Source organism: Halocynthiibacter sp. SDUM655004 (assembly GCF_026015885.1).
Taxonomy (GTDB): Bacteria; Pseudomonadota; Alphaproteobacteria; order Rhodobacterales; family Rhodobacteraceae; genus Falsihalocynthiibacter; species Falsihalocynthiibacter halioticoli.
Genome location: NZ_JAPDUG010000002.1, coordinates 1,086,637 through 1,142,984 on the forward strand (window position 1 = coordinate 1,086,637; position 56,348 = coordinate 1,142,984).

Below are 56,348 nucleotides of genomic sequence, written 5' to 3' on the forward strand. Positions count from 1 at the left end.
CCGTATGAATTGAAGGGACAGAGCTGTGGCGCACATTATTGTCGTGGGGAACGAAAAAGGCGGTTCAGGCAAATCAACAACCTCGATGCATATCGCAACCGCATTGGTGCGTATGGGGCATTCGGTTGGCGCGCTTGATCTTGATTTGCGGCAAAAAAGCTTTGGCCGCTATGTCGAGAACCGCAAATCTTATGTTGAGAAACACGGGGTCGACCTTGCGTGTCCCGACTATCACGACCTTCCCGAGATCGACAGCAAGAGCCTGCAACCAGGTGAGAACGTTTATGATCACCGCCTATCCGCTGCGGTTGCGACGCTTGAGCCAGACAGTGATTTCATTCTGATCGACTGCCCTGGCAGCCACACGCGCCTGTCACAGGTTGCGCATTCTCTGGCCGATACGCTCGTTACCCCGCTGAACGACAGTTTCGTCGATTTTGACCTTTTGGCGCGGGTTGATCCGGAAACCAACAAAATCCTTGGCCCGTCCGTCTATTCCGAAATGGTGTGGAATGCGCGGCAGTTGCGCGCTCAAGCGGGCCTACCGCCAATCGATTGGGTCGTTGTTCGCAACCGGCTTGCCGCGCAGAACATGCACAACAAACAGAAGATGGGCGAAGCGCTTGAGTCCCTCTCAAAGCGGATCGGCTTCCGCGTTGCCCCTGGCTTTGGTGAGCGTGTGATTTTCCGCGAGCTCTTCCCGCGTGGCCTTACGCTGCTTGATTTGCGCGATATTGGCGTTAAGGGCCAGATGAACATCTCTAACGTCGCCGCCCGTCAGGAGCTGCGCGAGCTGGTCAAATCGCTGAACCTCCCCGGCGTTGAGGTTGATTTCTAAGCTACCTAGCTAGGTGAACTTCCGGAAGAAACGGGTGCGGTCGAACATATCTTCGAGCGCCTCCATTCTTGGGCGCGTGGTTTCCCACGTCCGCTCTTGAACGGCAGCAACTACGGTTTCAAGCAACAACATCGGCGCAATCGAGCTGTCCCACGCAGAGGGTACAACGATGCGGCAACTGAACGTGTGTGTCGCGAGTTTGGCGATTGGCGATTGCCATTGATCGGTGAACAAGACGATTTCGGCACCCTTCTCCGCCGCCATTTCCGCCAACTTGAGCGTTGAGTTTTCATACCGCCGGACATCGAAAATCACGACGACATCGCCCTTTTTCACCTCCAACAGATAATGTGGCCAAGCATTGGAGATTGACTGGATATGCGTCACATCCGGCCGTAGCACTTGCATGTGCAAGAAAAAATAATCTGCCAAAGCGCGGGTAATCCGACCACCTACAACGTAAACTGAACGCTCCATGTCCGCGAGAAGATCGCACGTTGCATCAAAACTCGCGGTCTCGATATGCGCTAAGGTCTGGCTGATGTTACCGATTACAGACTCGGTAAACCGGTTGAGAATATGCGCATCAGGGGCGCCTTCGGCCCAGGTTTCGCGCTTGGCAATCGGATCGGAAATACGCGCTTGAAGCTCCCCCCTCAACGCGCGCTGAAACTCCGGAAATCCTTTGAAACCAAGCTTTTGCACCATGCGCACGACGGTGGGGGTCGAGACATCCGCCTCCTGGGCAACAGCCGTAATCGACCCGAGGCCAGACATCGGATAGTTGGCAAGTAGCGAGTCGGCAAGTTGGCGTTCAGCCCGCGTGAACTTCTCAAAACTTTCCCTAAGAATTTCGGCAATACTATCCGTTGATGAAGTCACGATCCGCCCCTTTTTTAAGCGCATACCACAAGTTTCAGTATGAACCATAAATAGTTTTAGTAAAAGAGTTGACAGTCGCACACAATCTGAAACAATATTTTCAGAACGCGCAAACAGGGTGGTGGCAAGTGCTCCGAGACAAGAACATCGACGGTGATCCGGTGACCGTTCTAAACGCAGGGGGAACATCTCCTGCGCTTATCGTTTGCGAGCATGCATCCTGTTTCATTCCGGGCGAGTTTGACGGGCTTGGCCTTGCAAAGGCCGCTCGGGAAAGCCACGCAGCATGGGATCCCGGCGCGCTGAATGTAGCTTCCCGAATGGCAGAGCGCCTCAATGCACGGCTGGTTGCATCTGGAATTTCGCGGCTTGTTTATGATTGCAACCGCCCGCCCGAAGCGCCAAGCGCTATGCCAGCAAAGAGCGAACTGATCGAAGTTCCGGGCAATGTCGGGCTAAGCCAAGCCGACCGCGCCAAACGCACCGATGCCTATTACGAGCCCTTTCGCCAAACACTAGCTGACGAAGTCCGGAACGGCACAAAAGCAATTATCACAATTCACAGCTTTACTCCCGTTTACCACGGTGCGTTGCGCGAGGTGGAATTGGGGATTTTGCATGATGTGGATACCCGAATTGCAGACGCTATGCTCGCGCATGCACCAGACCACACCACGCTTAACACCCAACGCAACGCACCGTATGGGCCCGATGATGGCGTGACGCACACGCTCAAGCTCCATGGTGTCGAAAACGGAATCGCGAATGTCATGATAGAGATTCGCAATGACCTACTGAAAACCGAGGCCGATCAAATGAAGATAGCCGACAGTCTGGCCGAACTTACCTTGGCCGCCCTCGACACCGTTGGAATAGAGGGGGCAACTCTCTCATGATTGGGTTTATGCGCGCCTTTGTCCGAATTGTTGATCCGATCAACCGAAAGCTCGGGCGGATTACGATGTACGGAATCTTTGTGATGATGGGCATTCTGATGTGGTCGTCGATCTCAAAGATTGCCTTTATGCCCTCGCTCTGGACGCTTGAAGTCGCGCAGTTTGCGATGGTCGCCTATTACATGCTCGGTGGGCCCTATGCGATCCAAGAAGGCGCCAACGTGCGGATGGACCTGTTCTATGGCGAATGGTCAACGCGGCGCAAAGCTTGGTTTGATGCGTTTACCGTTCTGTTTCTTATCTTCTATCTCGGTGTGCTGCTCTATGGCGCGATCGAATCTACAGCCTATTCACTGGAGTATGGCGAGCGCTCCCCGACCGCGTGGCGCCCCTATATCTGGCCAATCAAAATCACCATGTGCGTCGGAATTTTCCTGATGCTCCTGCAAGCAATTTCTGAGCTGTTCAAAGACATTGCGACACTCAAAGGAAAGACGCTCTGATGTCCTATGAAATGATCGCAATTTTCATGTTTGCAAGCATGATGCTGATGTTGATGACGGGCCAGCGCGTGTTTGGCGCGATTGGTGGCGTTGCCGCCGTTGCCGCGCTTACGCTTTGGGGAACTGGCGGCAGCGATATACCGTTCTCCAGCGCGATGAAGCTGATGAAATGGTATCCGCTTCTGACGCTCCCGATGTTCATTTTCATGGGCTACGTGCTCTCGGAAAGTAAAATCGCCGATGATCTCTATAAGATGTTCCACGTTTGGATGGGGCCGCTTAATGGCGGGCTTGCGATCGGGACAATCGGCTTGATGGTGCTCGTCTCGGCAATGAACGGTCTTTCGGTTGCTGGCATGGCAATCGGCGCGACAATTGCGCTGCCCGAATTGCTACGCCGTGGCTATGACAAGAAGATGGTGACGGGGGTCATACAGGCCGGATCGTCGCTTGGCATTCTGGTGCCGCCATCGGTTGTTTTGGTTCTTTATGCGATGATCGCGAGGCAACCCGTAGGGCAGCTCTGGCTGGCGGGTGTGGTGCCGGGATTGATGATGGCGGCGATGTTCATCATTTACATCGTTATCCGCTGCAAACTGAATCCTGCGCTCGGCCCTGCTCTCCCTGTTGAGGAGCGCAATCATTCCATGAGCGAGAAGCTCGCGCTCCTGCGTGCCGGATTGCTGCCGATTGTGATCTTCTTTGCAATGATGATCCCATTCGTGAACGGCTGGACAAGCCTTGTTGAAAGCTCCGCAATTGGTGCGCTAACGGCATTCCTTGCGGCGGTGGTCAAACGGCGCATGACGCGCGAAGTTTTCGAGAATTCGGTGCGCAACACGTTGCTGATTTCCTGCATGTTCATGTGGATTATCCTCGCGGCACTCGGCTTTGGCGCGGTGTTTGACGGGCTTGGCGCTGTACGTGCAATCGATAACCTCTTCACCGAGCAGCTTGGCCTTGATCCATGGATGATCCTTATCCTCATGCAGCTTTCGTTCCTCATCATGGGCACATTCCTTGATGACACAGCGATGCTCGTGATCGTTGCGCCACTTTATGTACCGCTGGTCAAGATGCTCGGCTTTGATCTGATCTGGTATGGCGTGCTTTACACAATCACCACGCAGATCGCTTATATGACGCCGCCTTTCGGCTATAACTTATTCCTGATGCGGGCGATGGCGCCAAAGGAAATCACGCTCAAAGATATCTATGGCTCTATCCTGCCGTTTGTATTGGTGATGATCCTTGCACTTTCGCTCATCATGATCTTCCCGCAGATCGCACTTTGGCTGCCGGAGTATGTCTATGCCCGATAGCCGCCTGCAACAGCTCGGACCTGATATCTGGCTCGTGGACGGGCCGGTTATCAAGCTCTATGCGATACCATTTCCAACGCGGATGACGGTAATTCGGCTGGCGAATGGTGATCTATTCCTTCACTCGCCGATCGAATACAGCGAGGAACTGGCCGCAGAGTTGCAAACACTTGGGAAAATCAAACATCTGGTTTCGCCAAACTGGATTCACTACGCCTATATCCAACAGTGGGCTGATGCATGTAATGGCACTATTGCGTGGGCCTCGCCAAATGTGCGCAAAAGGGCCGCGCAACAGAAAATCCACGTCGTATTTGATCGCGACCTTGCCGATACTCCTGCACCGGAGTGGCAGGCAGAGATCGATCAAATCATCGCGCGCGGAAGTAAAATCCACCAAGAGGTTGTGTTCTTTCACAAGGCGTCACGCGTCTTGATCCTGACCGATCTCATCGAAAATATGCACCGCGAAAAAATGCCGCTTTGGCTCCGACCGTTCGCGCGCATGGCCGGGATTCTGGCGCCAAATGGCAAGATGCCCCTCGATATGTGGCTCAGCTTTTCCAAAGGCCGCAAGCAACTCGCTGCCGCGCTGCAACAGATGCTTGACTGGAACCCGACAACCGTCGTGCTCGCGCATGGCGACATCCTTCAAGAGAACGTGCCGCAAAGGCTCCGCGAAGGCTTCAGGGGGCTAACCCCTCAACATTGAAACGATCACTGAAACCAACCACAACAGAGAGGACGATAAAATGACAACAAGACGTAAGTTTTTGACCACCGCAGGCGTCGGCGCCGTTGGCGCTTCGCTTGCCGCTCCAGCAATTGCGCAAAGCAAAATCAAATGGCGCATGCAGACATATGCGGGTGCTGCACTGGCCGAGCATGTGATCACTCCAGCGATCAACAGCTTTAACAAGATCGCGGGCGACGAGATGGAGATCGAGTTGTTCTTCGCCGATCAGCTTGTCCCGACAGGCGAGCTCTTCCGCGCCATGCAAAAAGGCACAATCGACGCGGTACAGTCCGACGATGACTCCATGGCTTCGCCAACTGAAGTCACAGTGTTCGGCGGCTACTTCCCATTTGCGAGCCGATATTCGCTCGACGTTCCTGTGCTGTTCAACCAATACGGCCTGAACGAAATCTGGGACGAAGAATATTCCAAAGTCGGGGTAAAGCACATTTCCGCTGGCGCATGGGATCCGTGCCACTTCGCAACCAAAGACCCGATCACCTCGCTTGAAGACCTGAAGGGTAAACGCGTCTTTACGTTCCCAACAGCGGGACGTTTCCTAAGCCAGTTTGGCGTTATTCCTGTAACGCTGCCATGGGAAGACATCGAAGTTGCGATGCAAACCGGCGAACTTGACGGCATCGCATGGTCCGGCATCACCGAGGATTACACTGTTGGCTGGGCCGACGTGACGAACTACTTCCTCACCAACAACATCTCCGGCGCTTGGGCTGGCAGCTTCTTTGCCAATATGGACCGTTACAACGAACTTCCCGAGCACCTCAGAGAATTGCTCAAAGTTTGTATGGACCAGTCGCACTACTATCGTCAGTGGTGGTATTGGGGCGGCGAAGCAAGCCTGCGTGTCAACGGTCCGAAAATGGAGCTGACATCCATCCCAGACGAAGAGTGGAAAACCGTCGAAGACGCCGCCGTTAAGTTCTGGGACGAGATCGCCGCAGAAAGCGAAACAAAGGCCAAGGTTGTGAACATCATCAAGCAGTATAATGCTGATATGGTTAAAGCAGGCCGTCCGTACCGCTACGGCTAAATACGACTGGCGCGCCCTGATCGCTGGGCGCGCCGCACAAATCAAAGGAAGACCCCATGCTAAGTTTTGACGATCTGAAAAACGCCGTTGCCGATGGTTCGGTCGATACAGTTCTCGCCTGTCTTGTTGATATGCAAGGCCGTTTGATGGGGAAACGCTTCCTTGCGCAGCATTTCGTGGAGTCCGCATTTGAGGAGACCCACTGCTGTAACTATCTCTTGGCCACCGATCTCGAGATGGCAACGCCCGATGGCTATGCTGCCACAAGTTGGCAGTCCGGTTACGGCGATTACATGATGAAGCCCGACCTTTCCACCATTCGCCCCATGCCCTGGCTTGAGGGAACTGTAATGGTGATGTGTGACGTTCTTGATCACCACGAACACCCTATCGCCCACTCCCCCCGCGCCATACTTAAGAAACAGGTCGCGCGGCTAGAAGAGATGGGCTACTCGGCGATGATGGCAACAGAGCTCGAGTTCTTCCTGTTTGAGAAGAGCTTCGAGGAAATTGCCAAATCCGGATTCCGCGACCTAACCCCGATTTCTGGTTACAACGAAGATTACCACATTCTTCAGACCACCAAAGAAGAGCATGTGATGCGGCCAATCCGCAACCATCTCTATGCTGCGGGTCTACCGATTGAAAACACCAAGGGCGAAGCGGAAGCGGGCCAAGAAGAGCTAAACATCAAATATTCCGCTGCGCTTGATTGCGCCGAGTATCACACAATCGCCAAACATGCCGTGAAGGAAATCGCATGGCAGCAAGGCCACGCTGCAAGCTTCCTACCGAAATGGTCCGCTGATCGGGTTGGTTCATCAAGCCACGTACACCAATCGCTTTGGAAAGACGGCTCGAACGTGTTTTTTGATCCAAGCGACGAGTTGGGCATGTCGGATGTCATGAAATCCTACATGGCGGGTCTCATCAAATATGCGCCGGATGTAACCTATTTCCTTGCGCCGTATATCAACAGCTATAAGCGGTTCCAAAAGGGGACTTTCGCACCGACAAAATCGGTCTGGAGCATTGATAATCGCACCGCCGGTTTCCGCCTCTGTGGCGCAGGAACCAAAGGTGTGCGCGTAGAGTGCCGGATTGGCGGCAGCGACCTGAACCCCTACCTCGCGCTGGCAACACAACTTGCGGCAGGGATCAAAGGGATCGAAGAGGGGCTTAGCCTCGCGCCCGCAACTCAAGGTGATGTTTACGACGATCAGGGTGCTGCCGAAATTCCGCAGACCCTGCGTGACGCAGCGAAAACCCTGAGCGGCTCCGAAATGCTGCGCGAAGCCCTTGGCGACGACGTTATTGACCACTACACCCGCGCCGCGACATGGGAAATCGAAGAGTTTGACCGCATCGTGACCGATTACGAAATCGCACGTGGATTTGAGAAAGCCTAAGACATGAGCAAAACTGTTAAATGTATCTCGCCCATCGACGGGTCGCTTTATGCCGAGCGTCCGGTACTTTCGCCGGAAGAGGCTAAAGCCGCCGTTGCCCGCGCCCGTACCGCACAGGCGGAATGGGCCAAGCGTCCGCTTAAAGAGCGCGTTGAATTGGTCATGGCTGGCGTTAAAGCTGTTGGCGATATGAACGAAGAAATCGTTCCGGAAATCGCCCACCAAATGGGCCGCCCTGTACGCTATGGTGGCGAATTTGGCGGCTTCAATGAGCGCGCGAGCCATATGGCCGCCATTGCCGAAGAGGGTCTGGCCGATATCGAAGTCGGCGAAGACGAACAATTCAAGCGTTACATCAAACGTGTTCCCCACGGCGTTGTGCTTGTCGTTGCGCCTTGGAACTATCCTTATATGACGGCAATCAACACCGTCGCTCCTGCGCTCATCGCGGGCAATACTGTACTTCTGAAGCACGCAAGCCAGACCCTTTTGGTGGGCGAGCGCATGGCCAAGGCGTTCCACAGTGTTGGCGTGCCCGAGGACGTATTCCAGAATGTGTTCCTTGATCACGACACCACAAGCGACCTCATCGCGACCAAGAGCTTTGGCTTTGTGAACTTCACGGGGTCCGTCGGCGGCGGCAAAGCAATGGAGCGCGCTGCAGCGGGAACGTTCACCGGCATCGGCCTTGAGCTTGGCGGCAAAGACCCTGGTTATGTGCGCGCAGACGCGAACCTCGATGCCGCGGTAGATACGCTTATTGACGGCGCAATGTTCAACTCTGGTCAATGCTGCTGCGGGATCGAGCGGATTTACGTACACGAGAGCCTTTTTGACGCCTTTGTCGAAAAGGCTGTGGCGATCGTTTCTGGCTACAAGCTCGGCAACCCACTTGATGAAGCAACCACGCTTGGCCCTATGGCCCATGCCCGTTTCGCTGCCGAGGTCCGCGCGCAAACCGAAGAGGCCATTGCCGCTGGCGCAACCCCGCTGATTGATCCGGCACTTTTCCCCGAGGATGACGGCGGCGCTTACCTCATGCCGCAAATCCTCACTAACGTGACCCACGACATGCGTGTGATGCGCGACGAGAGTTTTGGCCCTGTTGTTGGCATTATGCCCGTGAAAGACGACGCCGAAGCCATTGCGCTCATGAACGACAGCGATTTCGGCCTCACCGCAAGCATCTGGACCCAAGACATCGACGCTGCGCAAACCATCGGCGATCAGCTCGAAACCGGCACCGTTTTCATGAACCGCGCCGATTACCTTGATCCCGGTCTCTGTTGGACAGGGTGCAAAGACACGGGCCGTGGCGGCGGCCTCTCCGTGATTGGATATCACAACCTCACCCGCCCGAAATCCTACCACCTGAAGAAGGCATAAGCCCATGGAACTCATCGGCAACTGGTCTTATCCGACCACAATCAAATTCGGCGCAGGCCGCATCTCCGAATTGGCAGAGGCATGTTTGGCGACGGGGATCACCAAGCCCCTGTTGGTGACAGATAAAGGTCTCGCAAGCCTTCCGATCACCACGGCTGCGCTTGACCTGCTCGAAGGCGCGGGACTTGGCCGCGGGCTTTTCTCTGAAGTAGACCCGAACCCTACAGAAAAGAACGCCGAAGCCGGCCTCAAAGTTTATCGCGAAGGCGGCTATGACGGTGTGATCGCATTCGGCGGCGGCTCTGGTCTTGATCTGGGCAAAGTCATTGCATTCATGTCCGGCCAAAGCCGACCGATCTGGGATTTCGAGGACATTGGCGATTGGTGGACCCGTGCCGATCCTGACGGTATCGCGCCTATTATCGCGGTTCCGACAACGGCAGGTACAGGTTCCGAAGTGGGCCGCGCAAGCGTCATCACCAATTCCGAAACCCACGAGAAAAAGATCATCTTCCATCCGAAAATTCTTCCAGCGGTTGTGATCTGCGATCCTGAACTGACCGTTGGAATGCCCGGCTTCATCACAGCCGGAACGGGGATGGATGCCTTTGCCCATTGCTTGGAAGCCTATTCCTCGCCGCACTACCACCCGATGAGCCAAGGTATAGCGCTTGAAGGGTTGCGGTTGGTTAAGGAAAATCTTCCCGTTGCCTTCAAAGACGGCACCAACATCGAGGCGCGCGCGCATATGATGTCGGCGGCAATGATGGGGGCTACGGCGTTTCAAAAGGGCCTCGGCGCGATACACGCCCTGAGCCACCCGATTGGCGCGATGTACAACACCCACCACGGCACGACGAACGCCGTTGTCATGCAGCCGGTTTTGCAGATGAACCGGCCCGCTATCGAAGATCGTATCGAGGCAGCAGCACGGTATCTTGGCATCGAGGGCGGCTTTGACGGGTTCTATGGCTTTGTCGGCGAGCTAAATCACACGCTCGGCATTCCCAAAAACCTGACCGAGCTGGGCATTTCCGACCCTGATCTTGATACGCTAGTTAAGGGCGCGTTGATTGATCCATCGACAGGTGGCAATCCAATTGAAATGACCGAATCCAATACTCGCGCCCTGTTTGAGGCTTGCTTCTAGGCATTTCGCCGCCGCCCTTGTTTGTTGGGCGGCGGCATTTCAGCAAAGACGTTGCGTAACTTTGTACTGATAAGAGTAAAAAATCAGGTAATTCTTCCCGAATTCTTACCCTGAATCGGAATTTGATCTTCACAACCTGCGGCATTTTGCCTTAATTGGACTCCCAAATCGCGAGTCCTGAATGAGCAAGCAGCCCAACATCGACACCTCTCCTCCCGTTTCAGACGAAATCCGCAAAACGACATGTTATATGTGTGCCTGTCGCTGCGGAATTAACGTCCATATGAAGGGCGGAAAAGTTGCCTATATTGAAGGCAGCCGCGATCACCCGATCAACAAAGGTGTGCTTTGCGCTAAGGGCTCTGCGGGTATCATGCAAGTCAATGCACCCTCGCGCTTAAGATCACCAATGAAGCGGGTTGGGCCGCGCGGTTCCGGCGAGTTTGAGGAGATAAGCTGGGACGAAGCGCTATCTCTTGCAACGAGCAGGCTCGGCAAAATCCGCAAGGAGGCGCCTGAAAAGCTCGCCTTTTTCACGGGCCGCGACCAGTCGCAAAGCTTTACATCACTTTGGGCGCAAAGCTTTGGCACTCCGAACTATGCCGCGCATGGCGGGTTCTGTTCGGTTAATATGGCTGCTGCGGGCATATACACGATGGGCGGCGCGTTTTGGGAATTTGGACAGCCGGACTGGGAACACACCAAGCTCTTGATGCTATTTGGCGTTGCTGAAGACCACGACTCCAACCCGATCAAAATGGGCCTTGGGAAGCTGAAGCAACGCGGGGCGAAGGTTATTGGCGTTAATCCGGTGCGGTCGGGTTATAATGCCATTGCCGATGAGTGGGTAGGCATCACGCCTGGGGCTGATGGCCTGTTCATCACATCATTGATCCACGAATTGCTCCGCGCGGGGAAAATCGATCTCGACTACCTCGCGCGCTACACCAATGCACCAGCTCTGCTCAATTCAGATCCGAATGATGCCGAGTTTGGCCTCTTCTTACGAGACGACGATGGCAAAATGCTTGTTATCGACCGCAAATCAGGGAAACCGACCGCCTTTGACAAAAAGGGCGTCCAGCCGGATTTGAGAGGCACACTCCGTCGTGCTGGGGTGACGCATGAGGCAGCGTTCCATTCGGTTGCCGAGACCTATCTCGCTCCCGAGTTTGCACCCGAAGCCGTTGCCGAACGCTGTGGAATTGAGCCGCAAACCATCCGACGGATTGCCGCCGAACTGGCTCGAGTCGCCTTTGACGAGGCGATTTCATTGCCTATTGAGTGGACCGACTTCCGAGGCGAAACCCACAGCGAGATGATCGGCCGCCCTGTCTCTTTCCACGCGATGCGCGGGATTTCGGCTCATGCGAACGGGTTTCAAACTTGCCGCGCGCTTCATATCCTTCAAATCCTGCTTGGCTCTGTTGAGGTTCCGGGCGGGTTTCGTTTCAAGCCGCCCTACCCTAAACCGGTTGAGGCCCACCCGACTCCGCATTGCCAATCCAATCCGATGGCACCGCTTGATGGTCCTCACCTTGGGTTTGTGCGCGGGCCAGAGCACCTTGCTCTGAAGCCAGACGGCTCGGCCGCTCGGATCGACAAAGCGTTCACTTGGGAAAACCCAATGTCGAGTCACGGCTTGATGCATATGGTCATCTCGAACGCGCACGCAGGCGATCCCTACAAGATCGATACGTTGTTCCTCTATATGGCAAACATGGCGTGGAACTCGTCGATGAACACCAAGTCAGTGATCGATATGCTCACCGACCGCGATGACAACGGCGAATATGTCATCCCGAACATCATATACTCCGACGCCTATTCGTCAGAGATGGTGGCCTATGCCGATCTAATCCTTCCCGACACTACGTATCTTGAGCGCCACGATTGCATATCACTGCTTGACCGCCCGATCTGCGAAGCCGATGCCGCTGCGGATGCAATTCGTTGGCCGGTCATCGAGCCGGATCGAGATGTACGAGGGTTTCAATCTGTTCTTTGTGACCTTGGCGCTCGGCTTGGTTTGCCGAATTTCACCAATCCGGACGGCAGCGCGAAATACAAGGATTATGCGGATTACATCGTTAATCACGAGCGCAAGCCCGGGATCGGCCCACTCTCCGCGTTTCGCGGCGATGGCACTGAAACAGGGCGCGGTAGTGTGAATTCCGAACAACTAGACCGCTATATCGAAAACGGGGGATTTGCCGTTACGCATATTCCGGATAGCGCGCGTTACTACAAGCCGTGGAATATGGAGTATCAGGAGTGGGCCGTTGGCATGGGGCTGTTTGATACGCCGCAGCCATACCTATTCTCGATCTATTCAGAACCAATGCGGAAATTTCAACTCGCCGCCGAAGGCCATGGAGAGCGCCAACCTCCTGATCACCTGAGAAAGCAGGTTCATGACGCCATGCGCCCACTCCCTGTTTGGGAAGAAGCAACCGACGACGAGGGGGGTGAATATCCACTTCACGCGCTAACACAGCGGCCAATGGCCATGTATCACAGTTGGGGCAGTCAGAACGCGTGGCTGCGCCAAATTCACGGACGCAACCCGCTTTATGTCCCGACCAAAGTTTGGGAAGCGCACGGGTTTCAGGACGGAGACTGGGCGCGCGTCACGTCCCGCAGCGGCGAAATTGTGGTGCCTGTCGCCCATCAGGCCGCGCTTAATTCCAATACTGTTTGGACGTGGAACGCGATCGGCAAGCGCAAGGGGGCATGGGCGCTAGATGACAATGCTCCAGAAGCGACAAAAGGATTCCTACTTAATCATCTGATAGATGAGCTACTCCCCCCAAAAGGTGATGGCCTACGATACTCAAATTCCGATCCGGTAACCGGACAAGCCGCGTGGTTTGACCTGCGTGTTAAAATTGAAAAATGCGCCGCACCCGATGAGCCGCAACCCGCGTTCTCATCCCTCCGCTCGCCTGTCGGGAAGGGCCCAAAAGACCTAGCTTGGAAAGTCGGATCATGACGGAGCTTCCAACATCTACAGACCGCAAGCTCGGGCTTGTTATTGACCTTGATACCTGTGTTGGCTGCCATGCATGCGTTGTGTCGTGCAAAGGCTGGAACACCGAGAACTATGGCGCTCCGCTGTCGGATCAGGATGCTTACGGTGCAGCTCCGCAAGGCACATTCCTCAATCGCGTGCATACCTATGAGGTGCAGCCGCCCGAAGGCGCGGCGCAAACGGTACATTTCCCGAAATCCTGCTTGCATTGCGACGACGCTCCCTGTGTTACCGTTTGCCCAACAGGCGCAAGCTATAAGCGCAGCGAGGACGGCATCGTATTGGTGAACGAAAATGACTGTATCGGTTGCGGGCTATGCGCTTGGGCCTGTCCTTATGGCGCGCGAGAGTTGGATCAAGCCGCAGGTGTCATGAAGAAATGCACCCTTTGCGTTGACCGTATCTACAACGAAAATCTTCCTGAAGAGGACCGCGTCCCAGCCTGCGTACGCACTTGCCCTGCGGGGGCGCGTCATTTCGGTGATTTCGCCGATCCGGAAAGCAATGTATCGCAGCTTAGTAGAGAGCGCGGCGGGATGGACTTGATGCCGGAACTAGGCACAAATCCGGTTAACAAATACTTGCCCCCTCGCCCCAAACAAACCGAAGAAATTGATATCTTGGCCCCCTTCCTCACACCCGTTGCCGAGGAGCCGAAAGGCTTTTTGAAATGGCTCGATAAAGCACTCGGAGGGGACTGATGCATCCAGCACCTTCTGTCATCTTCTTTACCGTTTTCTCCGGTATGGGGTTCGGGCTTCTGGCCTTTCTTGGGCTAGGGTTTCCGGCGGTTACAGGGCTATTGGCGTTCGCAATGTACACCATCGGGTTCGGCTTTGCTGTCGGAGGTTTGCTGGCCTCGACGTTCCACCTTGGCAATCCGAAAAACGCGCTTAAGGCGTTCTCGCAGTGGCGGACAAGCTGGCTCTCGCGCGAGGCTGTTCTATCGGTTGCAGCGCTCCTCATGATGGCAGTGTTTGCAATTGGCGCAATATTCGCGGGGGTGCATTTCACGATAGTCGGTATCGTGGGGGCTGCACTCTGTATTGCGACTGTGTTCTCCACCTCGATGATCTATGCGCAACTCAAAACGGTGCCGCGCTGGAACCACGTCACAACGCCTTTGCTGTTTCTCCTTCTGTCAGTGACGGGTGGCGCGCTTCTGGCGGGTCAGGTTAGCTTTGCTCTGCCGATGCTCATTGCAACGGGCGCAGTTCAGGCCCTGACGTGGTATCTTGGTGATAGTCGCTTTGCGCAGCGGGGTAGCACAATCGAAACCGCAACTGGCCTTGGAATGATAGGTAAGACGCGCCAATTTGAGCCGCCTCATACCGGCGGGAACTACCTGCTTAACGAAATGGTTTATGTCATTGGGCGGAAGCATTCGATGCGGCTTCGGGTGATAGCCATCACGCTGATGTCGCCCGTACCATTCGCGCTATTGCTCTTGCCACACAATCACATTTGGGCCGCGTTGGCAGTTCTTTCGCATATCATTGGTGTCGTCGCGTCGCGCTGGTTGTTCTTTGCAGAGGCCGAACATGTTGTCGGTCTTTACTACGACAAGCGCTAACAAAAACGCCGCCATCTCTGGCGGCGTTTTCAGTTTTCTGTCCGGTTACTCGGGCTTCGGTTTGCCTGTTATGTAAAGCCAGAAGAAGCCGCAAAGCCCTGCGATCAACGACGCAAACAAAATGCCTGTTTTGGCCATCAACAAGAGCTCCGGTGACTCGGCAAAGGCCAGCTGCGCCACAAAGATCGACATGGTAAAGCCGATACCCGCGAGCAGCGAAGCGCCAGCAAGTTGGGTAAACCGTGTATCTTTCGGCAGTTCAGCAATGCCAAGTTTGATCACCAACCAGCTTGCCCCAGTGATGCCGACGAACTTCCCGACGATCAGGCCGAGCGATACACCCATCATCACCGGATGCGTCAGCATATCGCCGAAGGTGGACAGCTCTATCGGAACACCAGCGTTTGCCAGCGCGAAGATCGGAATAACGAGGAAGGCCGATGGCAAATGCCAGATATGCTCAAGCCGCTGCAGCGGGGTTTCGACAGCAAGAACACTGTTCTCAAGCGCCTGAACTTCGGTGCGTAGCGCAACGTTGGTCATGATGCTTTGGCCCGGTTCATGGCTCTCGTCAAATCGCTGCATGATACCTTTAACATGGGTGCTGAACCGATCCGGGTCATATTTCGGGATGGCCGGAACGGACATCGCGCCAAGAACACCCGCAATCGTAGCGTGCACGCCAGAAAGCAACATTGCGTACCACATAAGGACAGCAACAAGGAAATAAGGGATCGGGTTGCGCACGCCAAAGCGGTTCAATGCAATCAGCATCGCAAAGAACACGCCAACCATAGCAAGCGGCCCCATAGCAATTTCGCTGGTATAGAACAGCGCGATCACCGTCACCGCACCAAGGTCATCCACAATGGCAAGCGCCACAAGAAATGTCACCAGCGCCTTGGGAACACGTGACCCGAGAAGCGCCATAACACCAACGGCGAATGCGATATCGGTCGCCATCGGAATACCCCAGCCTGCTGCTGCAGGGCCAGTTGGGTTCAAAGCGAAGTAAAACAGCGCAGGAACAACCATACCACCAATGGCCGCAACAATCGGCAGGATTGCGTTGCGGGGTTCGGCAAGTTCGCCAACAAGAAATTCGCGTTTAAGCTCTAGCCCGACAACGAAAAAGAAGATCGCCATCAGCGCGTCATTGATGAAATGAGCAAGGGACAGTTTGAGTTCCCATTCGCCAAATCCGACTTTCAAATACGTGTGCAGAAAGTCGTCATAAGCCTCGGCGAACGGTCCGTTTGCGATGATAAGCGCAACAACGGCCATAACCATGAGCAACAAGCCGGATGAGGTTTGTCGATGAAGAAACTCTTCAAAAGGAGAGTAGACCTTTGCCAGACTCCGCTCCCACGGGGCAACATTCACGCCTTCGCCTTCAAGTTTCTGTTTATGATTTGCCATATCCCGCCTTCTGTTGTTCTGGTGATTGAGTTTCGAGCCCGTTCAACTCGTTCTCATGATGTCAGGTATTCCCAATTATCTAGAAAGTAATTGGCCATTTTCAATGTTTAACATCTAAATAGGCGTCGCGTCGAAATCTTTGAATTTTGCCATGAGCGCCTCCGTGTCCTCCGCGGTCCAATTATCTGGATTAAGGACGGAAATCCAGCCTCGGATATAATCATCCGGGCCAAAGGTATGGCCGAAGCCCGCAGGGACAGTTGTGGCCATTGGGATGTCGAATGCGATCTGGATAAAGGTCACAATCGGCACCCATCGCAGATACGACGAAACATCATATCCGCGTTCGCCAAGGAGCCACTCCGGTCTGGCGAAGGCCAAACTTGGAGCAAAAAAGCTCATTGGATCGCTCGGATGCTGGATATAAACGATGCGGAGCGGGCCCCAAGGCGTATCATCTCCTACAGTAAATCCCTTGTGGGTCATGAACCGGATGTAGGACGAATCTCGGAAGATCGGCTGCCATGCTGGTGATCCCGGCTCTCTTGTGCGCGTGACTTGCGGCCAAGTGTGGCTCGCAAATGGTGGCCCCGCCCAAAGCGCACCATCAATCGGGTCCGCAAGCATTGAGATCAGATCGACCGCATCTTCAGACCCGAGGGCACCGAGCGATAGGCCAAACAGAAACAGCTCCGGTCTGTTGTCTGTTGGCATTTTGGTCCAATGCGCATAGACCTTCTCGAAAAGAGCAACTGCAGATTCACGTGCTAGGTCTGGCTCAACCAGCAGCGTCATCCAACTTGGTGTGTAGGAATATTGCATAGACACAACCGCCACATCCCCATGCAAAATAAAGGGCAAGGTCGACATTGCGGAAGGGTCTAGCCAGCCAGTTCCAGTCGGGGTTGCGACGATAAGTGTCTTGCGCTCAAACCCACCTGTGCGGATCAACTCATCAAGTGCAATCTGTGCCCGTTCCTCTAGGGTTTCTCCGGTATTGTACCCTGCATAAACGCGGATTGGCTGCGTGGCAGGAAGGCCCGTAAATGCCTCAATCTCCGCTCGGTCCGGCCCCGAGGTCAGAAACAGCTTCCCGTTTCGGCCAATATCATCCCACTCGATAAGGGATGCAGTTGTACCGTCTATGCCTTTGATGAGCGGCTCTTGGAGGCCGGAATCCTGAGTTTCATTTATTGCCGCAAAGACCTCGTCCATCATCCTGATGCCTGTCCGCAGGAGCAGGCCGTTGATCGATGTATAAAGAATGAACAGCACAACCAGCGATCCCACAAAAACCGACAACCGCTGCGGGAACGCCCTGTTGATCCAACGCGCCGCAAGCGCACAAAGTGTAATAACAAGACGCGTTAGCCCAATGACAACTAGGGCGGTGACAATAGCAATCGCGGTAACTGTAAATGGATAGCCTGAATCCACAGGCTCCATCTCCATCAGCTCTCGGACTGAATTTTGCCAGACGGCCATTTGGCGCAAGGTCCACGCAGTCACGCCAACTAGAATTGCTAGCGCGACCCGAGACAACATAGTTGCGGCTTTTCCCGTGATCTCTTTGATCTCAAGAAAGCGCCAGAGCATAGTCAGCGCAATACCGCCAACATATCCAACCGCGAAGGCGATCCCGCCCAATACGCCTTGCACCATATGGTCACGCGGCAAGAGAGACGGTGTTAGGGATGCGCAAAAGAATAACAGCCCCACAATAAGGCCGGTTGTCGGGAAAGATCTGGCAATCCGAAACAGCATTCTTGCCCTCGGTTCAAGGCTCAATTGGAAGTGCGGCTGCTGCGCACATTACCAACCCAGCTTACGTGTGCCAGCCAAATCTGCTGTCGAAGCTCCAGAAAAACTTGGCGCGAAGCCCGCAAACAGACTCCGCGCCCGCTCCAGGCCCATTGGAGCGTTAACTCAAATGTTCTTTGTCAGTAGGTGGCGCGTCCGCCGGAAAGGTCAAACACAGCGCCAGTGGAATAGGAGCATTCCTCGCTACACATCCAACCAACCATGCTTGAGATTTCATCTACGGTACCCATGCGCCCCATTGGGATTTTGGCAAGCATGTATCCGATCTGCTCCTCAGTTACGTCAGCGAGCATCTCTGTCTTGATCACCGCAGGGCACACGACATTGACGCGAATATTGCTTGTCGCGAGTTCTTTGCCAAGGCTTTTGGTCAGGCCGATCACCCCCGCTTTGGACACCGAATAAGCAGAGGCGTTTGGATTGCCGTCTTTACCTGCCATAGACGCAATATTGACGATGCGGCCATAGTCACCCTTTTGCATAACTGGCACCACCGCTTTACAGGTGTGGAAGATACCGTTGAGGTTAACGTTAATTACAGCGTTCCATGTCTCAATCGGATAGTCGGCAAGCGGCGTGTTTACGCCCGCTATGCCAGCCGCGTTGACCAGAAGATCGATACCGCCAAGTTCGGCCACTGCGGCGGCGGTCGCGGTTTCGACGCTTGCAAAATCAGATACGTCCACACACTGGTAGGTGACGGCTCCCAATTCATCCAGCGCGGATTTTGCCTGCTTTAGAGCCTTTTCGTTCAAGTCCCAAAGCGATACCGAAGCACCGCTTTCAAGGAACCTTTTTGCGATGGCAAACCCCATCCCACGTGCACCGCCAGTGATAACGGCGCGGCGATTTTTCAGGTCGAGTGTGTTCATGGTGTCTCCGATTGTTGGCTGCTGAGCAGAATTGTTAGATGGTTATGCCGCCGTCGACCTGTAGGCATTGGCCCGTGATGAATGACGCATCATCGGTCGCGAGAAAGGCGCAAATGCCCGCGATTTCTTCTGGCGTGCCAAGACGGCCAGAGGGCTGACGATCAAGGAAGAACTTCCACGCCTCTTCTTCGCTGCCCATGCTTTCGGCAAGTTCTTGGACCCGATCACGCAGGCTCGGGCTGTCAACTGTACCGGGGCAGACGGCGTTGCACCGCAGCTTATTGGGCAGGTAATCCGCCGCCATCGCTTTGGTCAGCCCGATCACACCACCCTTTGCGGCACCATAGGCCGCGCGACGCGGGAAACCCTTGAGCGAACTTGCCACCGAGGCAATTGTCGTGAGGCTGCCGCCATGTTCCTTCATTGAGGGTACAGCAGCTTTCAGCACGTTATAGGCACTGTCCAATGTAATTGATGTCGAACGCTGCCAATCTGCGGGGCTGCATTCTTCAATGGTTCCTTGATGGACGTAGCCCACGCAATGCACGAGCGTGTCGATCCGATCAAACTGCGAGAAATACGCCTCGACAGCCTCGATATCGGTTGCATCAAGCTGCGCTGACTCTACGCCTGAGAGAGTTTTTAGCGGTTCGGGGTTCAGGTCGCTTGCAAAAACTTGCGCCCCTTCGTCGCGCATGCGTTCGGCAACTGCGCGGCCGATTCCAAGCCCCGCCGCTGTTACAACCGCAATTTTGCCCTCTAGGCGCTTTGATTTTGGCTCTGCCATGTCATGCTCCAATAGATAAGTCGCCTAAAGCGCCACAACTGTCTGTGATTGCTCGCCAAGGCCATCAATCCCGAGCGAAACCTTGTCACCAATGTTCAGCCACACAGGAGGGTTCATTCCCGCGCCAACTCCCGGAGGAGTACCGGTACAAATCAGATCACCAGGCTCAAGCTGCGTAAATTCCGACATGTAGCTCACGATTGTCGCTACATCGAAAATCATCTTGTCGGTGTTACCGGTTTGCATCCGCTTGCCGTTCACGTCGAGCCACATGTTAAGGTTTTGAACGTCGCCGATTTCGTCAACCGTAGTCATATACGGGCCGGTCGGGCAGAAATTAGGGAAGGATTTGCCCTTTACCCACTGCCCCGAACGCTCAAGTTGCCAAGCACGTTCGGAAACGTCGTTCACCAGAACAAATCCCGCCACGTGATCCAGCGCTTCTTCCTTGGAGATATTGAGCGTTGGTTTGCCGATAACGATGCCCAGCTCTACTTCCCAATCGAGTTTGGTCATTTTCGGGGAATAGAGAATGTTATCGTTGGGCCCACAATAGGTAACCGTCGATTTGTTAAAGAGGATCGGCTCTGCAGGAATCTCCATTCCCGCTTCCTCAGCGTGATCAGAGTAGTTCAGGCCAACGCACCAGATATTGAAGGGTTGGGCCATTGGCGGTGCGAGGCGCTTACCTTCGATATCGGCGACAGGAAGGCTCTTGGGGTCTGTCGCACGTAGCTTATCAAGCAGTTCAGGAGACAGTGTGCGCGGGCCAAAATCCGCAACGATAGAGGAGGCATCGCGAGGAGTTCCGTCGGCATCGATGATGCAGGGGATTTTGGAACCGTAGCGGTCTCCGTAACGGGAAAGTTTCATGCTGCTGTGTCCTTCTTGTTCTGTTTGCCCCACCAAGTGTCGGCAAGTGGCGCGCCACGCACAAATGCGTCTGCGCCGAGTTCATCCTGAATGCGAAGGCATTCGTTCCATTTCACCATCCGTTCAGATCGCGTAAACGACCCGACCTTTAGCTGACCGCCGCCAAGCCCCGTTGAGAGATGGCTGATTGATACATCTTCGGTTTCACCGGAACGTGCCGAAACAATCGCGCCCCAACCCGCTTTGCGCGCTGCTCGGAATGTGTCGATGGATTCACTGACGGTTCCGGCTTGATTGACCTTCACCAAAACGGCGTTACAGGCATTCTCGCCCACCGCCTCTTCGACCAATTTGGCGTTCGTGACGAGGTAGTCGTCTCCGATAATCTGAACCCGATCACCAAAGCGGCGGGTAAATTCACGCATCCCCTCGACGTCATCCTCGCCAAGCGGGTCTTCGATCGAGGCGATCGGATAGGCATCAAGCCAGCCGCCAAGCATGTCGATCATTTCACCCTGATCAAGCTCGCGGTCTTCAAGCGCCAAGCGATAGCGACCATCCTTGCCAAACTCAGACGCGGCGATATCAAGCGAGATAATCACGCGATCCCCTGGTTTTTCTCCAGCAAGCTCAATAGCCTTCACCAGCGTTTCAAGCGCTTCCTCGTTGCTGTCGAACATCGGCCACCAGCCGCCCTCATCTGCCACACCGGCGAGTTTGCCGCGCTGTTCCATGATGTCACCCGCGGCGAAGTAGACCTCATTGGTAACTTCCATCACCTCATCAAAGCTGCGCGCACCAGGAACCATGATCATGAAATCCTGAATGTCCACGCGGCGCCCAGCATGCGCACCTCCGCCAAAGATTTGAATTTCGGGGAGCGGCAGCGATGGCGTGCAATCATATGTGCTTGCCACGTGTTTCCAGAGCGGTAGCCCCGCATCCGCAGCTGCGGCATGAAGCACCGCCAGTGATGTTGCGACGGTGGCGTTTCCACCAAGGCTTTCCTTCAGCGGCGACGCATCTAGTGCAAGGATAGCCTGATCAACAGCCACCTGATCCCGCACGTCCATCCCCTTAAGCGCGGCGGCAATCGGCCCGTTCACGCTCACAAGTGCCTTTTCAACGCCCTTACCGCGCAAAGCTTTTCCGCCGTCTCGCAAATCAATCGCCTCACGCGTTCCGCGCGACGCTCCAGCAGGCGCAATCGCACGTCCGACCGCGCCGCTTTCCAGCGTAATATCAACTTCCACAGTTGGATTACCGCGCGAGTCCCAAACTCTGCGCCCTTTTACACCGGCAATGATTGTCATGAATTCGTGTCCTTTATGAGGATTTCGAGCCGCTCAACAAACTCCGCCAATGTCGTGGCGGGCTGACTTACAAGCTCTTTTGCAATTGCGCGCACCAATGTGCGCTCGTCTTCGCTAAAGTATTCTACGGGTGATTTCCCATCGACGCGTCCAAGCATCAGCGCGGGCAACAGTTGGCAAACGCGCGCCTCAAGATCGACGGCTGGCTCCCAATCGATATGTGCCGCGTAAGTGCGCCAAAACACACCGATTTCCTGCAACAATTCAGAACGCAAACTCGGAAGATGAACGGCCTTGAGGACAAGATGATTGAGGCAGAAAGACGGGTCAAAGCTGGCGTCACCCATGGTGGCACATTCCGCATCCAGAAGAACCGGGCCTCCTTTGCGTAGCAGGATATTCTTTGGGCTAACGTCACCATGCACCAAAACTTGGTCGCTGTTATAAAGCATTTCGGCCAGAGCATTGAGGGGCTCTGCTAGATCAGGATGTTGCTGCGCAGTGAACAAAAGGTAAGGTTCAATCCGAATAGCCCGAAAGTCATCGCGGTTATTGAAAGCAGAGCGGTCAAATTCCGGTTTTGCCGATGCCGCATGTATCTGTACGACCATTTCCGCGACCTGACGCGCTTCACCTCGGAGAGGCTGCTCCGAAAGCATTGCCTCTTTCCAGAGGTAGACATCTGCTCCAGTCACAAACTCCATCGCAAAGCCATGCGCGGCTTCGGAACGTCCGTAAAGCTGTACCGCCGAGTTCGGGCAAACCTCTGCCGCCACTTTGAGCCACGCGTATTCAGCAGCATTCCGATGAACAGGCGCACTCCAATCCGCTGCCACCTTGAGCTTTGGCAGGGCGAACTTAATACACATCTTGCGCCCCTTCACAGAAAGCGACGCAATATCCGAGGCAACTCCACCGGTGAGCGGCGTTACATTGGCAACATCCGACGCCAGCCCGAGCCCTAACTCCTCGACAAGCGCAACGCATCGCTCTGACAGTTCATTTGCCATCTGGCCCTCAAAACACTGTTCTTTGATCTGGAATGGGCGTATCATGTTCACGTGAACAATTGCAAGACGCCTTTGGAATTATTTCAAGACAACAGGTAGCATGAATGCTAGAAACGCCTAAATTTCAATGAGGTTCAAGTGGCAGGCCGCGTAACAATCAAGTCTATCGCAAAAGATCTCGGGATCTCGCACATGACGGTTTCCCGCGCGCTTTCGAATCATCCGAACGTTCTCAAAGAAACGCGCGAGGCCGTTCAGAAGCGTGCGCAAGAGCTTGGATACGTCAAAAGCGCGGCGGCGATGGCTATGCGCGGCGGCGGAACAAAAATTGTCGGGCTATTGCTGCCGAACATCGTGAATGAGTTTTATGCACGTTTTGCCAACACAATGGCGCTGGCATGCGAAGAACACTCCTATCAATTGCTCATTCACCTGACGAATGATGACCTGAAAGCAGAATCACTCGCTCTGGAGGGATTGCGTGAGATTCAGGCCGAAGCAGTTGTGATGGTGCCCGCTCCGGGCGGTACAGAATCAACGAGCACGCATCTTGACGGAATGCGAGTCATTCAGCTTATCCGCCAACGAAAAGAAAAGGACCCAGCCTCTGCGATACTTGTTGATGACGCTCCCGCGATCCGCGAGGCTGTGCAGCATCTGGCTGACAAGGGCCATCGACATATTGCCTATATCGGGGCGGATTCCGCGCTTTCGTCTGGGCGTAGCCGCCTAGCCTCTTTTCGACAGGGACTCGCGCAAGCCGAGTTGCCTGAAGAGACAAACCTCATCCAAACAGGCGTACCATCCTTTGAGATGGGACGAGAGCATACTGCAGAAATACTTCAACAAAAACAGGCAACTGCGCTTATCTGCGGCGGATTTGAGATTTCCAACGGCGCATTAAATGCCTTTATGGACGCGTCTGAACAAAGCGCGCCTCAAATGTCATTTGTCGGCTATGGCGATCCGTCTTTTTATTCTTGGATCAATGGCGGAATTTCGACCATTCGGGTTCCTGTAGACCGCCTTGCGCGTAAGGCTGTTGATATCTTGGTCTCCAGTCAAACAGACGGCCCGAGCAATCCTCTGACGTTTGAAGCGCAACTGGTCGTCCGCAAATAGCGATATTGGCTTTCTCCGCGAACGTTTGGCGGCCGATGCCATTACAGACTGCAATAGACCCAAACCAGCACAAACACGGCCAAACTGCGCACGACAGAGGTGCATCAACTGTTTGTATTCAGAGAGGGAAGAAATGGCGCGCTGGGGAGGATTCGAACCCCCGACCCCTTGATTCGTAGTCAAGTACTCTATCCAGCTGAGCTACCAGCGCGCGGTGTGTCGTCGATTTAGAGCCCGTAGCTGACCTTTGCAAGGGCAAAACGTGCGAATTCCATGGAAAAATAAATTTCGTAGGGTTTTACAGCGTTTTAAAGATCAATCGTCTCTGCCGCGCCGCCGATCCGCGGCAAATAAATTGCGAATTCTGTACCGGATTCATCGCTGCGCGCCAAATCGAGTCGCCCGCCATGGCCGCGAACAAGCTCCGCAGCGATGGCGAGGCCAAGTCCCGTCCCGCCTTTGCGAATCCCTCCTTGGAAAGCTGTAAACAAAAGTTCACGCGCTTTCGGCGGTAGGCCCGGCCCTGTATCAATCACCGATATCACCCAGTTTTCGGTGTCTTGCACCGCTCGGATGGTAATTTCGCCTTCATTGCCCGTTCCTGCGATCGCCTGACGTGCGTTACGGGCAAGATTAGAGAGAACACGATAAAGCTGCTCGGGATCGGCGCGGATCACCATCGCCTCGGGAATATCAACCTTGAACTCAACTTTTGCTTCTCCGGCAGCCAATCGCTCGTTCTCGACCACATCTTCCGCGAGGCTATGGAGCGAAATCTCTTGAATTGTAGGCGGAGCCTCCTCTGCTTTGCCGTAGGCCAGCGTTGTTTCGCAGAGATTAACGGCGCGGCGGATTGAGTTCTCCAGCTTTGGCGCGGCACGTTTTACACGCGGGTCATCCGACATCTCCATACTATCAGCAAAGAGCTGAGCAGTTGTGAGGATATTGCGCAGGTCGTGACTGATTTTTGCAACTGCGCTACCAAGTTGTGCGAGTCTGTCTTTCTGTTTCAGGGCTTGTGTCAGCTGAGTTTGCATCGTTTTCAACGCTTCCTCGGCTTCGCGAAGTTCGGTCACTCCAGCGCTCGGTACGATAATCTGGCGCGCATCCTCTGGGGCTGTAGCGTAGGAAATCATATGCCTGACAACACGTTTGATCGGCGCCACAAGAAATCCGCGGACCGCAAGGAACAAGAGAAATGCCGTAAATACAGAGATCGCAGCGGAGAGAACCAGAATGTTAAACCCATAGGCGAGCATCTCGTCCCGTATGGGTTTGGTCTCCATGGTGACTTCAATAAGAATTCCGGCATCGCGCACCGGCTCACCCATTACGCGGATAACGCGATTCTCCGAATCCCAGAGCCGCACCATCGCATCCCGTACCAATACAAACGGCGAGGCATAGCGCAGATCATAGGTTTCATAGATCGGACCGGGGATGGGCGAGGAGAGCATAAGCTGGCGCACCTCGTTCCGACGCAGAACAACGTTAAACACGCCAGCGTTTTCGAGTAGTTCAGCCTCAAGCTCGCGGTCGATCATATCGTCGGCAAGAAGCGCAAGAGACGCAATCTGTGCTTTCTCTAGTTTGAGCAAAAGCAGGTCTTCGCGGAAACGAGCGACCGACGGCACAAAAATCAACACTTCGGCCAGCATGACAAACAAAGCCGTCAGGATAAGAAATCGACCGGAGAGGGAATTCAGCAATATTTCGGTCCCTTAAAGGCGGTTACGGCAAAAATCGTTGCACCCATTTGACAACACGCTTCAATAATGCGCTTTCAAATATCATAGGGCTAAAATAGTTACCTGCCACCCGTTTGTTAATCTCGCCCAATGTTGGATAGGGAAGAACCGTGGATGTTACGGCACTCATCTTGAGTTTATTGGCGATGGCGAGCGCCCAAATCCCGATCAAATCGCTTGCATGTGGCCCAACAATCGACGCGCCGACTGGGCGCCCCCCAACGACCATAACCTTGATGAACCCGCGCGTGTCATCCTGTGCAATGGCGCGGTCTTGGCCGGAAAAATCGGCCCGCGCAACTTTCAGTTTATCTTTGTATTTCTCTCGCGCTTGCGCTTCGGTCAGGCCGACCTGCGCAATTTCAGGGCTTGTATAGGTTGCCCAAGGGATGTGATCGGTGCGAGCTTTACTTGGCAAACCAAGAACAGCAGAACGCACCACGATACCCGCCTGATAACCAGCGGCGTGGGTAAACTGCATCCCGCCCGTAACATCGCCAATCGCATACACGCGCCGATTGGACGTTTTCAGTGCGCTGTCAACATCAATGCCTTTTTCGGAATGAGCCACATTTGCAGCGTCGAGGTTGAGCTTATCGATATTGGGTTTCCGCCCCACAGCAACGAGCAGATCAGAACCTTCAAATTCTCGGCCATCTTTTGTTTTGACCGTTACGGCGCCGCTTTTGCCAGAGACTTCCGAAACCAGCGCCCCCTCCTCTATTACAACACCTTCCTTGCGAATTGCGTCTAAAGCGACCTTTGCGATGTCCGGATCGTCAGCAGAAAGAGCGGTAGCACCTTCAAGTACAGTAACATCGCTTCCTAGACGCCTGTGGGCTTGTGCCATTTCAATGCCGATCGGCCCGCCACCGATCACAATCAAATGCTGAGGGCGTTTTCTAAGGTCAAACAGGCTCTCATTGGTCAAAAAAGGCACGCTCTCAAGCCCCGGTATCGGCGGGACAAACGGCGAAGACCCCGTCGCGATGACGAACCTCCGTGCACGTATACGATGGCCATCAACTTCAACTTCTTCAGGCGAAACAAACTTCGCATACCCTTGCCGAACATCCACACCCAGCCCCTCGAACCGTTCAACCGAGTCATGCGGGGCAATGGTTTCGATAACGCGGCCAACGTGCTCCATCGCACCTTGATAGCTAACGTCTGGCGTTGTTGGCGTAACACCAAATGCGTTCGGTTGTTGCGGCGCGTGGGCTGCATTTGCGGCGGCGATCAAGGCTTTTGATGGGACGCAGCCGTAATTCAGACAATCGCCTCCCATCTTGTGCCCTTCTATCAACACAACGCGTGCGCCCATCTGCACCGCACCCGCCGCAACAGAAAGGCCGCCGGAGCCGCCACCGATCACACATAAGTCCGTTTCTGTGACGCTCACACGTTGGTCCTCTTCTTGAAAAACTTGACGACCATCGGCAGCGCAGCCAATGCAGCAAGGCCCAGTATCGGCAATAGAATGTGTGGTTCGAAAATTATCCCGAGATTCGGCGTTTCGCCTTGGGCAAGAACTTCACCAAGCCCAGCGCCCACAGAGGTATAAACGACCGCGCCGGGAATGATTCCAAAGAAGGTTGAAATAACGAAGCGGTGGAGCGGAACTCCCACCGATGCCAATCCAAGGTTCAAGACAAAGAAAGGAAATACCGGAATCAACCGCACTACAAACAGAAAGGACCACTGGTTTTCGTCGATACCCGCTTTGATCCGCTTCAACGCACCATCGCTCGCCTCCATCCTGCTGGTAAGCGTATCGCCAAGCCCCCAACGCGCAGCAAGAAACACAAAACTCGCACCAAGTGTTGCTGCGGCCATATTCAGGAGCGTTCCTGGAAACATAGAGAACAGATATCCGCCAGTGATCGACGCAATGGCGGCACCGGGCAAAGAGAATGTTACGATCAAAGTATAAATCGCAACGAATCCCAAGACAGCGAGCCCATAGTGCGCCTCGCGATAAGCCAGCAACGCTTCGCTGTTTCTTTGGAGTGCCTCAAAACTCAAACTGTCTTTCAGCAAAAAGAAACCGGCAATTGCCCCCGCCAGCACCACGAGAAGCGGAACATAGCGCAGGGCTTGGCTTGAATTGTCTCGATCTGTCATATCCATCCTGTAACCGGTATCTCCGAAGTCTTTATCCTGTAAGGGTTTACGTACAATGATCTGAAATGCGCCGCGGCGAAAGTGCCCTCACGCGGCGGTGAACATGGGTGACGGAAAGAGAGCGATTTCGTAGTGTTTCCTTGATGTCTGTAACACTTCCTGAAACAAATCCGCTTAATCGTGCAGAGATGTTGCAAAAACATGCGCTAGCGAATTGACTTATCGGCGATGACCCCCTAAAGACCGAGCTTCGAGATTACAGAGTGCCCGAATCCGCCACATAACGGCTTTGAGATTCGCGTGCTAAACAATGGAGACGGGCGATGAAACGCACATTTCAACCTTCGAACCTCGTTCGCAAACACCGCCACGGTTTTCGCGCACGTATGGCCACCAAAGCTGGCCGCAAAATTCTGAACGCACGTCGCGCACGCGGCCGCAAATCGCTGAGCGCATAAGCGCAGCGTTTGGAATGGCTCGATTCGTCGGGCTGCAAAAAGTTTGAACCGCCGGAGCTTCGGGCTCCCGGCGGTTTTCGTTTGCGCATTTTCCATTTGCGCTCTTCCAAACATGCGCTTCGACGCTTAAATATCTGCAATGACCAAAGACGCAGCCACTTTGACAACGCTTAAAAAGCGTTCCGACTTCATTCTCGCTTCTAAAGCGAAGCGAAAAGCTGTGACTGGTTTCATTCTTCAAGCTCGCGAGCGCGCTGCCGACGAACTCTCTGACGATCAGGGGCAAATTCGCGTCGGCTATACGTGTTCAAAAAAGGTTGGCAACGCTGTCATGCGCAATCGCGCCAAACGTCGGCTTCGTGAAATTGCCAGAACTGGATTGCAGCAACATGGCCTTGCCGGTTGGGACTATGTCCTGATTGGGCGAAACACGGTGACGGGAACGCGGGACTTCAGCAAACTTGAAGGTGACCTTGCCTACGCTCTGCGCAAACTGCACGGAGGCAGCTAATGGGGCCCATTGCGTTCGTCATATCCTTACCGATTAGAGCCTATCGAACTGTGTTTTCACCATGGGTCGGCTTTAATTGTCGGTATCAACCCACCTGTTCGGCCTATGCCATGGAAGCGCTCGAGAAACACGGCGCATTCAAGGGCAGCTATCTGGCGGCACGTCGAATTGGGCGTTGCCATCCCTTCGGAAAATCGGGATATGACCCCGTGCCCGACAACGACAAGAAGCAACCGCCATGCTAGACGACAACGACGATATTCATCCGCTGTTCTACGGCGCGCCGAAGACTGCAGAATTCAAGAAGCTGCGGAAGCGGATCGTGCGCTATACCCGTGAAGCCATTGAACAATACGGTATGATCGAGCGCGACGCGCGCTGGCTCGTTTGCTTGTCAGGCGGCAAAGACAGCTACACGCTCCTCGCGGTTCTACACGAGCTTAAGTGGCGCGGGCTGCTCCCCGTTGAACTACTCGCATGCAACCTTGACCAAGGCCAACCTGGCTTTCCTGCTACGGTCTTGCCCGAGTTCCTTGAGAAAATGGGCGTCGAACATCGGATCGAGTATCAAGACACCTACTCTGTCGTTGTCGATAAAGTTCCAGAGGGCCGGACGTTTTGCGCACTCTGTTCCCGCCTGCGTCGCGGCAACCTGTACCGGATTGCCCGTGAAGAAGGGTGCTCGGCAGTTGTGCTCGGTCACCACCGAGATGACATCCTTGAAACATTTTTCATGAATCTCTTTCACGGGGGGCGGCTTGCAACCATGCCGCCGAAACTGTTGAACGAAGAAGGCGACCTGTTCGTCTATCGCCCTCTCGCTCATGTCGCAGAAGCAGATTGCGAAAAATTCGCTCGAGATATGAATTACCCTATCATTCCCTGCGATTTATGCGGAAGTCAGGATGGCCTACAGCGCCAACAGGTCAAACAGATTTTGGATGGCTGGGAAAAGAACTCTCCCGGCCGTCGTCAAGTCATGTTCCGCTCGCTAATGAATGCGCGCCCAAGCCACCTCCTCGACCCAAAGCTTTTTGATTTCAATGCACTATCACGCAATCCGACCGAGAGCGATGAAGGTATAGCTACAAGTTTAGGCAGTTTACCCGAGATCCCAAAACTCCGTTAAGGATACGCTAGGAACCACCAACTAGGCTTTGTCTTGAACGAGACTTGCCAAATTTGTGGGGCCACAAAATGCAACTGCCAAACGCGGCGCCGCAATGGCGCACGATGCTCAAGAATCCATCGACGCTCGCTGTTTTTCTGGCATTTACACCCACGGTTTGTGTCATTTCCTATTGGTGTGGCGGCGAGACCGCTCTTCTTGCAACTGCAATTCTCACTCCGATTTTGGTCTTGCTAACTATAGGGGTAACAAAAAGCGCATCGCGCGCGCCCTACCCACGCGACGGCCTCACGGGACTTCATCTACGTGAAGATATTGAGAATGCGCTAGATGAGTTTACAACGGCTGGAAAGGCGCAAGGGAAATCCACCGTAAGCATGCGGATTGACCTCGACGATTTCCACACGATTTTAGATCGCTATGGGCACAGGTTTGCTGACGATTTAGTCCTTCAAACCAGCAAGCGATTGCAAAGCATTCTTCGGCACGACGATATCCTTGCGCGATTGGACGGTGGGAGCTTTGCTATTGCTTTCGCTCCAGTTCACCGAGCTGGTCTAGAGACAATGATTCAAATCAGCGGGAGGATTCAATCTGTTCTCGCTCAGGCCTATCACATTGATTCTACGAGCGTTTATCTAACAGCCTCAATAGGGTTCTGCTTGGAACACAGTATAGCTGCACCATGCGGCACGACCCTGCTCAAAGCAGCAGAAGACGCACTTCTAGAAGCAAATAGACAATCGCCAGCTGGCTTGCGCGCTTATTCCCCCTCATCAAAAACAAACCAGTTCGCGAGATCACTACTTCTCAATGAAATTGAAGGAGCGCTGGAGACTGGCCAGATTAGAGCATGGTTTCAACCGCAAATCTCCACTGACACCGGAAATGTCGTCGGCTTCGAAGCTTTAGCCCGTTGGGTGCACCCAGAGCGGGGCGTTGTAGCACCTAACGAATTCTTACCATTGGTTGAGCAGGCTGGGTTTTCTGAGCGACTTAGCGAACTCATGCTCTTTCAATCGCTTTCTGCGCTAAGAGATTGGGACGCGGCGGGATTTCATGTTGAAACCATCGGGGTCAACTTCTCTATGGCGGAGCTGCGCAATCCGCACCTACTTGAAAAAATAGTTTGGGAACTAGACCGGTTTGATCTCCCCGCCAGCCGCCTTTCTATCGAAGTTCTCGAGAACGTCGTTGCGGACTCGTCGGACGACATGATTACGCGAAACATAAATGGGCTTTCCAACCTCGGATGCAAAGTCGATCTGGATGACTTTGGAACCGGTCACGCTTCGATATCAAATATCCGTCGTTTCTCAGTAAACCGCATTAAAATTGATCGGTCCTTCATTACAAAACTGGACAAGGATCCCGAGCAGCATCAAATGGTTTCTGCGATTCTCACGATGGCGGAACGCCTTGGAATGAAGACGCTTGCCGAGGGTGTCGAAACAAAGGGCGAGCACACGGCGTTGGCCCAACTCGGGTGCGATCATGTCCAAGGGTTTTCCATATCCAAGCCGATGCCACTCGACGAAACTCTAGGCTGGCTGGAGCGTCACCACGCCAAGTTGCGCAAAACAGCGGAGATTAGCCGAAAACTTGGATAGAATCGGTCAATTCCCTGCATTTCTATTGGAAACAGCTTGACCTTTTAGGCGCTGACAGGTTGAACCTCTCTGTGTTTTCTCTGGAATATGGCGGGTTCAATGGACGATCAGAATAAAAACCTAATTCTAGCAATTGCCTTGAGTCTTCTCGTGCTGCTTGGCTGGTCTTTCTTCGTTCCACAGCCTGAGCCAATTGTTGACCCTAACGCAAATGCGGTTGCGGAAAACGATGGCGGCCTAACGCCCCCTGTTGCAGACGCTGATGGATCAAACGCACCGGCGACTGTTACAGAGGTTGAACCAGCGTCGAACGCAATCGAGATCCCGATTGAAACAGATCGGGTCATAGGTTCGCTTTCTACTCTCGGCGGCCGTATCGACAACTTGAGTCTCAAGGACTACCGCGAAACAATCGAGCCAGACTCAGCACTCGTAACCCTCCTGTCGCCGGAAGACTCCGACGCGCCATATTACGCTCTGTATGGCTGGGGGCCAGCTGGCGGTCTTGACCCATCTCTCGTTCCAGGACGTGCAACGATCTGGTCCGTTGAAGAAGGCGAAAAACTTTCCGTAGACACGCCGGTCACCCTCGTTTGGGACAATGGCGCAGGCCTCATTTTTAAACGCAAGATCTCGATTGATGCGGACTATATGTTCTCGATCGAGCAATCCGTGACAAACACAACAGACTCAGCCAAACGCTTGTACCCCTACGGGATGATCACACAGCATGGCGAGCCGGAAACAATCGGATTCTTCATTCTTCACGAGGGCGTCGTACGGATGTCTGACGAGAAGCTTGAGGAGATCAAATACAAGAATATTCCCGATATGGATTATTCGGAGCGTGAAAATGCGCGTGTCGAGCCAATCGACGTAACCGAAAACGGATGGGTTGGCTTTACAGGCAAATACTGGATGACAACGCTCATCCCAGGACGCGAGCAACCCTTCACCTCGGTCGCAAAATATGTGGATAGCCACAAGGTCTACACAACAGAGTCCCGCCTTCCTGTGATGGACGTCACTGCCGGCGGTACGATTGCGGTCTCGACCCAGTTGTTTGCCGGGGCAAAAGAATGGAACCTGATCCGCGATTACCAGAACGAGGGCGGCGTATCCGGTTTCCTCGACTCGATCGACTGGGGCATGTTCTTCTTCCTCACAAAACCTATGTTCTGGCTGCTTCACACTTTGAACGGCTTCATCGGCAATATGGGCTGGTCGATCATTGCGCTCACGATCATCATCAAGGCTCTTCTCTTGCCGCTGGCGTACAAGTCCTACGTCTCTATGGCTAAGATGAAAAAGCTGCAGCCAGAGATGGAGAAAATCAAAGAGCGCGCGGGCGACGACCGTCAGAAACTCCAAACAGAGATGATGGCGCTCTACAAGCGCGAGAAAGCAAATCCGGCCTCCGGCTGTTTGCCAATTCTTCTTCAGATCCCGATCTTCTTCTCGCTCTACAAGGTGATTTTCGTAACCATCGAATTGCGTCACGCACCTTGGATCGGCTGGATTCGCGACCTTTCGGCTCCAGATCCAAGCTCGATTCTGAACCTGTTTGGTTTGCTACCCTTTGATGCGCCCGACCCTTCTAGTCTTCTGGCGATTATCTCGCTGGGTGTACTGCCGATCATTCTCGGTATCTCCATGTGGCTCCAACAGAAGCTTAATCCCGCCCCCACCGAACCGACACAGGCGATGGTTATGGCTTGGATGCCATGGGTCTTCATGTTCATGCTTGGAAACTTTGCGTCGGGCCTCGTGCTCTACTGGATTGCGAACAACACGATCACATTCATCCAGCAGTACGCAATTATGCGCAGCCAAGGCATCAAGCCGAATGTTTTTGAAAACATTACGTCTGGCATGAAGAAGTTCCGCCGGAACGCAAAATGACAACGGCGAGCCCGTCACTTGCCCAAATCTGGCGCCACCCAATTAAGGCGCACGGTGCAGAGGCGCTTGAAACAGTAAATCTCACGGCGGGGGAAACCTTGCCGTGGGATCGCGTTTGGGCCGTACCTCATGAGGCCGCGAAAACTGATGGGACAAATTGGGTTTCCTGCCGCAACTTTTCTCGCGGTGCAGGTGTTCCAAAATTAATGGCTATCGACGCCACGCTTGATGCCGCCAAACAGGTCATCACGCTGACACATCCGGATCTTTCACCAATTTCATTTTCGCCAGACCAACAGGCAGCTGAGTTTTTGAATTGGGTTAGTTCCTTGACGCCCGAGGGCAGACCCAGACCCACAGGTATAATTCGCGCTTCGGGCCAAGGCATGACCGACCAGTCCAAGCCATGGCTTTCCATCCTAAATCTGGCATCCTTACGCGATCTCTCTGAAAAGCTTGGGCAACCTCTTGATCCGCGCCGTTTCCGTGGGAACCTCTGGATCGACGGTATTCCTGCGTGGAGCGAGCGTGACCTCCTTGGCAAGGCTATCCGCATTGGTAACGTTGAGCTTAACGTTACCGAGCACATCGGCAGATGCCGTGCAACCGAAGCGAACCCAGATACAGGTGACCGTGACCTAGACACATTGGGCGCTCTCAAGCAAAACTGGGGTCACACCGATTTTGGTGTTTTTGCCGAAGTCACCAAGGGTGGCACAATTTCAGTTTCCGATAAGGTTGAAATCCAATGATGACACCGAGTTTTCCAATTGCTGAAGAGCCGGACGCTTTCGCCAAAGAGAAAGGTCGCCTGCTTTTTGCTGGCGAAACCGAATTCTTGAAAGGTGTTGTCGCGATGGACGGCATGCCTCCTGGCGATAGATGCGAAGTTTGTTTTGCGGGGCGATCAAATGTCGGAAAATCAACCCTTATCAATGCGGTAACCGGTCGAAAGGCGCTGGCACGCGCTTCAAACACGCCTGGACGCACCCAAGAAATAAACTTCTTCACAGCAGCCGATTCGCACTACCTCGTTGACCTTCCTGGGTATGGGTTTGCCAACGCGCCTGTTGCGGTTGTGGCGAAATGGCAAAAGCTTCTCAAAGCTTATCTGTCGGGTCGGGCGAACCTGCGACGCGCCTTCGTCCTCGTAGATTCCCGCCACGGGATCAAGCCTGTTGATGAGGAGATCATGAGTCTGCTTGATAGCTCTGCTGTGACGTTTCAGTGCGTTTTAACAAAGACAGACAAGCCCAAAAAAGGCGATCTGGACAAAACTCTGGAGCAAGTACGTGGTGCGCTTGCAAAGCATCCCGCGGCCTATCCGGAAATTGTGCTGACAAGCTCTGACAAAGGCATCGGGATCGAAACCTTGCGGACACTCATCGCGACGCTCTCTTAAACCAGACGCAAGCCTTGGAATAATCTAGCAAAACCAGTACCAAGGGCTACAGCCCGAGGGATTCAAAAATGAAGAAACAAGACGCTATGAACCGTGACTGGATTGCCACCGCCCGAACATTGTCTCAAGCTCTGCCGTATCTGCAGCGCTACGAAGGCGCGACAGTCGTAATCAAGTTCGGCGGACACGCGATGGGCTCGGACGAGGCGATGGAAACATTTGCGCGAGACATCGTGTTGATGCAGCAGGTCGGCGTGAATCCCGTTATCGTTCATGGCGGCGGGCCGATGATCAACGAAATGCTCGACAAGCTCGAGATTAAATCCGATTTCGTGAACGGCAAACGCGTAACCGACGCAGCGACAATGGAAGTTGTCGAGATGGTTTTGTCTGGTCGCGTAAACAAGCGGATTGTTCAGGCCATCAACGAACAAGGCGGCCGTGCGGTTGGCCTGTCGGGCAAAGACGCGAACCTCATGGTTTGTGAAGAAACCAATCCCGATCTTGGTTTCGTCGGAACACCTGTCAAAATGCACACAGGCGTTCTCGAAACTTTGTTCAAAGCAGACATGATCCCAGTCATCGCGCCGCTCGGCGCTGGAATGAACGGCGAAACCTTCAACGTAAATGGCGACACGGCGGCGGGCGCTATCGCTGGCGCTTTGAAGGCAGATCGCCTGTTGCTTCTAACCGACGTCGCTGGCGTCAAGAACGCAGACGGAGAAGTTGTTACCGAACTCACAGCATCCCACGTCCATGAACTCACCGAAGCGGGCGTAATCGCAGGCGGTATGATTCCGAAAACCGAAACTGCTCTGAATGCGCTGAACCAAGGTGTTCGGGCGGCTGTTATTCTGGATGGGCGCGCGCCAAATGCTTGTTTGCTTGAGCTTTTCACAGAACATGGCGCTGGCTCAATTATCCGTCAAGGATAGCGCACGGGATTGCATCTGCGCTAAATCCTCGGCAATCTGAGGTATGAATTCCGAAACAACACTTCGCCTCGCTGTCTTTCTCGGGCTGTTCGCTTGCTTTGCTGCGGTCGAGGTCTTTTGGCCACGGCGCAAGGGTGGGCAAAAACGCAAACAGCGGTGGTTTGTAAACTGGTCCATTGTCCTACTCGACACAGTCACGCTGCGGCTTATGTCGGTGATTGTCCCCCTTCTGGCCGTTGGAGCAGCGATTGACGCGCAAGCGCGTGGCGTTGGGCTCCTTAACTCCACAGAATGGCCCGCGGCGATAGAGTTTATCGTGGCGATACTTGTTTTTGATCTGGCGATCTGGTTCCAACACCTGCTCATGCACCGTATCCCGATCTTGTGGCGCCTACATCAAGTTCACCACGTTGACGAAGAGATGGACGTTACAACCGCTATTCGATTCCATCCCATCGAAATCGCTTTGTCTATGCTGCTCAAAATTGGATTGGTTTATGTGCTCGGCCCATCGGCGATTGCTGTTGTTGCGTTTGAAGTTCTGTTGAATGGCACGGCGCTTTTCAATCACGCAAATATCAAACTACCTGTTGGCGTCGACAGGATCGTCCGCCTCGTTCTGGTAACGCCAGACATGCACCGCGTGCACCACTCAATTCACCCGAAAGAGCATCACCGAAATTTTGGCTTCTCATTGTCGATCTGGGACAAGGTTTTCGGCACCTACCTTGCCCAGCCCGCCGAACCACATGAAACCATGCCCATCGGGCTTTCCTATGACCAGCAGACGCCCAAAACGCTTGGAGCGGCGCTTTCGATGCCATTCAGGGAGCCGAAGCCATGAGACTCATTCTGATGCGCCATGCGAAATCCGATTGGGATGGAATGTGCTCTGACCATGAGCGCCCACTCAGCCAGCGCGGCAAACGCGCCGCGCCAAAGATTGGGACATACCTCAGTGAGCGCGGCTACATTCCGGAACAGGCCATAATTTCAGACTCAACACGCACCCGCGAAACAAATGCGTTGGTTGCCGAGGCTTGGCCCGAGGTAGTTCCAGTCAGGCTTGAAGCAAAGCTCTATCACGCATCTGCAGCCATGATGTTCGAGGTTCTAAAATCAGCAACAGCGCAAACAGTGCTTGTTGTCGGGCACAACCCCGGAATCGCTTCGTTTGCAGAAGCAATGGTGAGTCAGCCGCCAGAACACGGGCGCTTTTTCGATTATCCAACTTGCGCAACGACTGTCATTGATTTTGACATATCCGACTGGAGTGAGGTCGAAACAGGCACAGGTCAGGTTTTGGATTTTGTTATTCCACGCGAGCTCTAAATAGAAAAAGCCGACGCACGGCGCCGGCTTTCTTTGTCGTATGTCGAGGTCTTTAGTGGCCGAGAATTTGGCTGAGGAACAACTTTGTTCGCTCGGACTTCGGATTGTTAAAGAACTCTTCAGGCTCGTTCTGCTCAACGATCTGACCCGCATCCATAAAGATAACGCGGTTCGCCACCTGACGGGCAAAACCCATCTCGTGCGTCACGCAGAGCATTGTCATGCCCTCCTCGGCGAGCTCGATCATTGTGTCGAGAACTTCCTTGATCATCTCAGGGTCAAGCGCGGATGTCGGCTCGTCAAAGAGCATGATCCGCGGCTTCATGCAGAGCGAACGCGCAATCGCCACACGCTGCTGCTGACCACCGGAAAGTTGGCCGGGGTACTTGTTGGCCTGCTCCGGAATTTTGACCTTCTCAAGGAAGTGCATCGCTGTTTCCTCAGCCTCTTTTCGAGGGGTCTTACGAACCCAAATCGGCGCGAGAGTACAGTTTTCGAGGATCGTCAGATGCGGGAATAAGTTGAAGTGCTGGAAACACATCCCCACTTCGCGACGGATCTTGTCGATGTTTTTAAGGTCCGATGTTAGCTCGGTGCCGTCAACAATGATGTCGCCCTGCTGGTGCTCTTCAAGACGGTTGATACAGCGGATTAGCGTCGATTTACCGGAACCCGAAGGCCCCGCAATAACGATCCGCTCGCCCTGATTAACTGTCAGGTTGATATCGCGCAGAACGTGGAACGTCCCGTACCACTTGTTCATGTTGTTGATCTGGATCGCGACCTCGTCAGAGACCTTCATTTTGGAGCGATCGATTTCGCGGGCTGTAGCAAGTTCAGACATAGTGTGAACTCCTTATTTATGGCCAGTCTGAAGCTTGCGCTCCAGGAACATGGAATAACGTGACATTGAGAAGCAAACGACGAAGAAGAGAAGCGCGATGAAAGCGTAAAGCTCCCACACAATCCCGTTCCACTCCTGGTTTGCCCGGATCGCATTGGATAGTCCGATGGGGTCCATGAGGCTGATGATCGACACAAGCGTTGTATCTTTGAACACGCCGATAAAGGTACTCACGATGCCCGGAATGGAGATCTTGAGCGCCTGTGGCATGATGATCAAACGTTGCGCCTTCCAGTAATCAAGGCCAAGCGCATCTGCCGCTTCGTACTGCCCTTTGGGAAGAGCTGCGAGGCCACCTCGAACAACTTCAGCCATATAGGCCGCTGCAAAGAGCGTCACCATGATCATAACCCGGAGGATCACGTCAAAGTTTGTGCCAGGGGGCATGAAGATGTTGAGCAGGTTGTTCGCAACAAACAGCAGCGTAATCAGCGGCACACCTCGGATGAACTCGATAAAGCCAACACAGAGCGCCTTTACGATGAACAGGTCCGATTGACGGCCAAGCGCGAGAACAATCCCAAGCGGTAGCGAACCAAGGATCGCCACAACACCGATGGAAATTGACAGGAAGAACCCACCAAACTGACGGCTTGAAACAGGCTCCAACGTCAGATCAATCGGGCTGCCGGCAAAAATTGACGCCGCACTTCCTGAAAGGAACAACCACCAAATGATCGGAACCACGGCGGACATGATGACCGCAATCAACGTTCCGGCGATAGGCGCTAGGATTTTGAACGCAAAGTACCCGAGTACAAACCCCACAAAAGCCATTGCAGGCCCCCAGATCGAACCACCCCACATCAACCAAACGTCGATGAATGGGAAAAGAACGGTCACGATCAGCAGTTTACGCGGCGCACGTTCGATCAGGACGGGGGCCAAACCAACGAACAACAAGATGATCGCGAGGTTCAGTCTCCAGTATCCAAGAATCATAACGATTGGTGTCGCGACGTGAGCACGTGGATCGGCGAGGATTTCCGCCGCGCTTGCGCCCGAAACCGCCGACAACAGGTTCGCATCAAGAGGATAGAACCCATAAAGAAGTTGCAACCATCGGTCGTTAATTACGCCCCAGCATGCACCGCTATGGCCGGTGTAACCGGTCGCTGCGATGATCTCGCGGCATTCCGACAAGGACTTTGCATTCCATGTCGGCTGGATGCCCCAGCCAAGAAGGCTAAGGACGGTCCAGACAATCGCCAAGACAAAGAGAACCGTAATGATCGAGTTCCAGATGCCGTTGAACAGGTTTTCACGCATCCAGCCGATCGGGCCCACCGTGCTTGCAGGAGGCTCCTTCTCGGGGAGCATTTCTGTGCGGACAAATTCGATATTTGACATATTACCGCTCCACCAATTTGACTGAGTTGTTGTACCAGTTCATGACCGCCGAAATACTCAACGAGATCGTGAGATAGATCAGCATGAGCAAGAGAATACTCTCAAGCTCGCGGCCGGTTTGGTTCATGGTGATACCACCGAGCGTGCCGGTAATGTCCATGTAACCCACGGCAATCGCCAGAGAGGAGTTCTTGGTCAGGTTCAGGTAGTTTGAAATCATCGGTGGAATAATCACGCGAAGCGCCTGTGGCAAAATCACGAGGTTCATTGTCCGGCGAGAGCTTAGGCCGAGTGCGGAAGCCGCCTCGGATTGTCCCTTGGATACCGACATAATCCCGGCACGCACAATCTCTGCAATAAACGCAGCGGTATAGACCGACAGAGCCAACCACAAAGCAATCAGCGAGTTCCGCAGGTGAGTACCACCTGAGAAGTTGAAGCCCTTAAGTTCAGGGTAGCCGAGGTGATATCCCAAAATCCAAAGCACAAGCAGTGTTGGAATACAGATAACACCAAGCCGTTTGTACCATGTGACAGGACGATCACCCGTTGCGGCCTGAATAACATTCGCGCGGCGGGTGATGAGCTTGGAAATCAAAATCCCCGCAATCAGAACTGCGCCAATTGCGATCAGATCAAGACTCACATTGAAAAATCCGAAGAAATCGACATTGCCAAGGCTTCGACTAAAGAGGATTTCGGGGATATAAACACCGCGGTTCGTAACCGCGACCGAATCGCCGAGAAGCATAGACGCTTCAGGGTTATCTCCCCTGAAGGCACGTGGTGCCGGCAAGGTCTCGATCAGAATCGCCATTGTAAAAACGATCCACAAAAGAACCGGTACGTTACGGAACATCTCGACATAAACGGTCATGATCTTTGCCACGAGCCAGTTGTTCGAGAGCCTTAGCACGCCGATAACCACGCCGAGGATGGTCGCTGTGATACAGCCAAGAACCGCAACGAGAAGCGTGTTGAGCAGGCCAACACCAGCGGCGCGCCAATGAGAATCGCGCGACGTGTATTCGATTAGCCGTTGGTTAATATCATAGCTTGCAGGCTCATTCAGAAAGGCAAAAGAAGGCTCTTTTCCGAGGTCTGCAAGATTGTTGGCGGTGTTTGACACCAGCCATGCGGCCAAAGCCATAAATCCGATCAGCGCAACCACTTGGATGGTCAACGACCGATAGCGGGTATCGTAAATCAGCATAGATAGCCGAAACGACTCCCTAGGTGGGTCGGTTAATGTTGTCATGAAGACATCCCCGTCAGCTCATGGCTTGCCGGTGCATTTCCTGCACTCATATCGCCAGAGTGTTTTCTATTTGATCTTGTTTTTATTGGTGAAAGGGCGCGGAAAACCGCGCCCTTTGCTTTTAGGATCCTACCGGAATGGTGGCGAGTAGATCAGGCCGCCATCTGTCCACTGTGCGTTAAGACCACGCGCAATGCCGATTGGTGTGCTGAGACCGATGTTCTTTTCAAAGATCTCGCCATAGTTACCTTCAACCATGATCGCACGTTTTGCCCAGTCGGCGTCGAGGCCGAGCATCTCGCCGAGGTTACCCTCTGTACCAAGCAGACGGTTGATCTCAGGGTTGTTTGTGCCGTTTGCCATCTCACCGATGTTAGCAGATGTAACACCAAGCTCTTCAGCAGTGATCAGAGCGTTGAGAGTCCAGCGTGCGATATCACCCCATTCGTTGTCGCCGTGGCGAACAAGCGGGCCGAGTGGCTCTTTGGAGATGATTTCTGGCAGAACCATGTGTGCATCTGGTGCTTCGAAAGTTGCACGTGTCGCAGCAAGCGCGGAAGCGTCAGTTGTGTAAACGTCGCAAGCGCCGGCAAGGTACTGCTGCTGAGCTTCAGCGTTTGTTTCGATAGGCACTGGCTCATAGGAGATGTTGTTGGCACGGAAGAAATCGGCCAAGTTCAGCTCTGTTGTTGTACCAGTTTGGATACAAACAGTTGCGCCATCGAGTTCTTTCGCGGAGGAAACACCAAGCTCAACCGGAACCATGAAGCCCTGGCCGTCGTAGTAGTTTACGCCAACAAAGTCGAACTTCAGGTCGACGTCGCGGCTGAATGTCCATGTGGTATTACGAGCCAACAGATCGATCTCGCCGGAAGCGAGCGCTGTGAAGCGTGTTTTACCAGTTGTCGGGATGAATTCTACAGCTGTGCCATCGCCAAGAACGGCGGCCGCTACGGCGCGACATACAGCAACATCAAATCCAGCCCAGTTGCCGTTTGCATCTGGCGCAGCGAAGCCAGGAACACCAGTTGTCACACCACAGTTCAGCTTACCACGTGCTTTGACGTCATCAACTGTACCGGCGGTTGCTGCACCAGCAGCCAGTCCGGCGACTGTGATAGCGCCTAGAATTACGGATTTTTTCATTTTTACCTCTTCCTGAATTTCCGCCCTTTTTGGACGGTTAGAATGGCGATTGCTCGCCAAGTACGAAACATTGAAAACAGGTCTCCCCAGTTTCAGCGCATTCAGTTTGGGCAATTTCCTTCTAAAAGGTCAAGGGGCGCAAAGGAAAAACGCTTGAATAACAGGCATTGACACGAAACAAATCGCTCACTTTTCGGACAGTTGACCTAATTTGGTTCTATTTTGTGAGCCCAATGAAAGAACCGATGCGCAGCCTCGAAACTCTCGCGTTTCGCCGCTGCGCTGGCTGCTGCTTCGTCATCGACGCCCCATTGAGCTTCTTGCCAGTCTTCATCGACTCGCGCTGCGGCCCAAATTTCGCTTACTGGACGCAGGTTTTGAGTGGCCGCGAGGCCAAGCACAAGCGAGCCAGATATGGTCACCAAGTCATGAAAGCCAACGAGCTCAAAGGGCGACATCTCAAAGACAACACGCGATAGATTCGCTGTGCTTTTCTCAGATTGTGCAACATGCATCACGCCTGCGCCAATGTTTAGCGGCGCATCAAATTCTTGCCTCGCCCAGTCTAGATACGGGTCCCACACTTCCGCCTGCTTCTGCGCCAGTTCTTTTGGCGATGGCGCACGGTAACAGAGAAGGTCTGTGCCGCCATATTCCGCAAGCATCGCTGCCACGTCGTCAAACTGCGGGATCACCTTATCAATTGCCGAATTCGCCGCGCGTGTGACAGGCATTGTCGACGGGTCGATCTTTTCTTCCTGCGCTTGCCACTCTGCCGCTATTGCCTCCGCCATCGGTTTTGACGGCACGACCAGCTCGGCCTTAAACGGCGTACGGAGTTTTCGCGAATCTAGGAGGACCCGATACCCACCTTCGCAGGTTTCAATATCTGCGTTCTGCCAGAAACGTTTTGCTGCCCACTCGCTCATGCTGTCCTCCACATTCGGTCAAGTGCGGGAATGAGCTGCTCATAGCCTTCCAGCACAAGTTCGGCTCCGGCATCTACCAACTCATCGCGGGAATGATACCCCCAGTCCACACCGATGCGCCGAATTCCACCTGCCGCACCCATTTTCATATCAAAGCTGGTGTCGCCAATGATTACCGCGTTTTCAGGCTCTACACCCGTTTCAAACAATGCGCGCTGAACCATAGACGGGTGTGGCTTGCTCGGATGATCATCCGCAACTTGCTGGGTAATAAAGAGCGTAGAAAACCCATGCCCTTCAAGAATGTGGTCAAGTCCGCGCCGGCTTTTGCCCGTCGCAACGCCAAGAATGTTTTCATCAACCGCATGCAACGCGCGGATCGCCTCCTCGGCACCGGGAAACAGCGGAGACGTTGCGGCCGTACCCAAATCCGCTCGCTGCTGCACGAATGCATCTTTGTAAGCTTCGACCATCTGATCGCGTTGCGCAGCGCCGGCGTTCGGCATCAACTTCTCGACCGCGACAGAGAGCGAAAGCCCAACGATAGAGAGGACCTCTTCTCGTGATGGTGGCGTCAATTCAACGCGCGCACATGCCGCGCACATCGCATCAAAGATATGATGCTGGCTATCGACAAGCGTGCCATCGACGTCAAACAAGATCAGTTTGAGGGGCGCAGACATTCCGATCTTAAAACTCTTCGTTGAATGGATCGGCAGGCACATCTTCGGGCGCCCATGCCAAAGTATCCCACGTGTGGCTCATATGTTTGGGAAGCGGCGCAGTAAATGCGAGTTTTGCACCTGTAAAAGGATGCGTCATCGTAAGAGACCGTGCATGAAGGTGCAGCTTTTTCGAAAGATCGCCGCCCAATTGTGCGCCCCAACCGTCGCCAAGGTTTTCCTGACCCGACCCGCCATATTTGCCATCGCCGATGATCGGATGTCCAAGCTCGGCCATATGAGCGCGCAGCTGGTGGGTTCGGCCTGTGATCGGCACAAGCGCAACCCACGTCACGCGTCCGCCAAGAGCGGAGAGTACCGCGTAATCGGTTGTTGCGCGCTTTGCGCCCTCTGTCGTGTCGATATCGCGAGGATGCACGCAATACATCCGCTCGTAATCACCACCGGCCTTCACCAGTCCGAAGCGAACTGTCCCCATATTTGGCTTTGGTTGCCCTGCAACCGCGGCCCAGTAAATCTTGCGGGTTTCCCGATCGCGAAATGCTTTGGTGAGCGCGGCTGCCGATGCACGTGTGCGGGCAAGCAACAAGATGCCAGAGGTGTCTTTATCAAGGCGGTGAACAAGGCGTGGTTTTTCGTCCAAACCAAAGCGCAGCGCATCGGCCAATCCGTCAACATGGCGCGTCTGGTTGGTTCCGCCCTGCGTGGGCAAACCGGGCGGCTTGTTGATCGCGATTAGATAGTCATCTTTGTAAATCACCGATTTCTGCATCATCTCTGCATCTTCAGCAGACATCGGTGCGGGCGGCTTTGGCATTGCCGTAATCTGCCCTGCGGTCGGAAGTGGCGGCACGCGAACCACCTGCCCTGTTTCAAGGCGTGTTGAGGCCTTCACACGGCCTTTGTTGACGCGAATGTCGCCCTTTCGGCACAGCTTCTCGATGCGACCTTGGCTTACTTGCGGAAAGTTCCGACGGAACCACCGATCAAGCCGTTGATCGTTATCTTCCTCGGTAATTGTAATGTGCTGAACACCGCTCATCCGGCCAAACCTCTCGCAATGAAAACCCCAAGCGCTACGCCTGCCAATGATAGAACAACCGACAAAACAACATACAACGCCGCCGTTCCGACTTGCCCACTTGAATAAAGCTTGAGCGCCTCAAGGGAGAAGGACGAAAATGTCGTAAACCCGCCGAGCACACCTATCATCAAGAGCGGCACCCATGGTTCACGACCAGCAAGCGCCACAAACGCAATGCCCATCAAGAAGGACCCAACGACGTTGATAGGCAATGTAGCAAGAAGATAACTCTCGCCAAATGCGCGCACTGACGTGTACCCAAAAAGGAATCGCGCAACAGCGCCAATCGCTCCACCAACGGCAACATATATCAGGGTTAGTAACATCGGTGGGGTTTTGCGCTTAACGCAGCCATTGTCAACCGTTCTGCCGTTTTGCTCGCAGTTTCGCGAAGTATTCCTGCCGCTTTTTAAGCTCTCGCTCGAATCCGCGTTCTACAGGCTCATAGAGTGATGGGCGATCCATCGTTTCGGGGAAATAGTTCTGACCCGAAAAGCCATCTTCGGCGTCATGGTCATAGGCATAACCCGCGCCATACCCCTGCTCTTCCATCAAACTCGTGGGGGCATTGAGAATATGTTTGGGCGGCGGTTCAGAGCCGGTCTTGGCCGCTGCAGCCATTGCCTTTTTGTACCCTGCGTAACCAGCATTACTCTTTGGGGCCAGCGCGAGATACGTCACGGCCTGCGCCAGCGCCAACTCCCCTTCCGGACTGCCAAGCCGCTCGTAAACCTGCCATGCATGCAAGCAATGCGCCTGTGCGGCGGGATCGGCCAAGCCGATGTCCTCGACGGCCATGCGCGTAATACGGCGGGCAAGGTATCGCGGGTCTTCCCCACCCTTTAGCATCCGTGCAAACCAGTACAACGCCGCATCAGGATCAGAGCCACGCACTGATTTATGGAGCGCGGAAATTAGGTTGTAATGCTCGTCGCCACCTTTGTCATAGACCGCTGCGCGCCGCATAAGCCGCTGTGCGAGTGCTTTGCTATCCAGCGGCACATCCGTTTTCCATGCCGCGACTTGTTCGATCAAATTCAATAGCGCTCGACCGTCGCCATCCGCCATTTCAAGCAGGGCATCTCGCGCACTCTCATCGAGAGGTAATTCGTATCCCAGCTCCCGCTCGGCCCGCGCCATCAAGCGCCCTAGATCCTCTATGGACAATCGCGTCAGAACCATAACCTGCGCTCGGCTAAGCACCGCCGCGTTCAATTCAAAACTGGGGTTTTCTGTGGTGGCCCCAACGAGAAGGATCGTGCCGTCTTCCATATGGGGCAGGAAGCCGTCTTGCTGTGCCTTGTTGAACCGATGAATCTCGTCAACAAACAACAAAGTGCCCCGACCATTCTTGCGGCGAAGCTTCGCAGACTCAAACACTTTTCGGAGTTCTGGCATGCCGGTGAAGATCGCGCTGATCTGAACAAACTCCAACTCGGTTTCATCCGCCAACAAACGGGCGATCGTCGTCTTGCCAACACCGGGCGGGCCCCAAAAAATGATCGACCCCAAGCTGTTGGAGGCAAGCATAACGCCCAACGGGCTCTCGCTTCCGAGAACCTGTTCCTGTCCGATTACATCTTTAAGTGTGGATGGTCGCAACCGATCCGCCAAAGGGCGCGGTGCGTTTTTCGAAGCGTCTGCGGCTTCTGGAGAATCAAATAAATCAGACATGAGCCAAACCTATGCCCCCGCCTGAGAATTGGAAACGAAAAAGGGGAGCCTTGCAAAGCGCAAGGTTCCCTCTTTCTGGGGTCTTCTAACCTGTCTCCGGCAACGCCTAGTGGAGTTTTGGTGTCAGGTCGATCTTGACGCACTGGAAGTCGCCATCGCCGATAAACATCGAACGACCAGCAGCTTCGGCATCCAAACCGCAACGCCCAAACCAGCGCGGCCAGTTTGCAGCGGTAAGTGCGATCAAGTTGGTTGCCCCCAACTCACGCGCAGACTTCAGCATCGCCATAACCATGTAGGCATGAACGCGACGGCGAATCCGTTGTGGCGTGTTGTGCGATACGAAAACTCGCGTGCTTTCCCACGTATTTTCATCCACAGGCGCTTCATCATAAAGCAAGTCCTGCGGAATCGTTCCGAGAAGGCCGCGCTGCGCGTCCCGAATCATGTAACTATAGATACCGCAGCGCGCGGTAGTTGGTGTCAGACGAATACCGGCGTAAACCTCGCCGTACTCGTGAATGGCAATCCAGCGACTCGCCGGAGTGTCATATTGGTCGTACTCCATTCCAAGGGCCTCAGGGAGGTCCCAATTCTTCTGCACAATGAACGACTGTTTGCGAGCTCTAAACAGATTTGCGAATAGTTCGCCGTGATTGTGCATGTTTTCGAAAGATAGTGTAGTCGTCTGCATGGTTAATATCCCCCAGCTTGATTTAGTACCAAGCCCCATGATCAAACGACGACCGTCTTTGCTATAGCAGCCTATAATCCTTTGCGCGTTGAATTGCCTCTGCGGTGGTCCGGGCGAGCAATTTTTGCCGGGCCGCAGTTAATCGTGCCTTGAGGGCACTCTCCGAGATATTCAATTTTGCAGCTGCCGCCGCATGCCGATCGCCATCTGCTATATATCGCAGGGCTTCGATTTGAGCCTTGGTTAGGCTCTCCGGCGGCTCCGTTAGTGCGTGAAGCCGTCGTACGATTAGCTCGATCTCTTCGATCTCGCTATCTGTGAACTCGCGGTCAGAGTGTGCAAAACTCGCAATCGTCCGAGAACTGATCGGACCGCAAGAAACTGTTAACCCATAGTTCAGGCCGTATTCTTTTGCCTGCTCCAGGATTCCGAACGGGTCGGGAAAGCCGAAATCGCGCCACCTACTAGCGCCTTCCGTACTAAAGCCCCACGCGATTGTGGGGTCCCTCAGAGCATAGCCTTGCTCTGTGTAATAATCAGTCCACCGCTTATCGTATGTCTGGAACGACATAAGCGGAGAGGCGAACCTAATATGCAGCCCTACGAAGTAACCCGCTGGCGCGAGCAACCCTAAGGTATGTAGTTCTAAATCGAGGCCTATCTTACTGGACATGTCTTTTTAGACAAGTTGCAGAAATCTCAGTCAACCTTAAAGTGTACCTACGATCAATATTTTGATTTGCGCCAACATCATGATTTCAAAGGTTAACAAAGCCGTTGTTTGATTGATGTCCCTGCCGGAAGGCGCTGATCACGGCCAATATTTCTCTTGGGTGCAATTGCACCGTGTCTAGAAAATGTTGGCTTGTTATTGAGCGGAGTAAACGAGTCATTCTTTCCAATAGGAAATGAAAGCCTCAAGCCTGTAAATTAATAAGTTTTGCTTGTTCGTGAGTAATAGTTGGTACAGTAGTTAGTTCAACATTGTGTGTTGAAAAGCGAAAGCCCCGTATTTTTACGGGGCTTTCGTGACTCTGCAGGCAAGAAAAACAAAAGCCGCGTGAGGTTGATCACGCGGCTCTGAATTTTAGAAAAGCTTACTCTGCTGCGGCTTCTTCTGCTGCAACGCGCTCTTTGTCGCCTTTGCCTTTTGCTTCAACATCGCGGTCAACAAACTCGATGATTGCCATCGGTGCCATGTCACCATAACGGAAGCCAGCTTTCAGAACGCGAACGTATCCGCCCTGACGATCTTTGTAGCGTGGACCAAGCACGTCGAACAATTTTGCAACATATGCATCCTGCTTCAAACGGGCTGCTGCCTGGCGGCGAGCGTGCAAATCACCACGTTTACCTAGCGTCACCAGCTTCTCGATGATTCGCTTAAGTTCTTTGGCTTTTGGAAGTGTTGTTTTGATCTGCTCATGTTCGATGAGCGAGCCAGCCATGTTCGCAAAGAGCGCCTTACGGTGCTCGTGTGTACGGTTCAGGCGGCGGTAACCTCTAGCGTGACGCATTGTGTATCTCCTTTAGCGTTTTACTTTGTCTGGCAGCCGATGCGTGTCAGCCACTCTCCTTGGGGCATATGCCCTGATGTTCCCCGCATAGGCGGGTATTCGGACCGAGGGGCAGGCTTTTGCCCACCCCCCGATATTCTTAAAACTGGTCTTCGAATTTCTTGGCCAGATCTTCGATGTTATCCGGTGGCCAATCTTCGACATCCATACCGAGGTGCAGACCCATACCGGAAAGAACCTCTTTGATTTCGTTCAAAGATTTCCGGCCGAAGTTTGGTGTACGAAGCATCTCTGCTTCGGTCTTCTGGATCAGGTCGCCGATATAAACGATGTTGTCGTTCTTGAGGCAGTTTGCCGAACGTACAGACAGTTCCAGCTCGTCCACTTTCTTGAGCAGAAGCGGGTTGAACTCGAGGCCATCGTCTTCTTCCTGACGGCTTGCAGATTCTGGCTCGTCGAAGTTGACGAATGTTGCAAGCTGGTCCTGAAGAATACGCGCAGCGAATGCTACAGCGTCCTCTGGAGGGATCGAACCGTCTGTTTCAAGCTTCAGTGTGAGCTTGTCATAGTCGAGAACCTGACCTTCGCGTGTAGGCTGCACGTCATAGGAAACGCGCTTTACTGGCGAGAAGATCGCGTCGATTGGCATAAGGCCGATCGGAGCATCTTCTGGACGGTTCTTGTCTGCGGAAACATAGCCTTTGCCGGTTTCAACAGTCAGTTCCATGAACAGGTCTGCGCCATCGTCGAGGTGACAAATAACGTGATCCTTGTTCAGAACCTCGATGCCTGCGCTCTCGGAAATATCGCCAGCTGTTACGATTTGTGGGCCTTTAGCCGAGATCGAAACGCGCTTCGGACCTTCGACTTCCATACGGATCGCTACACCTTTGAGGTTCAGAACCACATCGGTGACGTCTTCGCGAACGCCGGAGATCGAGGAGAATTCATGCAGGACGTTGTCAATCTGCACGCTTGTGATAGCTGCGCCCTGAAGCGAGCTCATCAAAACGCGGCGCAGAGCGTTACCCAATGTGAGACCAAAGCCGCGCTCAAGCGGTTCGGCAATCACAGTGGCTTGACGTGCTGGCTCATTGCCCGGCTTAACGTCAAGTTGCGTTGGTTTAATCAGTTCCTGCCAGTTCTTGTGGATCATGCTGTCGCCTCCATTCTTGTTTCTAGCCCATGTCCCTAAGCTGGAAACACCCGAGGATCAAAATGACGAACTCGGGCCTGTCCATTCAGACAAGCCCGAGCAAGTTTGAAATTATACGCGGCGGCGCTTTGGTGGGCGGCAGCCGTTGTGTGCCATCGGCGTCACGTCACGAATAGACGTGATGTTAAAGCCAATCGCAGCCAGTGCGCGCAGGGCGCTTTCGCGTCCGCCACCTGGGCCTTGCACTTCAACCTCAAGCGTTTTCACGCCGTGTTCTTGTGCTTTCTTACCTGCGTCCTCAGCAGCCATCTGAGCAGCGTAAGGAGTCGATTTACGCGATCCTTTGAAACCCATAGTACCAGCGGACGACCAGGAAATGGCGTTGCCTTGTACGTCGGAGATAAGGATCTTGGTGTTGTTGAACGAGCTGTTCACATGGGCAACACCAGATGCAATGTTCTTGCGCTCTTTTTTCTTCGCGCGAACCTTTTCACGTGCCATCAGATCAACCCTCCCTTATTTCTTCTTACCGGCAATGGCCTTTGCTGGGCCTTTGCGTGTACGAGCGTTTGTGTGTGTACGCTGACCGCGCACAGGAAGGTTGCGGCGATGACGCAGACCGCGATAGCAGCCAAGGTCCATCAGGCGCTTGATGTTCATCTGTGTCTCACGACGCAGGTCACCTTCGACGTTGTAGTTTGCGTCGATGTGCTCGCGGATGTTCAGAACTTCGCTGTCCGAAAGCTCGTTTACGCGGCGGGAGGCGTCGATGCCAACTGCTTCGCAAATTTCTTTGGCGGAAGTGTTACCGATTCCGGTGATATAAGTGAGGGCGATCGGGACCCGCTTGTGGGTCGGGATGTTTACGCCGGCGATACGTGCCACGTTGTATATTCCTTTTCGTTGCGGTTCCGTAACTCCAGAACCTTTTTTCACAACATAAGCCCGAAGGCATGATGCCTGCGGGCTACGCTGAATCTCTGATTAGACAACTCAATGCTGCGGGGTCGCGTTCCCCAAGGCAAAAACTGATTCTTGTCTAGGAAGGCTCGACTTAAGCTCTTTTCCCAATAAGGTCAAGCGGCCTTTGTCTGCTTGAGAACGCCACGGATTGCATCCGCTACTTCGTCTATCTCTCCGAGGCCATCTACCGGTGCCAAATCACCTTTGGCATAGTAATAGCCGATGAGCGGAGAGGTATCGCGATAATAGGCCATAAGCCGTGTTTTCAGCGATTCCTCGTTGTCATCAGCACGGCGCTTCATCTCGGTTCCGCCACAGTTATCGCAGACGCCTTCAACCTTCGGCTTCTTCAGTTCGTCATGGAACCCTTCGCCGCAGTTTGCACATGTGTAGCGCCCAGTGATCCGAGCAACGAGCGCGTCGTCATCAACCCGCATCTCAACAACTGCACCAAGTGTCTGACCAAGGCGCTCGAGCAATTGGCTAAGCGCATCAGCCTGGGCCAATGTGCGCGGGAAGCCATCAAAGATGAATCCCCCCTTGCTTTCGGTCGAGGTAAGTTGCTCTTCGATCAGGCCGATAACGATCTCGTCGGTAACGAGGTTGCCTGCATCCATAACAGCCGCAACCTTCTTACCCATTTCAGTTCCAGAGGTACGGGCGGCGCGGAGCATATCGCCGGTTGAGAGCTGAACCATGTCGCGCTCTTCAACCAGAATTCTTGCTTGCGTTCCTTTCCCGGCACCGGGTGGTCCCAACAGGATAATGTTCATCGTCTCGCCGTCCCTTTTCTCCCGCCACGCTTTTTGCCGCGCAACTGTGATTTCTCGATCAAGCCCTCATACTGGTGGGCCAGCATATGAGATTGAACCTGCTGGATCGTATCCATTGTTACAGAAACAACGATCAGAACCGAGGTGCCCCCAAAATAGAACGGGATCGACAATTGTGAACGCAAAATCTCAGGCAAGAGACAAACTGCCGCAAGGTAGGCCGAACCGATAACCAACAAACGGGTCACGATATAGTCGAGATACTCTTCTGTTTTCTTACCCGGGCGAATCGCTGGAATGTAACCACCTTGGTTTTTCAGGTTCTCAGCGACTTCTTCGGTCTTGAAGGCAACGTTGCGTGTATAGAAATACGCAAAGAAGACGATCATCGAAACGAAGAACAGCAGGTAAAGAGGCTGCCCCGGCCCGAAGTAGGCGAGGATCGTCGACATGACCGGACCAGTAGTGCCGCCAGAGAAAGTTGCGAGTGTTGTCGGCAACAGAAGAAGTGCCGAAGCAAAGATCGCAGGGATAACACCAGCTGGGTTAACTTTGATTGGAAGGTGGCTGTTGCTGCCTTCGTACATTTTCATACCAACCTGACGGCGTGGGTACTGAATATGTACTTTGCGCAGCGCGCGCTCCATGAACACAACAAAGGCAATCACCGCAACGATCATTACCATAACGCCGATGATAACCACCGGGCTAATCGAGCCGGAACGACCTTGTGCAAGGAACTGGGCCACAGCCGCAGGCACCTCAGCCACAATACCGACGAAGATAATAAGGGAAATACCATTACCGATGCCGCGTGCGGTGATCTGCTCACCGAGCCACATCAGGAACATTGTACCGCCAACCAGTGTTACAACGCAGGAAATACGGAAGAACCAACCCGGATCGGTTACAAGGCCACCACTCTCAAGGCTGGCTGCAATACCAAAGGCCTGGAAGGTCGCGAGGAGCACCGTTCCGTAGCGTGTATACTGGTTGATCTTCTTGCGGCCGGCATCGCCCTCTTTCTTGAGCTGCTGGAGCGGAGCCCACTGCGCGGCAAGAAGTTGAACAATGATCGATGCCGAGATGTACGGCATGATGCCGAGGGCAAAAATACCCATCCGTGCGAGCGCACCACCGGTAAACATCGACAGAATGCCGCCGATACCAGAAGCGGCGCCCTCCATGAAGTTCCGAAGCTCCGATCCGTCGATTCCCGGGACCGGGATATATGTCCCAATCCGGTAGACGATCAAAAGTCCGATAGTGAAAAGAATGCGTTGACGAAGCTCGGTTGCCTTACCAAAGGCGCCCCAGCTCATGTTCGCCGCCATTTGCTCTGCTGCAGATGCCATTCGGCCTCTCCCTGTCACGAAAAGCGCCGCCAGACCATTTTCCGGTCGGCGGCGCTGGAAAACTTATGTTTATGTAAGCGGCCAGAGAGCCGCTCACAAGCGCTTATTCAGCCGCTGCCTTCGGAGTTGCTGTAACTGTGAGCTTTCCGCCAGCTTTTTCAACAGCCTGGGTCGCTCCAGCTGACGCACCTGTGACCTCAAGTGTCACTTTGGAAGTGATCTCGCCTTTGGCAAGAACACGCACGCCGTCAAGCTTACGACGAACAACGCCGGACTCAACCAGAACATCTTCGGTGATCGCAGATTTAGTATCGAGCTTCTTCGCGTCGATGAATTTCTGAATCAGGCCGAGGTTCACAACCGCGAACTTCTTGCGGTTTGGCTTGTTGAAACCACGCTTTGGAAGGCGTTGGTACAATGGCATTTGGCCGCCCTCGTAACCATTGATGGCTACACCCGAGCGAGACTTTTGACCTTTGATACCACGACCACCAGTTTTACCAGTGCCAGAACCAGGACCACGACCAATACGTTTGCGTGGCTTTGTTGCGCCTGGGTTATCGTGAAGTTCGTGCAATTTCATGTCGCTTCTCCTTTTGCCGGAACTGCCCCCCAGCGACGGATTGGGGCAAACGCGGCGTTGCAATTAAAACTCTTCCGCTCAGTAGAACGGCATTGGCTGACCCCTTGCAGGATCAGCCGATAAGGCACTTAGCCTTTTTCTTCGATGATCTCAACCATGTGGGAGATCTTTGCGACCATGCCACGTACGGCTGGAGTGTCTTCCAGCTCGCGGGTTTTGTGCATCTTGTTGAGGCCCAGACCGATCAGCGTTTCGCGCTGCTTGGAGGGGCGACGGATTGGCGAACCAATCTGCTTAACAACGATAGTTTTAGCCATGTCGTATCTCCTTAAGCTTCAGCAGCTTCAGTTGCTTCGGCAGCAGGCTCAGCGGCAGCAGGAGCGGCCTCTTTACCCAGAATGTCAGCAACTTTCTTACCGCGACGCTGTGCAACCATACGAGGGGAAGCCTCTTTGGTCAGACCGTCGATAGTCGCGCGGATCATGTTGTAAGGGTTTTGCGAACCGATAGATTTCGCAACAACGTCTTGAACACCGAGCATTTCGAAAACAGCACGCATTGGACCACCGGCGATGATACCAGTACCTTGTGGTGCTGTGCGCATCACAACTTTACCTGCGCCGTGACGACCTTCGACGTCGTGGTGCAGTGTACGGCCTTCGCGCAGAGGTACGCGGACCAGCTGACGTTTGGCTTGCTCTGTCGCCTTGCGGATAGCTTCAGGAACTTCTTTCGCTTTCCCTTTGCCAAAGCCCACACGGCCTTTTTGGTCACCAACAACTACGAGAGCGGCGAAGCCAAAACGCTTACCACCTTTAACAGTCTTGGAAACACGGTTAATCGCAACGAGGCGATCTGCAAATTCAGGTGTCTCTTCGCGGTCGCGACGAGGTCCCCGACGATTTTCACGTTCTGCCATGAGGCATTCCTTTCATAAGGCGCAGTGCGCCAGAAAAACTCAATCCAAGTGAAGCCGCCGAAACGGCCCCCCGGATCATCGGGGCGGCGAGAACGCCGCCCGCAAGTCTTAGAACTTCAAGCCACCTTCACGCGCAGCATCGGCCAGAGCCTTTACTTTGCCATGAAAGAGGAAGCCGCCACGATCGAAGTAGCAGTCTTCTACACCAGCTTTCTTGCCACGCTCCGCAATTGCGGCGCCGACTTTTGTTGCTGCGTCGATGTTGTTCTTGCCAACTACGCCCAGATCCTTCTCGAGAGTAGAAGCTGAGGCGAGAGTTACGCCGTTTACATCGTCGATCAACTGAACACTGATGTTCTTGTTGGAGCGGTGCACCGAAAGACGAACGCGACCAGCGTTCACCTTGCGGAGCTTGTTCCGAACGCGCAGGCGGCGTTTCAGAAACAGATTTCTTTTGCTGTTTGCCATGTCCTGGGTCCTTACTTCTTCTTACCTTCCTTGCGGAAGATATACTCGTCTTTGTACTTGATGCCCTTGCCTTTGTATGGCTCGGGTTTACGCCATTCGCGAATGTTTGCCGCGACTTGGCCAACAAGCTGACTGTCGATACCTTCAACAAGAACTTGAGTGGGCTTAGGGGCTGTGACTGTTACGCCAGCAGGCACCTCGAAGTTCACTTCATGCGACAGGCCGAGGTTCAGCTTAAGAACATTGCCAGTCATCTGAGCACGATAACCAACACCGTTGATTTCGAGCTCTTTCTTGAAGCCTTCTGTTACGCCAGTCACCAGATTCTGGATCACTGTGCGCGACATACCCCACTGCTGACGAGCACGCTTGGATTTCGAGCGTGGTTCAACAGTTACGGCGTCATCGGCAACAACCAACGTCACTTCGTCAGTTGCTGTGAAGTCGAGTGTCCCTTTCGGGCCCTTTACTTCGATTTTTTGGCCGGAGACCGCGGCAGTTACGCCTGCGGGTAGGGCCACTGGTTTTTTACCAATACGAGACATCCTGATGACCTCCTAGAATACGGTGCAAAGCACTTCGCCGCCAACATTGGCTGCGCGTGCATTTGCGTCCGACATCACACCCTTAGGTGTGGAGACAACGGAAATCCCGAGGCCCTGACGGACAACTGGAATGTCTTTGACGCTTGCATAAACGCGACGACCAGGCGTGGAAACACGCTTGAGGTCACGGATTACAGGAGTACCGTCAAAGTACTTCAGGCTGATTTCGATGGCCGGGTGGCCGTCTTTGCCAGTGGTTTTTTCGTAACCGCGGATGTAGCCTTCAGACTGAAGAACATCCAGAACCCATGCACGGAGCTTCGACGCAGGTGTTTCCACTGTCGATTTGCCGCGCATTTGAGCGTTACGGATACGAGTGAGCATATCACCGATAGGATCGTTCATATCGTATCTCCCTTACCAGCTTGACTTGACCATACCGGGGATCTGGCCTGTGGAGCCCAGTTCCCGCAGCGCGATCCGGCTGACTTTGAGCTTACGGTAGTAAGCGTGGGGACGACCCGTCAGCTGGCAACGGTTGTGAAGCCGTGTAGCGGACGAATTGCGTGGAAGTTTCGCAAGCTTGAGGCGAGCAGTAAAACGCTCTTCCATCGACTTGCTTTCGTCGTTTGCGATCTCTTTAAGAGCAGCACGTTTGGCGGCGTATTTCTCCACCAGCTTAGCGCGCTTCTTTTCGCGTTCGATCATTGCTTTTTTAGCCATGTCTAACCTTTCCTTCCGCGATCAGCTGTTAAAGGGCATGTTGAAATGCTTCAACAGCGCCTTTGCTTCCGCGTCAGTAGCTGCGGTGGTGGCGATTACGATATCCATACCCCAAATCTCGTCGACCTTGTCGTACTCGATTTCAGGGAAAACGATGTGCTCTTTCAGACCCATGGCGTAGTTGCCACGGCCGTCAAAGCTCTTGCCCGAAATGCCGCGGAAGTCACGGATACGAGGCATCGCGATGGTGATCAGACGATCGAGGAATTCGTACATCTTATCGCCGCGCAGTGTCACTTTAACACCAAGAGGCATATCTTCACGAACCCGGAAACCCGCGATGGATTTCTTGGCTTTTGTGATGAGAACCTTTTGACCCGCAATCGCAGTGAGGTCAGCCTCAGCGGATTTGATCTTTTTGGTGTCGCGTGTGGTCTCGCCGATACCCATGTTCAGCACGATCTTGTCGAGCTTCGGGA

60 protein-coding genes and 1 tRNA gene (1 of these 61 running past the window's edge) are annotated in these 56,348 nt (G+C 53.9%); 24 read left to right on the forward strand and 37 right to left on the reverse strand.

The annotated features are described in order from the left end of the window. The first annotated feature begins 25 nt into the window (after positions 1 to 25). Positions 26 to 838 (forward strand): division plane positioning ATPase MipZ, encoded by an 813-nt coding sequence (locus tag N9C89_RS12945; RefSeq protein WP_263954332.1) that lies wholly within the window; start codon positions 26 to 28, stop codon positions 836 to 838. A 9-nt stretch (positions 839 to 847) separates the two neighbouring features. Here the strand turns inward: N9C89_RS12945 and N9C89_RS12950 are convergent, their stop codons facing one another. Beyond that, positions 848 to 1,720 (reverse strand): MurR/RpiR family transcriptional regulator, encoded by an 873-nt coding sequence (locus N9C89_RS12950; protein ID WP_394358503.1) that lies wholly within the window; start codon positions 1,718 to 1,720, stop codon positions 848 to 850. Positions 1,721 to 1,848: 128 nt separating this feature from the next. Here N9C89_RS12950 and N9C89_RS12955 point away from each other — a divergent pair, with 128 nt between their 5' ends. The 11 genes from N9C89_RS12955 (at position 1,849) to N9C89_RS13005 (ending at position 14,777) form a co-directional block, all read left to right on the forward strand. Further along, positions 1,849 to 2,616: an N-formylglutamate amidohydrolase gene (locus N9C89_RS12955; protein ID WP_263954334.1), complete on the forward strand. Its 768-nt coding sequence runs from the start codon at positions 1,849 to 1,851 to the stop codon at positions 2,614 to 2,616. Continuing rightward, on the forward strand, positions 2,613 to 3,119 hold the full coding sequence (locus N9C89_RS12960; RefSeq protein ID WP_263954335.1) for a TRAP transporter small permease subunit: 507 nt from the start codon (positions 2,613 to 2,615) through the stop codon (positions 3,117 to 3,119). The genes N9C89_RS12955 and N9C89_RS12960 overlap by 4 nt, the downstream gene beginning before the upstream one ends. Then, positions 3,119 to 4,441 (forward strand): TRAP transporter large permease, encoded by a 1,323-nt coding sequence (locus tag N9C89_RS12965; RefSeq protein WP_263954336.1) that lies wholly within the window; start codon positions 3,119 to 3,121, stop codon positions 4,439 to 4,441. The genes N9C89_RS12960 and N9C89_RS12965 overlap by 1 nt, the downstream gene beginning before the upstream one ends. Further along, positions 4,431 to 5,153, forward strand: coding sequence for a DUF4336 domain-containing protein (locus tag N9C89_RS12970; protein WP_263954338.1), 723 nt, complete (start codon positions 4,431 to 4,433; stop codon positions 5,151 to 5,153). The genes N9C89_RS12965 and N9C89_RS12970 overlap by 11 nt, the downstream gene beginning before the upstream one ends. A 40-nt stretch (positions 5,154 to 5,193) precedes the next feature. Next, positions 5,194 to 6,228 (forward strand): C4-dicarboxylate ABC transporter, encoded by a 1,035-nt coding sequence (locus tag N9C89_RS12975; RefSeq protein WP_263954339.1) that lies wholly within the window; start codon positions 5,194 to 5,196, stop codon positions 6,226 to 6,228. Between the two features lie 56 nt (positions 6,229 to 6,284). After that, complete coding sequence (locus N9C89_RS12980) at positions 6,285 to 7,637, forward strand: glutamine synthetase family protein (protein WP_263954340.1); 1,353 nt, start codon at positions 6,285 to 6,287, stop codon at positions 7,635 to 7,637. Positions 7,638 to 7,640: 3 nt separating this feature from the next. Further along, positions 7,641 to 9,023, forward strand: a complete 1,383-nt coding sequence (locus N9C89_RS12985; protein WP_263954341.1) for an aldehyde dehydrogenase family protein — start codon at positions 7,641 to 7,643, stop codon at positions 9,021 to 9,023. Between the two features lie 4 nt (positions 9,024 to 9,027). Continuing rightward, positions 9,028 to 10,173, forward strand: coding sequence for an iron-containing alcohol dehydrogenase (locus N9C89_RS12990; protein ID WP_263954342.1), 1,146 nt, complete (start codon positions 9,028 to 9,030; stop codon positions 10,171 to 10,173). A gap of 181 nt (positions 10,174 to 10,354) precedes the next feature. After that, positions 10,355 to 13,165, forward strand: a complete 2,811-nt coding sequence (locus N9C89_RS12995; protein WP_263954343.1) for a molybdopterin oxidoreductase family protein — start codon at positions 10,355 to 10,357, stop codon at positions 13,163 to 13,165. Further along, positions 13,162 to 13,905: a 4Fe-4S dicluster domain-containing protein gene (locus N9C89_RS13000; protein ID WP_263954344.1), complete on the forward strand. Its 744-nt coding sequence runs from the start codon at positions 13,162 to 13,164 to the stop codon at positions 13,903 to 13,905. Before N9C89_RS12995 ends, N9C89_RS13000 begins: the two co-directional genes overlap by 4 nt. After that, positions 13,905 to 14,777, forward strand: a complete 873-nt coding sequence (locus N9C89_RS13005; RefSeq protein WP_263954346.1) for a dimethyl sulfoxide reductase anchor subunit family protein — start codon at positions 13,905 to 13,907, stop codon at positions 14,775 to 14,777. The genes N9C89_RS13000 and N9C89_RS13005 overlap by 1 nt, the downstream gene beginning before the upstream one ends. A gap of 45 nt (positions 14,778 to 14,822) precedes the next feature. Here the strand turns inward: N9C89_RS13005 and nhaA are convergent, their stop codons facing one another. The 7 genes from nhaA to N9C89_RS13040 all read right to left on the reverse strand — a co-directional run bounded on the left by nhaA (position 14,823) and on the right by N9C89_RS13040 (position 22,872). Then, a complete protein-coding gene (nhaA, locus tag N9C89_RS13010) occupies positions 14,823 to 16,196 on the reverse strand; it encodes a Na+/H+ antiporter NhaA (protein WP_263954347.1) in 1,374 nt (457 codons plus the stop codon). A gap of 114 nt (positions 16,197 to 16,310) precedes the next feature. Then, on the reverse strand, positions 16,311 to 17,960 hold the full coding sequence (locus tag N9C89_RS13015; RefSeq protein ID WP_263954348.1) for an alpha/beta hydrolase: 1,650 nt from the start codon (positions 17,958 to 17,960) through the stop codon (positions 16,311 to 16,313). A gap of 176 nt (positions 17,961 to 18,136) precedes the next feature. Continuing rightward, on the reverse strand, positions 18,137 to 18,889 hold the full coding sequence (locus tag N9C89_RS13020) for an SDR family NAD(P)-dependent oxidoreductase (protein WP_263954350.1): 753 nt from the start codon (positions 18,887 to 18,889) through the stop codon (positions 18,137 to 18,139). 34 nt (positions 18,890 to 18,923) lie between these two features. Further along, complete coding sequence (locus tag N9C89_RS13025; protein WP_263954351.1) at positions 18,924 to 19,676, reverse strand: SDR family oxidoreductase; 753 nt, start codon at positions 19,674 to 19,676, stop codon at positions 18,924 to 18,926. 24 nt (positions 19,677 to 19,700) lie between these two features. After that, on the reverse strand, positions 19,701 to 20,549 hold the full coding sequence (locus N9C89_RS13030; protein WP_263954352.1) for a fumarylacetoacetate hydrolase family protein: 849 nt from the start codon (positions 20,547 to 20,549) through the stop codon (positions 19,701 to 19,703). Continuing rightward, complete coding sequence (gene eno / locus N9C89_RS13035) at positions 20,546 to 21,862, reverse strand: phosphopyruvate hydratase (RefSeq protein ID WP_263954353.1); 1,317 nt, start codon at positions 21,860 to 21,862, stop codon at positions 20,546 to 20,548. Before eno ends, N9C89_RS13030 begins: the two co-directional genes overlap by 4 nt. Then, positions 21,859 to 22,872, reverse strand: a complete 1,014-nt coding sequence (locus N9C89_RS13040; protein WP_263954354.1) for a phosphotransferase family protein — start codon at positions 22,870 to 22,872, stop codon at positions 21,859 to 21,861. Before N9C89_RS13040 ends, eno begins: the two co-directional genes overlap by 4 nt. 138 nt (positions 22,873 to 23,010) lie before the next feature. Here N9C89_RS13040 and N9C89_RS13045 point away from each other — a divergent pair, with 138 nt between their 5' ends. Then, on the forward strand, positions 23,011 to 23,994 hold the full coding sequence (locus N9C89_RS13045; protein WP_263954355.1) for a LacI family DNA-binding transcriptional regulator: 984 nt from the start codon (positions 23,011 to 23,013) through the stop codon (positions 23,992 to 23,994). A 134-nt stretch (positions 23,995 to 24,128) separates the two neighbouring features. Here the strand turns inward: N9C89_RS13045 and N9C89_RS13050 are convergent. The 4 genes from N9C89_RS13050 to N9C89_RS13065 all read right to left on the reverse strand — a co-directional run bounded on the left by N9C89_RS13050 (position 24,129) and on the right by N9C89_RS13065 (position 27,866). Next, positions 24,129 to 24,205: transfer RNA gene (locus tag N9C89_RS13050), tRNA-Arg, on the reverse strand. Positions 24,206 to 24,302: 97 nt separating this feature from the next. Further along, positions 24,303 to 25,703: a sensor histidine kinase gene (locus N9C89_RS13055; RefSeq protein WP_263954357.1), complete on the reverse strand. Its 1,401-nt coding sequence runs from the start codon at positions 25,701 to 25,703 to the stop codon at positions 24,303 to 24,305. A gap of 22 nt (positions 25,704 to 25,725) precedes the next feature. Beyond that, on the reverse strand, positions 25,726 to 27,144 hold the full coding sequence (locus tag N9C89_RS13060; protein ID WP_263954358.1) for a dihydrolipoyl dehydrogenase family protein: 1,419 nt from the start codon (positions 27,142 to 27,144) through the stop codon (positions 25,726 to 25,728). Next, positions 27,141 to 27,866 (reverse strand): TVP38/TMEM64 family protein, encoded by a 726-nt coding sequence (locus N9C89_RS13065; RefSeq protein WP_263954359.1) that lies wholly within the window; start codon positions 27,864 to 27,866, stop codon positions 27,141 to 27,143. Before N9C89_RS13065 ends, N9C89_RS13060 begins: the two co-directional genes overlap by 4 nt. 323 nt (positions 27,867 to 28,189) lie before the next feature. Between N9C89_RS13065 and rpmH the strand changes: the two genes are divergently transcribed. The 11 genes from rpmH (at position 28,190) to N9C89_RS13120 (ending at position 37,145) form a co-directional block, all read left to right on the forward strand. Next, positions 28,190 to 28,324, forward strand: coding sequence for a 50S ribosomal protein L34 (gene rpmH / locus N9C89_RS13070; protein ID WP_104020418.1), 135 nt, complete (start codon positions 28,190 to 28,192; stop codon positions 28,322 to 28,324). A gap of 139 nt (positions 28,325 to 28,463) precedes the next feature. After that, positions 28,464 to 28,835, forward strand: coding sequence for a ribonuclease P protein component (rnpA, locus tag N9C89_RS13075; RefSeq protein ID WP_263954362.1), 372 nt, complete (start codon positions 28,464 to 28,466; stop codon positions 28,833 to 28,835). Further along, positions 28,835 to 29,080 (forward strand): membrane protein insertion efficiency factor YidD, encoded by a 246-nt coding sequence (gene yidD / locus N9C89_RS13080; protein WP_263954363.1) that lies wholly within the window; start codon positions 28,835 to 28,837, stop codon positions 29,078 to 29,080. Before rnpA ends, yidD begins: the two co-directional genes overlap by 1 nt. Further along, the gene (gene ttcA / locus N9C89_RS13085; protein WP_263954364.1) at positions 29,074 to 29,964 is read left to right on the forward strand and encodes a tRNA 2-thiocytidine(32) synthetase TtcA; all 891 of its coding nucleotides are present in this window, start codon (positions 29,074 to 29,076) and stop codon (positions 29,962 to 29,964) included. Before yidD ends, ttcA begins: the two co-directional genes overlap by 7 nt. A gap of 68 nt (positions 29,965 to 30,032) precedes the next feature. Beyond that, on the forward strand, positions 30,033 to 31,574 hold the full coding sequence (locus N9C89_RS13090; RefSeq protein ID WP_263954365.1) for a putative bifunctional diguanylate cyclase/phosphodiesterase: 1,542 nt from the start codon (positions 30,033 to 30,035) through the stop codon (positions 31,572 to 31,574). A gap of 99 nt (positions 31,575 to 31,673) precedes the next feature. Next, positions 31,674 to 33,476, forward strand: a complete 1,803-nt coding sequence (gene yidC / locus N9C89_RS13095) for a membrane protein insertase YidC (protein WP_263954366.1) — start codon at positions 31,674 to 31,676, stop codon at positions 33,474 to 33,476. Beyond that, positions 33,473 to 34,228 (forward strand): MOSC domain-containing protein, encoded by a 756-nt coding sequence (locus N9C89_RS13100; RefSeq protein ID WP_263954367.1) that lies wholly within the window; start codon positions 33,473 to 33,475, stop codon positions 34,226 to 34,228. Before yidC ends, N9C89_RS13100 begins: the two co-directional genes overlap by 4 nt. Further along, positions 34,228 to 34,878: a ribosome biogenesis GTP-binding protein YihA/YsxC gene (gene yihA / locus N9C89_RS13105; protein ID WP_263954457.1), complete on the forward strand. Its 651-nt coding sequence runs from the start codon at positions 34,228 to 34,230 to the stop codon at positions 34,876 to 34,878. Before N9C89_RS13100 ends, yihA begins: the two co-directional genes overlap by 1 nt. A 68-nt stretch (positions 34,879 to 34,946) precedes the next feature. After that, on the forward strand, positions 34,947 to 35,813 hold the full coding sequence (gene argB / locus N9C89_RS13110) for an acetylglutamate kinase (protein ID WP_263954368.1): 867 nt from the start codon (positions 34,947 to 34,949) through the stop codon (positions 35,811 to 35,813). Between the two features lie 43 nt (positions 35,814 to 35,856). Further along, positions 35,857 to 36,657, forward strand: coding sequence for a sterol desaturase family protein (locus tag N9C89_RS13115; RefSeq protein WP_263954369.1), 801 nt, complete (start codon positions 35,857 to 35,859; stop codon positions 36,655 to 36,657). Further along, entirely contained in the window at positions 36,654 to 37,145 is a 492-nt protein-coding gene (locus tag N9C89_RS13120; protein WP_263954370.1) for a SixA phosphatase family protein, read from the forward strand. The genes N9C89_RS13115 and N9C89_RS13120 overlap by 4 nt, the downstream gene beginning before the upstream one ends. 52 nt (positions 37,146 to 37,197) lie before the next feature. On the opposite strand, the gene N9C89_RS13125 is transcribed toward N9C89_RS13120, so the two are convergent. From N9C89_RS13125 to rplE, 25 genes are all read right to left on the reverse strand, one after another. After that, the gene (locus N9C89_RS13125) at positions 37,198 to 37,989 is read right to left on the reverse strand and encodes an amino acid ABC transporter ATP-binding protein (protein WP_274652479.1); all 792 of its coding nucleotides are present in this window, start codon (positions 37,987 to 37,989) and stop codon (positions 37,198 to 37,200) included. 12 nt (positions 37,990 to 38,001) lie between these two features. Next, a complete protein-coding gene (locus tag N9C89_RS13130; protein ID WP_263954371.1) occupies positions 38,002 to 39,399 on the reverse strand; it encodes an amino acid ABC transporter permease in 1,398 nt (465 codons plus the stop codon). 1 nt (position 39,400) lies between these two features. Next, complete coding sequence (locus tag N9C89_RS13135) at positions 39,401 to 40,657, reverse strand: amino acid ABC transporter permease (RefSeq protein WP_263954372.1); 1,257 nt, start codon at positions 40,655 to 40,657, stop codon at positions 39,401 to 39,403. A 129-nt stretch (positions 40,658 to 40,786) separates the two neighbouring features. Then, positions 40,787 to 41,803, reverse strand: coding sequence for an amino acid ABC transporter substrate-binding protein (locus N9C89_RS13140; RefSeq protein WP_263954373.1), 1,017 nt, complete (start codon positions 41,801 to 41,803; stop codon positions 40,787 to 40,789). A 206-nt stretch (positions 41,804 to 42,009) separates the two neighbouring features. Further along, a complete protein-coding gene (locus N9C89_RS13145) occupies positions 42,010 to 42,732 on the reverse strand; it encodes an ATP12 family chaperone protein (RefSeq protein ID WP_263954374.1) in 723 nt (240 codons plus the stop codon). After that, on the reverse strand, positions 42,729 to 43,415 hold the full coding sequence (locus tag N9C89_RS13150; protein ID WP_263954375.1) for an HAD-IA family hydrolase: 687 nt from the start codon (positions 43,413 to 43,415) through the stop codon (positions 42,729 to 42,731). Before N9C89_RS13150 ends, N9C89_RS13145 begins: the two co-directional genes overlap by 4 nt. A 7-nt stretch (positions 43,416 to 43,422) precedes the next feature. Then, positions 43,423 to 44,457 (reverse strand): RluA family pseudouridine synthase, encoded by a 1,035-nt coding sequence (locus N9C89_RS13155; protein WP_263954376.1) that lies wholly within the window; start codon positions 44,455 to 44,457, stop codon positions 43,423 to 43,425. Further along, positions 44,454 to 44,825, reverse strand: a complete 372-nt coding sequence (crcB, locus tag N9C89_RS13160) for a fluoride efflux transporter CrcB (RefSeq protein ID WP_263954377.1) — start codon at positions 44,823 to 44,825, stop codon at positions 44,454 to 44,456. Before crcB ends, N9C89_RS13155 begins: the two co-directional genes overlap by 4 nt. A gap of 31 nt (positions 44,826 to 44,856) precedes the next feature. Then, positions 44,857 to 46,173, reverse strand: a complete 1,317-nt coding sequence (locus N9C89_RS13165; protein ID WP_263954378.1) for a replication-associated recombination protein A — start codon at positions 46,171 to 46,173, stop codon at positions 44,857 to 44,859. Between the two features lie 106 nt (positions 46,174 to 46,279). Then, complete coding sequence (locus tag N9C89_RS13170; protein WP_263954379.1) at positions 46,280 to 46,867, reverse strand: acyl-homoserine-lactone synthase; 588 nt, start codon at positions 46,865 to 46,867, stop codon at positions 46,280 to 46,282. Between the two features lie 61 nt (positions 46,868 to 46,928). After that, positions 46,929 to 47,540, reverse strand: coding sequence for an autoinducer binding domain-containing protein (locus tag N9C89_RS13175; RefSeq protein WP_263954380.1), 612 nt, complete (start codon positions 47,538 to 47,540; stop codon positions 46,929 to 46,931). A 424-nt stretch (positions 47,541 to 47,964) separates the two neighbouring features. Next, the gene (gene rplQ, locus N9C89_RS13180) at positions 47,965 to 48,384 is read right to left on the reverse strand and encodes a 50S ribosomal protein L17 (protein ID WP_263954381.1); all 420 of its coding nucleotides are present in this window, start codon (positions 48,382 to 48,384) and stop codon (positions 47,965 to 47,967) included. A 139-nt stretch (positions 48,385 to 48,523) separates the two neighbouring features. Further along, a complete protein-coding gene (locus N9C89_RS13185; protein WP_263954382.1) occupies positions 48,524 to 49,540 on the reverse strand; it encodes a DNA-directed RNA polymerase subunit alpha in 1,017 nt (338 codons plus the stop codon). A 111-nt stretch (positions 49,541 to 49,651) separates the two neighbouring features. Then, positions 49,652 to 50,041, reverse strand: coding sequence for a 30S ribosomal protein S11 (gene rpsK / locus N9C89_RS13190; RefSeq protein WP_263954383.1), 390 nt, complete (start codon positions 50,039 to 50,041; stop codon positions 49,652 to 49,654). A 15-nt stretch (positions 50,042 to 50,056) separates the two neighbouring features. Beyond that, positions 50,057 to 50,425 carry a 30S ribosomal protein S13 gene (gene rpsM, locus N9C89_RS13195; protein ID WP_263954384.1) on the reverse strand — a complete coding sequence of 123 codons (369 nt, stop codon included), beginning with the start codon at positions 50,423 to 50,425 and terminating at the stop codon, positions 50,057 to 50,059. 191 nt (positions 50,426 to 50,616) lie between these two features. Beyond that, entirely contained in the window at positions 50,617 to 51,276 is a 660-nt protein-coding gene (locus N9C89_RS13200; RefSeq protein ID WP_263954385.1) for an adenylate kinase, read from the reverse strand. Beyond that, a complete protein-coding gene (gene secY, locus N9C89_RS13205; RefSeq protein ID WP_263954386.1) occupies positions 51,273 to 52,631 on the reverse strand; it encodes a preprotein translocase subunit SecY in 1,359 nt (452 codons plus the stop codon). Before secY ends, N9C89_RS13200 begins: the two co-directional genes overlap by 4 nt. 103 nt (positions 52,632 to 52,734) lie before the next feature. Continuing rightward, positions 52,735 to 53,214 (reverse strand): 50S ribosomal protein L15, encoded by a 480-nt coding sequence (gene rplO, locus N9C89_RS13210; protein WP_263954388.1) that lies wholly within the window; start codon positions 53,212 to 53,214, stop codon positions 52,735 to 52,737. Positions 53,215 to 53,342: 128 nt separating this feature from the next. Then, positions 53,343 to 53,531 carry a 50S ribosomal protein L30 gene (rpmD, locus tag N9C89_RS13215; protein ID WP_263954389.1) on the reverse strand — a complete coding sequence of 63 codons (189 nt, stop codon included), beginning with the start codon at positions 53,529 to 53,531 and terminating at the stop codon, positions 53,343 to 53,345. 11 nt (positions 53,532 to 53,542) lie between these two features. Beyond that, entirely contained in the window at positions 53,543 to 54,133 is a 591-nt protein-coding gene (gene rpsE, locus N9C89_RS13220) for a 30S ribosomal protein S5 (protein ID WP_263954390.1), read from the reverse strand. A 108-nt stretch (positions 54,134 to 54,241) separates the two neighbouring features. Next, entirely contained in the window at positions 54,242 to 54,601 is a 360-nt protein-coding gene (gene rplR / locus N9C89_RS13225; RefSeq protein ID WP_263954391.1) for a 50S ribosomal protein L18, read from the reverse strand. Between the two features lie 11 nt (positions 54,602 to 54,612). After that, a complete protein-coding gene (gene rplF, locus N9C89_RS13230; protein WP_263954392.1) occupies positions 54,613 to 55,146 on the reverse strand; it encodes a 50S ribosomal protein L6 in 534 nt (177 codons plus the stop codon). Positions 55,147 to 55,158: 12 nt separating this feature from the next. Beyond that, on the reverse strand, positions 55,159 to 55,551 hold the full coding sequence (gene rpsH / locus N9C89_RS13235) for a 30S ribosomal protein S8 (protein WP_263954393.1): 393 nt from the start codon (positions 55,549 to 55,551) through the stop codon (positions 55,159 to 55,161). A 12-nt stretch (positions 55,552 to 55,563) separates the two neighbouring features. Then, a complete protein-coding gene (gene rpsN / locus N9C89_RS13240) occupies positions 55,564 to 55,869 on the reverse strand; it encodes a 30S ribosomal protein S14 (protein WP_263954394.1) in 306 nt (101 codons plus the stop codon). Between the two features lie 21 nt (positions 55,870 to 55,890). Continuing rightward, on the reverse strand, positions 55,891 to 56,348 hold the 3' portion of the coding sequence (gene rplE / locus N9C89_RS13245) for a 50S ribosomal protein L5 (RefSeq protein ID WP_263954396.1). The gene runs 103 nt beyond the window's last position; 458 of the gene's 561 nt are visible here — the last part of the coding sequence; its start codon lies off the right edge, out of view; the stop codon is at positions 55,891 to 55,893.

Coding starts and splice junctions, on each gene's coding strand:
- N9C89_RS13025 (WP_263954351.1), bottom strand. CDS start 19,676: ATGGCAGAGCCAAAATCAAAGCGCCTAGAGGGCAAAATTGCGGTTGTA.
- rpsN (WP_263954394.1), bottom strand. CDS start 55,869: ATGGCTAAAAAAGCAATGATCGAACGCGAAAAGAAGCGCGCTAAGCTG.
- rpsE (WP_263954390.1), bottom strand. CDS start 54,133: ATGGCAGAACGTGAAAATCGTCGGGGACCTCGTCGCGACCGCGAAGAG.
- yihA (WP_263954457.1), top strand. CDS start 34,228: ATGACACCGAGTTTTCCAATTGCTGAAGAGCCGGACGCTTTCGCCAAA.
- eno (WP_263954353.1), bottom strand. CDS start 21,862: ATGACAATCATTGCCGGTGTAAAAGGGCGCAGAGTTTGGGACTCGCGC.
- rplR (WP_263954391.1), bottom strand. CDS start 54,601: ATGGCAAACAGCAAAAGAAATCTGTTTCTGAAACGCCGCCTGCGCGTT.
- N9C89_RS13175 (WP_263954380.1), bottom strand. CDS start 47,540: ATGTCCAGTAAGATAGGCCTCGATTTAGAACTACATACCTTAGGGTTG.
- rnpA (WP_263954362.1), top strand. CDS start 28,464: ATGACCAAAGACGCAGCCACTTTGACAACGCTTAAAAAGCGTTCCGAC.
- N9C89_RS13200 (WP_263954385.1), bottom strand. CDS start 51,276: ATGAACATTATCCTGTTGGGACCACCCGGTGCCGGGAAAGGAACGCAA.
- N9C89_RS13120 (WP_263954370.1), top strand. CDS start 36,654: ATGAGACTCATTCTGATGCGCCATGCGAAATCCGATTGGGATGGAATG.
- N9C89_RS13130 (WP_263954371.1), bottom strand. CDS start 39,399: ATGTCAAATATCGAATTTGTCCGCACAGAAATGCTCCCCGAGAAGGAG.
- N9C89_RS13185 (WP_263954382.1), bottom strand. CDS start 49,540: ATGATCCACAAGAACTGGCAGGAACTGATTAAACCAACGCAACTTGAC.
- N9C89_RS12970 (WP_263954338.1), top strand. CDS start 4,431: ATGCCCGATAGCCGCCTGCAACAGCTCGGACCTGATATCTGGCTCGTG.
- N9C89_RS12980 (WP_263954340.1), top strand. CDS start 6,285: ATGCTAAGTTTTGACGATCTGAAAAACGCCGTTGCCGATGGTTCGGTC.
- N9C89_RS13115 (WP_263954369.1), top strand. CDS start 35,857: ATGAATTCCGAAACAACACTTCGCCTCGCTGTCTTTCTCGGGCTGTTC.
- ttcA (WP_263954364.1), top strand. CDS start 29,074: ATGCTAGACGACAACGACGATATTCATCCGCTGTTCTACGGCGCGCCG.
- N9C89_RS13005 (WP_263954346.1), top strand. CDS start 13,905: ATGCATCCAGCACCTTCTGTCATCTTCTTTACCGTTTTCTCCGGTATG.
- crcB (WP_263954377.1), bottom strand. CDS start 44,825: ATGTTACTAACCCTGATATATGTTGCCGTTGGTGGAGCGATTGGCGCT.
- N9C89_RS13135 (WP_263954372.1), bottom strand. CDS start 40,657: ATGACAACATTAACCGACCCACCTAGGGAGTCGTTTCGGCTATCTATG.
- yidD (WP_263954363.1), top strand. CDS start 28,835: ATGGGGCCCATTGCGTTCGTCATATCCTTACCGATTAGAGCCTATCGA.
- N9C89_RS13015 (WP_263954348.1), bottom strand. CDS start 17,960: ATGCTGTTTCGGATTGCCAGATCTTTCCCGACAACCGGCCTTATTGTG.
- yidC (WP_263954366.1), top strand. CDS start 31,674: ATGGACGATCAGAATAAAAACCTAATTCTAGCAATTGCCTTGAGTCTT.
- rpsK (WP_263954383.1), bottom strand. CDS start 50,041: ATGGCACGTGAAAAGGTTCGCGCGAAGAAAAAAGAGCGCAAGAACATT.
- rpmD (WP_263954389.1), bottom strand. CDS start 53,531: ATGGCTAAAACTATCGTTGTTAAGCAGATTGGTTCGCCAATCCGTCGC.
- N9C89_RS12965 (WP_263954336.1), top strand. CDS start 3,119: ATGTCCTATGAAATGATCGCAATTTTCATGTTTGCAAGCATGATGCTG.
- N9C89_RS12975 (WP_263954339.1), top strand. CDS start 5,194: ATGACAACAAGACGTAAGTTTTTGACCACCGCAGGCGTCGGCGCCGTT.
- N9C89_RS12960 (WP_263954335.1), top strand. CDS start 2,613: ATGATTGGGTTTATGCGCGCCTTTGTCCGAATTGTTGATCCGATCAAC.
- rplQ (WP_263954381.1), bottom strand. CDS start 48,384: ATGCGTCACGCTAGAGGTTACCGCCGCCTGAACCGTACACACGAGCAC.
- N9C89_RS13150 (WP_263954375.1), bottom strand. CDS start 43,415: ATGTCTGCGCCCCTCAAACTGATCTTGTTTGACGTCGATGGCACGCTT.
- rpmH (WP_104020418.1), top strand. CDS start 28,190: ATGAAACGCACATTTCAACCTTCGAACCTCGTTCGCAAACACCGCCAC.
- secY (WP_263954386.1), bottom strand. CDS start 52,631: ATGGCATCTGCAGCAGAGCAAATGGCGGCGAACATGAGCTGGGGCGCC.
- N9C89_RS13170 (WP_263954379.1), bottom strand. CDS start 46,867: ATGCAGACGACTACACTATCTTTCGAAAACATGCACAATCACGGCGAA.
- N9C89_RS13030 (WP_263954352.1), bottom strand. CDS start 20,549: ATGAAACTTTCCCGTTACGGAGACCGCTACGGTTCCAAAATCCCCTGC.
- N9C89_RS13020 (WP_263954350.1), bottom strand. CDS start 18,889: ATGAACACACTCGACCTGAAAAATCGCCGCGCCGTTATCACTGGCGGT.
- rpsH (WP_263954393.1), bottom strand. CDS start 55,551: ATGAACGATCCTATCGGTGATATGCTCACTCGTATCCGTAACGCTCAA.
- N9C89_RS13145 (WP_263954374.1), bottom strand. CDS start 42,732: ATGAGCGAGTGGGCAGCAAAACGTTTCTGGCAGAACGCAGATATTGAA.
- N9C89_RS12985 (WP_263954341.1), top strand. CDS start 7,641: ATGAGCAAAACTGTTAAATGTATCTCGCCCATCGACGGGTCGCTTTAT.
- N9C89_RS13065 (WP_263954359.1), bottom strand. CDS start 27,866: ATGACAGATCGAGACAATTCAAGCCAAGCCCTGCGCTATGTTCCGCTT.
- rplF (WP_263954392.1), bottom strand. CDS start 55,146: ATGTCTCGTATTGGTAAAAAACCAGTGGCCCTACCCGCAGGCGTAACT.
- N9C89_RS13100 (WP_263954367.1), top strand. CDS start 33,473: ATGACAACGGCGAGCCCGTCACTTGCCCAAATCTGGCGCCACCCAATT.
- N9C89_RS13090 (WP_263954365.1), top strand. CDS start 30,033: ATGCAACTGCCAAACGCGGCGCCGCAATGGCGCACGATGCTCAAGAAT.
- N9C89_RS13155 (WP_263954376.1), bottom strand. CDS start 44,457: ATGAGCGGTGTTCAGCACATTACAATTACCGAGGAAGATAACGATCAA.
- nhaA (WP_263954347.1), bottom strand. CDS start 16,196: ATGGCAAATCATAAACAGAAACTTGAAGGCGAAGGCGTGAATGTTGCC.
- rplO (WP_263954388.1), bottom strand. CDS start 53,214: ATGAAATTGCACGAACTTCACGATAACCCAGGCGCAACAAAGCCACGC.
- N9C89_RS13125 (WP_274652479.1), bottom strand. CDS start 37,989: ATGTCTGAACTTGCTACAGCCCGCGAAATCGATCGCTCCAAAATGAAG.
- N9C89_RS13040 (WP_263954354.1), bottom strand. CDS start 22,872: ATGGCAAATGAACTGTCAGAGCGATGCGTTGCGCTTGTCGAGGAGTTA.
- N9C89_RS13140 (WP_263954373.1), bottom strand. CDS start 41,803: ATGAAAAAATCCGTAATTCTAGGCGCTATCACAGTCGCCGGACTGGCT.
- N9C89_RS13165 (WP_263954378.1), bottom strand. CDS start 46,173: ATGTCTGATTTATTTGATTCTCCAGAAGCCGCAGACGCTTCGAAAAAC.
- N9C89_RS13000 (WP_263954344.1), top strand. CDS start 13,162: ATGACGGAGCTTCCAACATCTACAGACCGCAAGCTCGGGCTTGTTATT.
- N9C89_RS12995 (WP_263954343.1), top strand. CDS start 10,355: ATGAGCAAGCAGCCCAACATCGACACCTCTCCTCCCGTTTCAGACGAA.
- argB (WP_263954368.1), top strand. CDS start 34,947: ATGAAGAAACAAGACGCTATGAACCGTGACTGGATTGCCACCGCCCGA.
- N9C89_RS12990 (WP_263954342.1), top strand. CDS start 9,028: ATGGAACTCATCGGCAACTGGTCTTATCCGACCACAATCAAATTCGGC.